The sequence below is a fragment of the Streptomyces sp. NPDC111802 genome (assembly GCF_055634335.1).
This window is the reverse complement of the sequence record NZ_JBVKCZ010000043.1, coordinates 1-57671: the sequence shown is the minus strand read 5'-3', so window position 1 is coordinate 57671 and position 57671 is coordinate 1. Positions and strand designations below refer to the sequence as shown.

General features: G+C 73.2%; 5 protein-coding genes (1 of these 5 running past the window's edge). All 5 read left to right on the top strand.

The genetic code is table 11. From position 1 onward, the window contains the following. Window positions 1-9161, top strand: partial view of a type I polyketide synthase gene (locus ACZ7NC_RS35560; RefSeq protein WP_471494576.1) — the 3' end only. 12817 nt of this gene lie to the left of the window's left edge; only the last 9161 of its 21978 coding nucleotides appear in the window; its start codon lies beyond the left edge, outside the window; the stop codon is at window positions 9159-9161. A 75-nt stretch (window positions 9162-9236) separates the two neighbouring features. Beyond that, window positions 9237-26927 (top strand): SDR family NAD(P)-dependent oxidoreductase, encoded by a 17691-nt coding sequence (locus ACZ7NC_RS35555; RefSeq protein WP_471494574.1) that lies wholly within the window; start codon window positions 9237-9239, stop codon window positions 26925-26927. A 47-nt stretch (window positions 26928-26974) separates the two neighbouring features. Next, window positions 26975-39616 (top strand): SDR family NAD(P)-dependent oxidoreductase, encoded by a 12642-nt coding sequence (locus ACZ7NC_RS35550; RefSeq protein ID WP_471494572.1) that lies wholly within the window; start codon window positions 26975-26977, stop codon window positions 39614-39616. Between the two features lie 83 nt (window positions 39617-39699). Then, window positions 39700-57186, top strand: coding sequence for a type I polyketide synthase (locus tag ACZ7NC_RS35545; RefSeq protein ID WP_471494570.1), 17487 nt, complete (start codon window positions 39700-39702; stop codon window positions 57184-57186). An 11-nt stretch (window positions 57187-57197) separates the two neighbouring features. After that, window positions 57198-57671 (top strand): beta-ketoacyl synthase N-terminal-like domain-containing protein (locus ACZ7NC_RS35540; protein ID WP_471494568.1); only part of this gene is annotated, 474 nt, incomplete at its 3' end.

The following is a 57671-nucleotide window of genomic DNA, read 5'->3' as shown; positions in this document are numbered from 1 at the left end:
AGATCGTCAAGCCGGTCCGCTTCCACGACGCGCTCACGGCCGCCCGCACCCAGGGCGCCGTGCGGTTCCTGGAGATCGGGCCCGATCCGGTCCTGAGCGCTCTGGCCGGCGACGTACCGGCCGCCTCGACTCTCCGCAAGGACCGTCCCGAGCCGGAGACCCTGCTCACCGCCTGCGCCGAACTCTTCGTCCAAGGCGCCGACATCGACTGGTCCGCCCTCTTCACCGGCACCGGCGCCCACCGTGTCGACCTGCCCACCTACCCCTTCCAGCGCCAGCGCTACTGGCTCGAACCCACTCGTCCCGTCCTGGACGCCGGTGGACTCGGCCTCGGCGTGACCCGGCATCCGATGCTCGGTGCGGCCGTGTCGCTGGCCGGTTCCGACACCGCCGTCCTCACATCGCGGCTGTCCGTGCGCACGCACCCGTGGCTCGGCGACCACACGGTCGACGGCACGGTCGTCGTCCCCGGAACCGCGCTGCTCGAACTCGCCGTCCAGGCCGCCGATCACGCCGGACTGCACGGTGTGGACGACCTGACGCTGCGCGCCCCGCTGGTGCTGGCGCACGACGGTGCCGTACAGGTGCAGACGTCGGTCGATCCGGACGGCGGAGACGGGACCCGCACGGTGCGTGTCCACGCCCGTCCGGACGGCGTGCCCGACGACGAGCCGTGGACTCTGCACGCCACCGGCACCCTCGTTGCCGCCCCGTCCGCCGGGCCCCACTGGGACCTGCGGGTCTGGCCGCCCGCCGGAGCCGAGCCCGTCGCGATCGACGATCTGTACGCGCGGCTCGCCGAGACCGGCATGGTGTACGGCCCGGCCTTCCAGGGGCTGCGGGCGCTGTGGCGGAACGGCGACGACCTGTACGTCGAGGCGGAGCTGCCCGAGCACACCGCCGACGACGCGTCCGGCTTCGCCCTGCACCCCGCTCTTCTCGACGCCGTGCTGCACGCGCTGGGCATCGACGACACCGAGGCCGACGCGGACGCGGGGGAGGGGCGTCGGAATGCGCTGCTGCCCTTCCTGTGGTCCGGCGTCTCCCCGTCGGCCGTCGGCGCGTCCGCGGTACGGGCCCGGGTGACGGTCCGCGCGCCCGGCGAGGTCGCCCTGCGCATCGCCGACGCCGCCGGTGAACCGGTCGCCGAGATCGCGCAGTTGGTGCTGCGTCCGGTAGCGGCCGGTGAGGTCGGTGCCGGCAACGCCCGGCATCTGTACCGGATGACGTGGACCCCGGTCCACGCTCCGACGGCGGGATCGGCCACGGACCTGGCCGCGCTCGGCGACGCCGGGTGCTTTCCGGCCGGGGTCGCCGTGTTCTCCGGCCTTCCGGCTCTGACCGGCGCCGAGTCCGCTCCCGCGACCGTCCTGCTGCCCGTCCCCGCCGGACAGGCGCCGACTGAGAGTGCGGCCGGAGTTCTCACCGCCCTTCAGGGCTGGCTGGCCGAACCCGACCTCGCCACCAGCCGGCTGGTCGTCGTCACCACCGGCGCCCTCACCGACCCGGCGGCAGCTGCCGTATGGGGTCTGGTCCGTACGGCGATCAGCGAGCATCCCGACCGGTTCGCGCTGGCCGACACCGATGGAACGCCGGAGTCGTGGCGGGCGCTGGCCGAGGGGCTCGTCGCGCTCATCGACGGGGGAGCGACCCAACTCGCCTTCCACGACGGTCAGGTGAGCCGGCCCCGACTCGCCCGGGTGACGGACGCCGTGACCGGTGAGCCGGGCTGGGCGGGCGACGGCACCGTACTGATCACGGGCGGTACCGGCGGGCTCGGTGCCCTGGTCGCCCGCCACCTCGTCACCGCGCACGGCGTGCGCGATCTGCTGCTGCTGTCGCGCAGCGGTGCCGAGGCGCCGGGCGTCGACGAACTGGTCCGTGAACTCACCGCCCACGGAGCCCGGGGCACCGTCACCGCCTGCGACGTCTCCGACCGTGCCGCACTCGAAACGGCCCTGTCCGGCGTGCCGTTGAGCGCCGTCGTGCACACGGCCGGCGTCCTCGACGACGGCGTGTTCACCGACATCACCCCCGACCGGCTGGCGCGCGTGCTCGCCGCGAAGACCGAATCGGCCCTGCACCTCGATGCGTTGACCGCCGACCGCGACCTGCGCGCGTTCGTACTGTTCTCCGCCGTCGCCGGGGTCGTCGGCTCGCCCGGGCAGGCCGCCTACGCCGCCGCCAACGCCGCCCTCGACGCCCTCGCCGCCCGCCGCCACGCACGCGGCCTGCCGGCGACGGCCCTGGCCTGGGGCATGTGGGAGCACCCGGCCGGAATGGGCGGCCGTCTGACCGACGCGGACGTGGCCCGTATGCGCCGCCTCGGCTACCCGGCGCTGGCCACCGACGACGCGCTCGCCCTCCTCGACCACGCGCTGCGCACCGGTGAACCGGCCCTCGTGCCGGCCGCCCTCGACACCGCCGCGCTGGCCGCGCGCGGCGACGCACTGCCCTCCGTACTGCACGGCCTGGTGCCCGCGGCCCGCCGCAGGCGCTCCGCCAACCGCACAGCCGGTGGTGCGGACGTGCCGCTCGCCGCCCGACTGCGCGGCCTGCCCCGCGCCGAGCAGGACCGGATCCTGCTCGACCTGGTGCAGACGCAGGTCGCGGCCGTGCTCGGCCACGCCGATGCCGCCGCCGTCGACCCCACCCGCGCCTTCAAGGACATCGGCTTCGACTCGCTGACCGCGGTCGACCTGCGCAACCACCTCGGCACCGCGACCGGCCTGCGCCTCCCGGCGACCCTCGTCTTCGACCATCCGAGCCCGGCCGCCCTCGCCGCGTTCGTGCACCGCGAACTCCTCGGCGCGGACCCGGCGCACGAGCCCGCCGCGTCGACCGCCCGTCCGGCAGGCAGCGACGAACCCATCGCGATCGTCGGCATGGGCTGCCGCTACCCGGGCGGCATCACCTCCCCGGCGGACCTGTGGCGGCTGGTCGCCGACGGCGGCGACGGCATCACCGGCTTCCCGACCGACCGGGGCTGGGACCTCGACGGGCTCTACGACCCGGACCCCGACCGGCCGGGCACCGCGTACGTCCGCGAGGGCGGCTTCCTGCACGACGCCGCCGAGTTCGACGCCGAGCTGTTCGGCATCTCGCCGCGCGAGGCCCTGGCGATGGACCCGCAGCAGCGGCTGCTGCTGGAGACGGCGTGGGAGGCGCTGGAGCGGGCGGGCATCGACCCGACCTCCCTGCGCGGCACGGACACGGGCGTCTATGCGGGCCTGATGTACCACGACTACGCGGCCCGGCTGCACACCGTGCCCGACGAGGTCGAGGGCTATCTCGGCAACGGCAACGCGGGCAGTGTCTTCTCCGGCCGTATCGCCTACGTGTTCGGCTTCGAGGGGCCGGCCGTCACGGTCGACACCGCCTGCTCCTCCTCCCTCGTCGCCCTGCATCTGGCCTGCCAGGCCCTGCGGTCCGGCGAGTGCGGCACCGCGCTGGCCGGCGGCGTGACCGTGATGGCCACCCCGCAGACCTTCGTGGAGTTCTCCCGCCAGCGCGGCCTGGCCGCCGACGGCCGCTGCAAGTCCTTCGCGGACGGCGCCGACGGCACGGGCTGGGCCGAGGGCGCCGGTGTGCTGGTGCTGATGCGGCTGTCCGAGGCCCGCCGCCGGGGTCACCGGGTGCTGGGCGTGATCCGGGGTTCCGCCGTCAACCAGGACGGTGCGTCCAACGGTCTGACGGCTCCCAACGGGCCTTCCCAGCAGCGGGTGATCAGGCAGGCGCTGGCCGCGGCGGGTCTGCGGCCCGGTGATGTGGACGCGGTGGAGGCGCATGGCACGGGTACCCGGCTGGGCGATCCGATCGAGGCGCAGGCCCTGCTCGCCACGTACGGCCAAGAGCGCGACGAGCCTTTGTGGCTCGGGTCGATCAAGTCGAACATCGGGCACACGCAGGCCGCCGCCGGTGTCGCCGGTGTCATCAAGATGGTGATGGCGCTGCACGCCGAGCGGCTGCCGCGCACCCTGCACGTCGACGACCCCTCCTCCCACGTCGACTGGGAGGCCGGCGCCGTTGAACTCCTGACCGAGGAACGCCCGTGGCCACGCGGCGCACGCCCGCGCCGGGCCGGTGTCTCCTCCTTCGGCATCAGCGGCACCAACGCCCATGTCCTCGTCGAGGAACCCCCGCTCACCCACCGGACGCCCGACACCACCCCGGCGACCGGGCTCCCGCTCATCCCCTGGATCGTCTCCGCCCGCACGGCCGACGCCCTGCGCGCCCAGACCGAACGCCTGGCGTCCGCCACCGGAGACCCGCTCGACATCGCCCTTTCCCTGGCCACGACACGGGCGAAGCTGGAACACCGAGCCGTCGTCCTCGGACCGGACACCGAGACCCTGCGCACCGCTCTCGCCGAGCCGGTCGTCTCGGGGGCCGTCACTGAGGGGCGTACGGGGTGGATGTTCACGGGGCAGGGCAGCCAACGGCCCGGTATGGGGCGGGAGTTGTATGAGGCCTTTCCGGTCTTCGCTGCCGGGTTGGATGAGGTGTGCGGGCTGCTGGATGCCGAGCTCGGCTTCGATCGGCCGTTGCGGGAGGTGTTGTTCGCCGAGGAGGCGGAGGACGGGACTGGGTACGCGCAGTCCGGGTTGTTCGCTCTTCAGGTGGCGTTGGTCGGGTTGCTGCGGTCGTGGGGGATGGCTCCGGGTGTGGTCCTGGGGCATTCGGTGGGTGAGTTCGCCGCTGCGTATGCGGCCGGGGTGTTCGAACTCGCTGATGTTGTAAGGCTGGTGGCGGCTCGGGCGCGGTTGATGCAGGTGCTTCCGGCGGGTGGTGCGATGGCCGCCGTGGAGGCCTCGGAGGACGAGGTCGCCGGCTGGTTGGTGGAGGGTGCGGTGATCGCGGCCGTCAACTCGCCCACGGCGGTTGTGGTGTCGGGCACCGAGGCCACTGTTCAGGCGGTTGCCGAGCGGGCGAGGGACGCGGGGCGGCGTACGACCCGGTTGAAGGTTTCGCATGCGTTCCATTCGCCGTTGATGGAGCCGGTGCTCGCCGAGTTCATGGCGGCGGCTGAGCAGGTGAGTTACCAGCGGCCGAGCGTGGCGGCGGTCAGCACGCTGACGGGTGCGTCTGTCGGTGATGGTGACTGGACGAGTCCGGCCTACTGGGCCGATCAGATCGTCAAGCCGGTCCGCTTCCACGACGCGCTCACGGCCGCCCGCACCCAGGGCGCGGTGCGGTTCCTGGAGATCGGGCCCGATCCGGTCCTGAGCGCTCTGGCCGGCGATGTTGCGGCCGCCTCGACTCTCCGCAGGGACCGTCCCGAAGCGGAGACCCTGCTCACCGCCTGCGCCGAACTCTTCGTCCAAGGCGCCGACATCGACTGGTCCGCCCTCTTCACCGGCACCGGCGCCCACCGTGTCGACCTGCCCACCTACCCCTTCCAGCGGCAGCGGTACTGGCTCGACGCTCCTCCCGTGCTCTCCGACGCCGACGGGCTCGGCCTGGCCCGTACCGACCATCCGCTGCTGGGCGCGGCCGTTCCGGTGGCCGGTTCGGACACGGTGTTGCTGGCTTCGAGTCTGTCGGTGCGGACGCATCCCTGGCTGGGCGACCATGCCGTGGCCGGTTCCGTCGTGGTGCCGGGGACGGTCCTGCTGGAACTGGCGCTTCAGGCCGGAGAGCGGGTGGACGCCGGGCAGTTGGCCGAGCTGGCGCTGCGCACTCCGATCGTGTTGCCGGAGCACGGCGCCGTACAGCTGCAGATCGCCGTGGCAACCGAGGACGCGGCGGACGGCGGCCGTACGCTCCAGGTCTACGCCCGCCCGCAGGAGGCAGGGCCCGACGAGCCCTGGACGCTGCATGCCTCGGGCACCCTGGACGCCGCCGAACCGGCCGCGCCCGACTGGGACTTGACGGCCTGGCCGCCCGCCGGAGCCGAGCCCGTGGAGTTCGGTGACCTGTACGACCGGCTCACCGCGGCCGGCCTCGGTTACGGCCCCGCCTTCCGTGGGCTGCGGCGGGTCTGGCGGCACGAGGGCGAACTGTACGTGGAGGCCGAACTGCCCGAGCCCGTGGCGGGCGACGCCTCGTCGTACGGTCTGCACCCCGCCCTGCTGGACACCGTCCTGCACGGCCTCGGCCTGCACGCGGAGACCACTGACGGTTCGCTGCCCTTCCTGTGGTCCGGCGTCCGCCTGACCGCCGTGGGCGCGGGCGCAGTCCGGGCCCGGCTCACCCCGCGCGGCGCCGGGGACGTCGCCCTGCGCATCGCGGACGCGACAGGGGAGCCGGTCGCGGAGATCGACTCCCTCGTGCTGCGCGTCCTGTCCCCGGACCGGCTCACCGCCGCCACCGGACCCGACGACCTGTACCGGGTGCGCTGGTCCCCGGTCGCCGAGCAAGAGGCCGTGCCGGACCGGACCGTGTGGACGGTCGTCGGGAGCGCGCCGGCCGGTGTCCCCGCCACCGTGCACCCGGACCTCGACGCGCTGGCCGCGGCAGGTGACGTACCCGAATCGGTGCTGCTGCCGGTCGCCCCGGACGACGGGGCGGACGTGGCCGGCACGGTCACCGCCGTCCTCACCCGGCTCCAGGCGTGGCTGGCCGACGAGCGGTTCGCCGGGTCCCGTCTCGTCGTACTGACCGCCGGAGCCGTACAGGTTGCCGGGGACGACAAGGCGCCGGATGTCGCCGCGGCCGGCGTCTGGGGGCTGGTCCGCAGCGCGATCAGCGAGAACCCCGGCCGGTTCGCCCTCGCCGACGTCGACGACGACCCCGTCTCCCTGCGCGCCCTCGCCGGGATCCTGCGGGCCGGCGACGACACACAGTGCGCGGTGCGTGCGGGCCGGGTGTGGCTGCCGCGGCTGGTCCGGATGGCCGGTGACGGCGTGCTCGCCCCGCCCGCCGGTGCCGGTGACGCATGGCGGCTCGACATCGTCGACCAGGGCCGGCTCGACGGCATCGCCCTCGTCCCCGAGGAGCGGCGCCCGCTGGGCCCCGGCGAGGTCCGGGTCGCGATGCGCGCGGCCGGCGTCAACTTCCGCGATGTGCTGAACGTGCTGGGCATGTACCCCGGCGACGCCGGCCGGATGGGCCTGGAGGGCGCGGGTGTCGTCGTGGAGACCGGCCCCGGCGTGGACCGCTGGGCCGTCGGCGACCGCGTGATGGGCATGCTCGACGCCGCCTTCGGCCCCACCGCCGTGGCCGACGCCCGGCAGCTCGCGCCGATCCCGAAGGGCTGGACGTACGAACAGGCCGCGTCCGTGCCGATCGTGTTCCTCACCGCCTACTACGCCCTGGTCGACCTCGCCGGACTCCAGGAGGGCGAGTCCGTGCTGATCCACGCCGCCGCCGGTGGCGTCGGCATGGCCGCCGTACAACTCGCCCGGCATCTCGGGGCCGAGGTGTACGCGACGGCGAGCGAGGGCAAATGGCCCGCCGTGCGGGAGCTCGGTGTGGCCGCCGACCGCCTCGCCTCGTCCCGGACCACCGGGTTCGAGGAGCGGTTCCAGCCGGGTGTCGACGTGGTGCTGGACTCGCTCGCGGGCGAGTTCGTGGACGCCTCACTGCGGCTGCTGCGACCCGGCGGACGGTTCGTCGAGATGGGCAAGACCGACATCCGGGACGCGGACCGGGTCGCCGCCGAGCACGAGGTGTCGTATCGCGCCTTCGACCTCGTGGAGGCCGGGCCCGACCGGATCGGCGAGATGCTCGCGGCGCTGCTGGAGCTGTTCGAACAGGGTGTGCTGCGGCCCGTTCCGGTGAGCGCCTTCGACATCGCCCGTGCGCCCGAGGCGCTGCGGCTGCTCCAGCAGGCCAAGCACATCGGCAAGGTCGTCCTGACCGTGCCCGCGCCTTGGTCCCGGCCGGGCACCGTGCTGATCACCGGCGGCACCGGCGGCCTAGGCGCGCTGCTCGCCCGCCACCTCGTCGAACGGCACGGCGTCCGCGACCTGTTGCTGCTGTCCCGGCGGGGCCCCGAGGCCCCCGGCGCCGCCGAACTGAGCGCCGCGCTCGCCGAGTCGGGAGCCCGCGCCGACATCGTCGCCTGCGACGTGAGCGACCGCGAGCAACTCGCCGCCGCCCTCGACGGCGTCCCGCTGAGCGCCGTCGTGCACACGGCCGGCGTCCTCGACGACGGCATCCTCACCGGCCTCACCGGCGAGCGCCTGGCACGCGTCCTGGCCGCCAAGACCGACGCGGCCCGGCATCTGCACGACCTGACCGCCGGGCACCCCCTGGACGCCTTCGTGCTGTACTCGTCCGTCGCCGGAGTCATCGGCTCCGCCGGCCAGGCCGCCTACGCCGCCGCCAATGCCGCCCTCGACGCGCTGGCCGTCGCCCGCCGCGCCCAAGGCCTGCCCGCCGTGTCCCTCGCCTGGGGCATGTGGGAGTCCGAGGCGGGCATGGGCGGCACCCTTTCGCGGGCCGAACTCGCCCGGATGCGCCGCCAGGGCTTCCCCGCCCTGCCCGGCGACGAGGCCCTCGCCCTGCTCGACGCCGCCCTGCGCGTCAACGAGCCCGTCGCGGTCCCCGTCGCGCTGCGCCCGGCCGCCCTCGCCGAACACGCCGACAACCTGGCCGGTGTGCTGCGCGACCTCGTCCCCGCCACGCGCAGGCGCCGGGCCGCCGCGCGCGACGCCGCCGGCACGGCCGAGAACCTCACCGGACGCCTCGCCGCCCTGACCGGCCCCGAACAGGACCAGCTCCTGCTGGATCTGGTCCGCGCCCAGGTGGCCGCCGTGCTCGGCCACTCCTCGCCCGCCGCGGTCGAACCCACCCGCGCTTTCAAGGACATCGGCTTCGACTCGCTGACCGCCGTCGACCTGCGCAACCGGATCGGTGCCGCCACCGCGCTGACCCTCCCGGCCACGCTGGTCTTCGACCACCCCACCCCCGAGGACCTGGTACGGCTGCTGCGTGACCGGCTCCTCACCGACACGGCCCCGCCCGCCCCCGCCGACGACGACGGGATCGACCCGCAGGTACGGGATCTGCTGACCGCGATCCCGATGGCCCGGCTCCGTGAGTCCGGCGTGCTCGACATGCTGCGCCGGCTCGCCGACCGGCCCGCCGCCACCGGCCCCGACGACCTGGGGTCCGCGGCCCCCGCCGAACCGCCCCGACAGCCCGAATCCCTGGACGCGATGGGCGCCGACAGCCTCGTCCAGCTGGCCCTGAAGCGAGTGCAGCGACCGGCGTGACCGCGGTGCCGGCCGGCCCGCACCGGCCGGCACCCAGACGCGCCCCGCACGCTCACCGCGACCGTGGAGAAGGACATGACTGCATCCTCCGAAGAGCTCGTCGAAGCCCTGCGGGAGTCCCTCAAGGAGAACGACCGGCTCTGGCAGCGCTACCAGGACCTCGTCACGGCGTCCCGGGAACCGGTCGCCGTCGTCGGCATGGGCTGCCGCTTCCCCGGCGGCGCCACCACGCCCGAGGCCCTGTGGGAGCTCGTCGCCGGCGAACGGGACGGCATCACACCGGTGCCCGAGGACCGCGGCTGGGACCTGAGCGCCCTCGGCGACACCACAGCCGCCGGCGGATTCCTCCACGACGCGCCCCTGTTCGACCCGGACCTGTTCGGCATCAGCCCGCGCGAGGCGCTCGCCATGGACCCACAGCAGCGCCTGCTGCTCGAGACGTCCTGGGAGGCCCTGGAGCGCGCGGGCATCGACCCCACCTCGCTGCGCGGCTCCCGCACCGGCGTCTTCACCGGCGTCTCCGGCAACGGCTACGGCGGCCACCTCCACGAGGCCACGCCGGAGACCGAGGGCTATCTGCTCACCGGCTCCATCCCCAGCGTCGCCTCCGGCCGCGTCGCCTACACCCTCGGCCTCGAAGGGCCCGCCGTCACCGTCGACACCGCCTGCTCCTCCGCGCTGGTCGCCCTGCACCTCGCCTGCCAGGCGCTGCGCTCCGGCGAGTGCGACACGGCCCTCGCGGGCGGCGCCACCGTCATGGCCAACCCCGGCATGTTCCTGGAGTTCGCCCGCCAGGGCGGCCTCGCCGGCGACGGGCGCTGCAAGTCCTTCGCCGACGACGCCGACGGCACCGGCTGGTCCGAGGGCGCCGGCGTCCTCGTCCTCGAACGCCTCTCCGACGCCCAGCGACACGGCCACCCGATCCTCGCCGTGATCCGCGGCAGCGCCGTCAACCAGGACGGCGCCTCCAACGGCCTCACCGCACCCAACGGCCCCGCCCAGCAACGCGTCATCCGCGCCGCCCTCGACGCCGCCGCCCTCACCACCGCCGACGTCGACGCCGTCGAGGCGCACGGCACCGGCACCCGGCTCGGCGACCCCATCGAGGCCCAGGCCCTCATGGCCACCTACGGCCAGGACCGCACCGAACCCCTGTGGCTCGGCTCCGTGAAGTCCAACATCGGCCACACCCAGTCCGCCGCGGGCGTCGCCGGCCTCATCAAGACCATCATGTCGCTGCGGGCCGAACTGCTGCCCCGCTCCCTGCACTGCGAGACCCGCTCCACCCGGGTCGACTGGGCCGAGGGCGACGTCCGTCTGCTGACCGACTCCCGCCCCTGGCCGCGCGGCGAACGCCCCCGCCGGGCCGGTGTCTCCGCCTTCGGCATCAGCGGCACCAACGCCCATGTGATCGTCGAGGAGGCGCCGGCGGCCGAAGAGCCGGAGCAGCGTGCCGTGACCGCGCTGCCGGTCGTGCCCTGGGTGCTGTCGGCCCGCAGCCACGACGCCCTGACCGCCCAGGCCGCCCGCCTGGCCGCGTTCGAAGCCGATCCGACCGACATCGGCCTGTCCCTCGTCACCGGCCGCGCCCGCCTCGACCACCGCGCCGTCGTCCTCGGCGACCCCGGTGCCCTGCGCGACCGGGCCGCCGCCCTCGCCGACGGCATCCCGGACCCCGGCACCGTCACCGGTACGGTCATCGACGGCCGTACGGCCTGGATGTTCACCGGCCAGGGCAGCCAACGTCCCGGCATGGGACGGGAGTTGTACGACACCCACCCGGTGTTCGCGGCCGTCCTGGACGTCGTCTGCGAAGCCCTGGACGCCGCCCTCGCGGGCACCCCCGGATTCGAACTCCCCGTCCGTGACGTCATGTTCGCCGCCGAAGGCACCCCCGAAGCGGCCCTCCTGGACCGCACCGGATACGCCCAGACCGCCCTGTTCGCCCTGCAGACCGCCACCGCCGAACTGCTCCGCTCCTGGGACACCCGCCCCGATGTCGTCCTCGGCCACTCCATCGGCGAGTACGCCGCCGCCTACGTGGCCGGCGTGTTCGACCTGGCCGACGCGGCACGCCTGGTCGCCGCCCGCGCCCGCGTCATGCAGGCCCTGCCCGAGGGCGGCGCCATGGCCGCCGTGGAGGCAGACGAGGCCGAGGTCATGGAGCTACTCGACTCCTCCGAGGTCACCGTCGCCGCCGTGAACGGGCCCCGAGCGGTCGTCGTCTCGGGGACCGAGGACGCCGTCGAACGCGTCATGGCCGCCGCCCGCGCGCGCGACCGGCGCGTCACGCGGCTGCGCGTCTCGCACGCCTTCCACTCGCCCCACATGGCCCCCGCGGTCGCCGAGTTCACCCGGGTCGCCGAGAGCATCACCTTCCGCCCGCCGGCCCTCGCCGCCGTCAGCACCCTCACCGGGGCCCCGGTCACCGCCTCCGACTGGCCGACGCCCGCCTACTGGGCCGACCAGATCGTCCGCCCCGTCCGCTTCCACGACGCCCTCACCACCGCCACCGGCCGGCAGTCCGCGAGCCGCCTGCTGGAGATCGGCCCCGACCCCGTCCTCACCGGCCTCGCCCGCACGGCCGGCGACACCCCCGCCGCGTCCGTCCTGCGCGAGGGAACGCACGAGCCCGAGTCGCTGCTCACCGCGCTGGCCGAGATGTACGTGCACGGGGCGCCCGTCGGCTGGGCCGCCCTGTTCGAGGGCACCGGGGCACACCGCGTCGACCTGCCCACCTACGCCTTCCACCACCGGCGGTTCTGGATACGGCCCACCCGCACCGTCACCGACGTCGGCGGCCTCGGCCTCGGCAGCGTCGGCCACCCCCTGCTCGGCGCCACCCTGCGCCCCGCCGGCACCGACACCGTCCTGCTCACCGCCGCCCTGTCGGCCGACACCCACCCCTGGCTCGCCGACCACACCGTCGCCGGACGAGCCGTCGTCCCCGGCACCGCCCTCGTCGAACTCGCCGTGCAGGCAGGCGACCAGGCGGGCTGCGGCGCCCTCACCGAACTCGCCCTGCACACCCCGCTCGTACTGCCCGAGCACGGCACCGCACACCTCCAGATCGCCGTGGAACCCGCCGCGGCCGACGGCACCCGAGCCGTCCGCGTCCACGCCCGCCCGGACGGCGCACCCGCCGACGCGCCGTGGACGCTGCACGCCGCCGGCACCCTCGCTCCCGCAGGTCCCTCCCCCTCCTGGGACCTGCGGGCCTGGCCCCCCGCCGGAGCCGAACCCCTCCCGCTGGACGGCCTGTACGACCGGCTGGCCGCAGCCGGACTCGAGTACGGCCCCGCGTTCCGCGGCCTCACCGCCGCCTGGCGGGACGGCGACGACCTGCTCGTCGAGGCCGCCCTGCCGGACGGCACCGGCGACGCCACCGCCTTCGGCCTGCACCCCGCCCTCCTCGACGCCGCCCTGCACGCGCTCGCCCTGCCCCAGGACACCGGCGACCAGGCACGGCTCCCGTTCCTGTGGAGCGGTGTACGTCTGCACGCCGTGGGCGCCGCCACCCTCCGCGTCCGGATCGCCCGGCACACCGACGACACCGTCGCCCTCCAGGCGGCGGACGAGACCGGCGCACCCGTCGCCGACATCGAGGGCCTCGTCCTGCGCCCCCTGCCGGCGCTGAGCGACGACACCCCGCGCGCGGGCGGCCTCTTCCGGCTGGAGTGGACCCCGGTCGCCCTGCCGGCGTCCGCCGACGGCCAGGGCGCCGGCCCGGCCCTGGCCGTACTGACCGACGACCCCGCGCCGTGGACCGCCGCCGACCCGGCGATCGTCCCGGGCACCACCCTCGACGCCCTCGCCGCGACGAACCCGGCGACGGTCCTCCTCCCGGTCGGCCCCGGCACGGCCGCCGCCGACGTCCTGGCCGCCGTACACACATGGCTCGCCGACGACCGCTTCGCGCACGCCCGCCTGGTGCCGGTCACCGCGAGAGCGGCCGGCGACGACGCCACCGACCCCGCGGGCGCCGCCGTATGGGGTCTGCTGCGCACCGCCGCCAACGAACACCCCGGCCGCTTCGCCGTCGCCGACACCGACGGCGCCCCCGAAGCCCTGCGCACCCTCGTCGCCGCCCTGGCCGGCCTCGACGCCGACCAACTCGTCGTGCGCGGGGAGCAGGTCCTGCTGCCGCGCGTCATCCGGAGCGCCGCACCGGCGGGCACCGACGGCACCTGCTGGCCGGAGACCGGGACCGTCCTCATCACGGGCGGCACCGGTGGCCTCGGCGCGCTCGTCGCCCGGCACCTGGTCGACGCGCACGGCGTGCGCGACCTGCTGCTCATGTCCCGCCGTGGCATCGAAGCACCGGGAGCCGAGGGCCTCGTCGCCGACCTCGGCGCAGCGGGCGCCAGCGTCCGGGTCGTCGCCTGCGACGCCGCCGACCGGACCGCTCTGGCAGCAGCCCTGGACGGCGTACGCCTCAGCGGTGTGATCCACGCGGCCGGCGTGCTCGACGACGGCCTCCTCACCGACCTCACCCCCGACCGGCTCACCCACGTCCTCGACAGCAAGGCCACCGCGGCCCTGCACCTGCACGAGCTGACGGCCGATCAGGACCTGTACGCCTTCGTGCTGTTCTCCTCCGTCGCCGGTGTCTTCGGCAATCCCGGCCAGGCCGCCTACGCCGCCGCCAACACGGTCCTGGACACCCTCGCCACCGCCCGCCGCGTCCAGGGCCTGCCCGCGCTGTCGCTGGCCTGGGGTATGTGGGAGACGGCCGACGGCATGGGCGGCCGCACAGCGCAGTCCGACGTCGCACGCCTGCGCCGCCACGGCTTCCCGCCGCTGCCCACCGACGAGGCCCTCGCCCTCTTCGACGCCGCGCTCCACTGCGAGCACCCCGTCGCCCTGCCCTTCGCGCTCGACACGACCGCCCTCGCCGCCCACCGCGACACCGCCCCGGCCGTCCTGCACGGCCTGCTGCCCACCGCCCGCCGGCAGGCCGCCACCGGCACCGACAGCGGCAACGCCCTCGCCCGCCGCCTGCTCACCCTGCCCGGCGACGAACAGCACCGGCTCCTGCTCGACCTGGTACAGACCGCGGTCGCCGGAGTCCTCGGCCACACCGGCACCGCGGCCGTCGAACCCGCCCGTGCCTTCAAGGACCTCGGCTTCGACTCCCTGACCGCCGTCGACCTCCGCAACCGCCTCAAGACCGTCACCGGCCTCCAACTCCCCGCCACCCTCGTCTTCGACCACCCCAGCCCCCTCGCCCTCACCGCCCACCTCCGCACGGAACTCCTCGGCTCGGCGGACCTCCCCGCCATGGCCGCCCGCACCACGACCGGCACCGACGAGCCCATCGCGATCGTGGGGATGGGGTGCCGTTTCCCGGGTGGGGTGGACTCACCCGAGGCTCTGTGGGACCTGGTCGCCTCCGGCGGCGACGGAGTGTCGGGCTTCCCGGCGGACCGCGGCTGGGACCTGACGGCCCTGTACGGCGAGGGTTCCGGCAGTTCCGCCACGCGGGAGGGCGGCTTCCTGCACGACGCGGCCGAGTTCGATGCGGAGTTGTTCGGGATCTCGCCGCGTGAGGCGTTGGCGATGGATCCGCAGCAGCGGTTGCTGCTGGAGACGTCGTGGGAGGCGCTGGAGCGGGCGGGTGTCGATCCGCTGTCGCTGCGGGGTTCGCGCACGGGCGTCTTCGCGGGCCTGATGTACCACGACTACCACGCCCGGCTGCACACCGTGCCCAGCGAGGTCGAGGGACTCCTGGCCAACGGCAACGCGGGCAGCGTCTTCTCCGGCCGGGTCTCCTACGTCTACGGCTTCGAGGGTCCGGCGGTGACGGTGGACACGGCGTGTTCGTCGTCGCTCGTGGCACTGCATCTGGCGTGCCAGTCGCTCAGGTCGGGGGAGTGCGACACGGCCCTCGCGGGCGGCGTCACCGTCATGGCCTCACCGACCACCTTCGTGGAGTTCTCCCGCCAGGGCGGACTCGCCGCCGACGGCCGCTGCAAGTCCTTCGCGGACGACGCCGACGGCACGGGCTGGGCCGAGGGCGCGGGCGTGCTGGTGCTGATGCGGCTGAGCGAGGCACGCCGCCAGGGCCGTCCGGTGCTCGCCGTCGTACGGGGCAGCGCGGTCAATCAGGACGGTGCGTCCAACGGCCTCACCGCGCCCAACGGGCCGTCCCAGCAGCGGGTGATCCGTCAGGCGCTGGCCAACGCCGGGGTGACGGCGGCCGAGGTCGACGCGGTCGAGGCGCACGGCACCGGCACCCGGCTCGGCGACCCCATCGAGGCCCAGGCCCTCCTCGCCACCTACGGCCAGGACCGGGCCGAGCCGCTCTGGCTGGGCGCCGTGAAATCCAACATCGGGCACACACAGGCGGCGGCGGGCGCGGCCGGAGTCATCAAGATGGTGATGGCGCTGCACGCCGAGCGTCTGCCGCGCACCCTGCACGCCGACCAGCCCTCCACCCACGTGGACTGGTCGGCGGGTGCGGTGCGGCTGCTGACTGAGGAACGGGCCTGGCCGCAGGGTGAGCGTCCGCGCCGGGCGGGTGTGTCGTCCTTCGGCATCAGCGGCACCAACGCCCACGTCGTCATCGAAGAGGCCTCGGCTCCACGCCCCGCCCCCGCGCGGCGACCGGAGCACGGGCTGCCGACGGTGCCGTGGGTGGTCTCGGCGCGCTCGGCCGAGGCGCTGCACGCCCAACTCGCCCGACTGGCCTCCGTCGACGCGGACCCCATGGACACCGGCCGGTCACTGGCCACGACCCGCGCGGTGCTGGAACACCGTGCCGTCCTGCTGGGCCCCGACCTGGACACCCTGCGCGCGCAACTCGCCGGGCCCACGATCACCGGGACCGTCACCGAGGGCCGTACGGCATGGATGTTCACCGGCCAGGGCAGCCAACGGCAAGGCATGGGGAGGGAGTTGTACGACGCCCATCCGGTGTTCGCCGCCGCGCTGGACGAGGTCTGCGAACTGCTGGACGCGCAGCTCGGCTTCGACCGCCCCCTGAAGGACGCGCTGTTCGCGGACGACACCGGGCTGCTGAACACCACCGGATACGCGCAGCCGGCACTGTTCGCGGTGCAGGTGGCGCTGGTCGCGCTGCTGCGGTCCTGGGGGATGGCCCCGGAGGCCGTACTGGGCCACTCGGTGGGCGAGTTCGCCGCCGCGTACACCGCCGGGGTCTTCGAACTGCCGGACGCGGTAAGGCTGGTGGCGGCGCGCGCCCGGCTGATGCAGGCGCTGCCCGAGGGCGGCGCGATGGCGGCGATCGAGTCGGCCGAGGCGGAGCTGACCGGCCGGCTGCCGGACGGCGCGGTGCTCGCGGCCGTCAACGGGCCCACCTCGGTGGTCGTTTCGGGCACCGCGGAAGCCGTGGACGCGGTCGTCGAGCGGGCCCGTGCGGAGGGCCACCGAGCCACACGGCTGCGCGTGTCGCACGCCTTCCACTCGCCGCTGATGGAACCCGTCCTCGCCGAGTTCACCGAGGTCGCCGCCCGCATCACCTACCGCACGCCGCAGGTCGCCGCCGTGAGCAGCGTGACCGGCGCCCCGCTCGGCGAGAACGACTGGACGACCCCCGCCTACTGGGCCGACCAGGTCGTCCGCCCGGTCCGCTTCCACGACGCGTTCACCGCGGCCCACGCCCAGGGCGCCGGACGGTTCCTGGAGATCGGTCCCGACCCCGTCCTGACCGCGCTCGCCGGTGACGTACCCGCCGCCGCCACGCTCCGCAAGGACCGCCCCGAGCCGGAGACCCTGCTGCGGGCCGTCGCCGAACTCTTCGTGCACGGCACCCAGGTCGACTGGGCCGCCGTCTTCGCGGGCACGGGCGCGCGTGAGGTGCCGCTGCCGACGTACGCGTTCCAGCGCCGCCGCTACTGGCTCGACGCGCCGCGCGCCACCGTGGCCGCCGGCGACCTCGGCCTCGGCAGCACCGGACATCCGCTGCTGGGTGCCGCCGTGCCCGTCGCCGGATCGGACGCCGTCCTGCTGACGGCACGGCTGTCCATCGCCGACCGGCCCTGGCTCGCGGACCACGCCGTGGCGGGGTCGGTGATCCTGCCCGGCACGGCCGTCCTCGAACTGGCGCTGGCCGCCGCGGAACGCGTCGGACTCGACCGCGTCGACGAACTCACCCTCCACGCCCCGCTCGCACTGCCCGACGCGAGCGCGGTCCACATCCAGCTCAACGTCGAGGCCCCCGGCACCGACGGCCGACGGCAGCTGTACGTCTACGGCCGCCCCGAGACCACGGCCGACGCCCCCTGGACCCTGCACGCCGCCGGCCTCCTGGCTCCGGGCGAGCCCATCGACGAGGACTGGGACCTGCGGGCCTGGCCCCCACAGGGCGCCGAACTGGTGGAACTGGACGGCCTGTACGAGCGGTTGGGCGCTGCCGGACTGTCCTACGGCCCGGCGTTCCGCGGACTCGAACGCGTCTGGCGCTCCGGCGACGACTGGTTCGTCCAGGCCGCGCTGCCCGACGCCGTGGCGGGCGGCGCCGAGGGGTTCGGGGTCCACCCCGCCCTGCTGGACACCGTCCTGCACGCACTGGGGCTGCGGGAGCGCGAGGACGCCGGCGCGCTGCTGCCGTTCCTGTGGTCCGGCGTCGAAGTGTCGGCCGTCGGCGCCACCGCGCTCCGCGTCCGGATCTCGCGCCACGGCGACGACACCGTCACGCTCCACGTGGCCGACGCGACCGGCGAACCGGTGGCCCGAGCCGACGCCCTGACGCTCCGCCCCCTGTCCGCCGGCGCCCTCACCGCCTCCGACAGCGCGTTCCGCGACAGCCTGTTCCGCATCGACTGGCAGCCCCTCCCGGACACCGCTCCCGCGTCGACCGCGACCTGGACGGTGCTGGGCGACCCCGCCGCCCTGCCCGACGCCCCCGCCCGCGCCCACGCCGACCTCGCGGCCCTCACCGCCGCACTCGACGCCGGGGACGAGACACCGGAGACGGTGTTCGCGCCGGTGAACACCACCGGCCGCTCCCTCACCGACGTGGCCGCCGCCACCCTGGCACTCGTCCAGGGCTGGCTGGCCGAACCCCGGCTCGCGGGCGCCGGCCTGGTCTTCGTCACCCACCGAGCCGTCGGCGACGACCTCGCCGACATCGCCGGCGCGACCGTCTGGGGTCTGGTCCGCTCGGCGGCCGGCGAGAACCCGGGACGCTTCCGGCTCGCGGACCTAGACGGCTCGGCGGAGTCGTACCGGGCCCTGGCAGGCTGCCCCGATCAGGGCGAACTGCTCGTCCGGCACGGCGATGTGCGGGTCCCGCGCCTTGTCCGCGCGGTCACCGACGATGTGCTGCTGCCGCCCGCCGGATCGAGCGACGGCTGGCGCATGGACGTCGTCGCCCAAGGACGCCTCAACGGTGTCGCGTTCGTTCCGGAGGCACGAAGGGCCCTGGAACCCGGTGAGGTGCGGGTCGCGGTGCGCGCGGCCGGCGTCAACTTCCGGGATGTGCTGAACGTCCTCGGGATGTACCCCGGTGACCCCGGCAGGCTCGGGCACGAAGGTGCCGGTGTGGTGGTGGAGGTCGGCCCGGAGGTGACCGGCCTGGTCGTCGGTGATCGGGTGATGGGTCTGCTGGACGGGGCGTTCGGCCCGACGGCCGTCACCGATGCGCGGCTGCTGGCCCGGGTGCCGGACGGATGGTCGTTCGAGCAGGCGGCGTCCGTGCCGATCGTGTTCCTCACCGCCTACTACGCGCTGGTTGACCTCGCCGGGTTCAAGGCGGGCGAATCCGTGCTGATCCATGCCGCCGCCGGTGGCGTCGGCATGGCCGCCGTGCAGCTCGCCCAGCACTTGGGCGGCGAGGTCTACGCGACCGCCAGTGAGCCGAAGTGGCCGGTGGTGCGTGAACTGGGTGTCCCGGTCGAGCGGATCGCTTCCTCGCGGACGACGGAGTTCGAGGAGCGGTTCCGGCCGGGTGTGGATGTGGTGCTGGACTCGCTCGCGGGTGAGTTCGTGGATGCCTCGCTGCGGCTGGTGCGGCCTGGCGGCCGGTTCGTGGAGATGGGCAAGACCGACATCCGCGACGCCGAGCAGGTGCGCGCGGAGCACGGGGTGTCGTACCGCTCGTTCGATCTGATGGATGCCGGCCCGGACCGGATCGCCGAGATGTTCGCGGCACTCCTGGAGCTGTTCGAGCGGGGCGCCCTACGGCCCGCCCCGGTCACCCCGTACGGGATCTCGCGTGCGCCGGAGGCGTTGCGCCTGCTGGGGCAGGCCAGGCATGTCGGCAAGGTCGTCCTGTCGGTGCCGTCACCGTGGACCGGCGAGGGCACGGTCCTGATCACGGGCGGCACCGGTGGGCTGGGCGCCGAGGTCGCCCGGCATCTGGTCACCGCCCACGGCGTACGGGATCTGCTGCTGGTCTCCCGGCGTGGGCCCGACGCTCCCGGCGCCCGCGAACTTCAGGCGGAACTGGGTGAGTTGGGTGCCCGCGTCAGCGTGCGGGCATGTGACGTCTCCGACCGGTCGGCGCTGGCCGGTGTGCTCGACGGTGTCCCACTGAGCGGTGTGGTGCACGCGGCCGGTGTCCTCGACGACGCCCTCGTCACCGACCTCACCCCGGAACGGCTGGCCCGTGTCCTGGCCGCCAAGGCCGACTCGGCCCGGCATCTGCACGAGCTGACGCGAGGCCAGCGGCTCTCCGCGTTCGTGCTGTTCTCCTCCTTCGCGGGCGTGGTCGGCAACCCCGGGCAGGCGGCCTACGCCGCCGCCAACAACGCCCTGGACGCCCTCGCGGCCACCCGCCGCGCCGAGGGACTGCCCGCCGTGTCGCTGGCCTGGGGCATGTGGGCCACCGCCGACGGCATGGGCGGGACGCTGGGCGAGGCCGAGTTGGAGCGCATGGCCCGGCAGGGCTACCCCGCGCTGGAGACCGGCCAGGGCCTCGCCCTGCTCGACGCCGCGCTGCTGCTCGACGAGCCGACCGCCGTTCCCGTCGCCCTGCGCGTCCCCGCGCTCGCCGAGGCCGGACACGAGAGCCTGCCCGCCGTACTGCACCACCTGGTGCCCGCCGCCCGACGCAGGCGTGATGCCCGTAGGCGGCCCGGCACCGGGGGCGGCGGCGAACTCGCCGACCGGCTGCGCGGGTTGCGGCCCGACGAGCGGGAACGGCTGCTGCTCGACACCGTGCGCGCCCAGGTCGCGGCGGTCCTCGGACACACCTCACCCGGACAGATCGACCCGGACCGCGCCTTCAAGGACCTCGGGTTCGACTCGCTCACCGCCGTCGACCTGCGCAACCGCCTGCGCACCGCCACCGGGATCGCGCTGCCCGCCACCCTCGTCTTCGACCACCCCACCCCCGGCGCCCTCGTCGCCCACCTCCACACCCACCTGCTGGGCGACGACGACGCGACCGACGCCACCGGCACGACCCGTGTCCGCGCGCTCGCAGACGCCGACGACCCCATCGCGATCGTGGGCCTCGGCTGCCGGTTCCCCGGCGGCGCGGACTCGCCCGACGCGCTGTGGGACCTGGTCGTCACCGGCAAGGACGCGATCACACCCTTCCCGTCCGACCGCGGCTGGGACACCCGCGCCCTCGACGGCGTCGCAGCCGTCGGCGGATTCGTGGCGGAGGCCGGGGACTTCGACGCCGAGTTGTTCGGGATCTCGCCGCGTGAGGCGTTGGCGATGGATCCGCAGCAGCGGTTGCTCCTGGAGACGGCGTGGGAGGCCCTGGAGCGGGCGGGCATCGACCCGACCTCCCTGCGCGGCACCGCGACCGGCGTCTACGCGGGCGTCTCCGCCAACGGCTACGGCGGCCACCTCCACGAGACGACCGCCGAGACCGAGGGCTACCTGCTCACCGGCAGCACCCCCAGCGTCGCCTCCGGCCGACTGTCGTATCTGCTCGGCCTGGAGGGCCCGGCCGTGTCTGTGGACACCGCCTGCTCCTCCGCCCTGGTCGCCCTGCACCTGGCGTGCCAGGCCTTGCGCTCCGGCGAGTGCGACATGGCCCTCGCGGGCGGCGCCACCGTCATGGCCAACCCGGGCATGTTCCTGGAGTTCGCACGGCAGGGCGGGCTGGCCGGTGACGGGCGCTGCAAGTCGTTCGCCGACGCCGCCGACGGCACGGGCTGGTCCGAGGGCGCGGGCGTCATCGTCGTGGAACGCCTCTCCGACGCCCTGCGCAACGGCCACCCCGTGCTGGCGGTGGTACGGGGCAGCGCGATCAATCAGGACGGTGCGTCCAATGGGCTCACCGCACCCAACGGCCCGTCCCAGCAGCGGGTGATCCGGCAGGCGCTGGCCGCCGCGCGCCTCGACACCGCCGAGGTGGACGCCGTCGAGGCGCACGGCACCGGCACCCGGCTGGGCGACCCGATCGAGGCACAAGCCCTGCTCGCGACGTACGGACAGGCCAGGACCGACGACGATCCCCTGTGGCTGGGCTCGATCAAGTCGAACCTCGGCCACCCGCAGGCCGCGGCCGGTGTGGCGAGCGTGGTCAAGATGGTGATGGCGCTTCGGGAGCAGACCCTGCCGCGCACCCTGCACGCGGAGGAACCCTCCACACACGTCGACTGGGACTCCGGGTCCGTGCGGCTACTGCGGCAGGAGCGGCCCTGGCCGCGTGGGGAGCGGCCGCGCCGGGCGGGTGTGTCGTCGTTCGGTATCAGCGGCACCAACGCCCACGTCATCCTCGAAGAGGCCCCGCCCGTCCATGCACCGCAGCCGCGCACGGTCACCGCACAGCCGCCGGTCGTCCCGTGGCCCGTCTCCGGCCGCAGTGCAAAAGCCCTGCGCGCCCAGCTCGCGCGACTCGCGCAGGACCTCGACGCACACGAGCCCGACCCGGTGGACATCGGGTTGTCCCTGGCCACGACTCGTGCCGCCCTGGAACACCGGGCGGTGATTCTCGGGCGGGACGGTGACGCGCTGCGGTCGGGGCTCGCGGAGCCGGCCGTGATGGGGGTGGTCGCTGAGGGCCGTACGGCATGGATGTTCACGGGGCAGGGCAGCCAGCGTCTCGGGATGGGGCGTGAACTGCACGCCGCCTACCCTGTGTTCGCGGGTGCCTTCGACGAGACGGCCGCACTGCTGGAGGCCGAGCTGTCCGGCGCGGAGGGCTTCCCCCTCCCACTCCGGGACGTCCTCTTCGCGGCCGACGGCTCCGAAGCCGCCGCCCTGCTCGACCGCACCGGCTATGCACAGGCGGCCCTGTTCGCGGTGCAGGTAGCGTCGGTTGAGTTGCTTCGCTCGTGGGGTGTGGCCCCGGATGTGGTGCTGGGTCATTCGGTCGGTGAGTTCGCCGCCGCGTACACCGCGGGTGTCCTCGAACTGCCCGACGCCGTACGGCTGGTGGCCGCCCGCGCCCGTCTGATGCAGACCCTGCCGGAGGGCGGCGCGATGGCCGCCGTGGAGGCGGACGAGGCGGAGATCGCCGAGCTGCTGACCACGGGGGATGTGTCGATCGCGGTCGTCAATGGTCCGGCCGCCGTGGTGGTCTCCGGCGCGGAGGAGGGCGTCGAGCGGGTCATGGACGTGGTCCGTGAACGCGGTCGGCGGGTGACCCGTCTGCGCGTGTCCCACGCGTTCCACTCCCCGCTCATGGAGTCGATGCTGGACGAGTTCGCCGCGCTCGCCGAGCAGATCCACTACGGCACCCCGCGGTGCACGGCCCTCAGCACCGTCAGCGGCGCTCCCCTCGCCGACGGCGACTGGACGAGCGCCGGCTACTGGGTACGGCAGATCCGGCAGCCGGTGCGGTTCCACGCGGCCGCCACCGCGGCGGTCACCGGAGAAGGCGTCGTCCGGCTCCTGGAAATCGGCCCCGATCCGGTACTGAGCAGCCTCGTCGACGCCTCCGCCGAGTCCGTGCTCCGCAAGGGCAGGCCCGAGGCCGAGACCTTCCTCGGTGCTGTCGCCGAGATGTTCGTCCGAGGAACGGACGTCGACTGGACCGCCGTCCTCGCCGGGTCCGGAGCCCGCAGCGTCCCGCTGCCGACGTACGCCTTCCAACGGCAGCGGTACTGGCTGCGGCCCAGCCGCTCCGGCGCCGCGGCGGACAGCCTCGGCCTCGGCACCCCGGGGCATCCGCTGCTCGGCGCGGCACTGCCGGTCGCCGGGTCGGACACCCTGCTGCTCACCTCCCGCCTGTCCGCCGACAGCCACCCCTGGCTGGCCGAGCACGTGGTCGCCGGACGCGTCGTCGTCCCCGGCACGGCACTGCTCGAACTCGCCGTCCAGGCCGGTGACCGGGTCGGCCACGGCCACGTCGCCGACCTCACCCTGCACGAGCCGCTCGTCCTCCCCGAGGACGGTGCCGCGCAGGTGCAGATCTCCGTCGAACCGCAGGAGACCGAGACCACCCGCGCCCTGCGCGTCCACGCCCGCCCCGAGGGCGCGCCCGCCGACACGCCCTGGACACTGCACGCCACCGCCACCCTCGCCACACCGGAGGCCGAGCCCGACTGGGACCTGCGCGCGTGGCCACCGGCCGGCGCCGACCCGCTGCCGCTGGACGACTTGTACGAGCGTTTGACCGCAGCCGGTCTCGCCTACGGACCCACCTTCCGCGGGCTGACCCGAGCCTGGCGCCACGGCGAAGACCTCTACGTCGAGGCCGCTCTGCCCGAGCCCGGCGCCACCGAGGCCACCGCCTACGCGGTGCACCCCGCCCTGCTGGACACCGTCCTGCACGCACTCGCCCTGCGCGGCCCGGACGACGGCGAGGCCCTGCTGCCGTTCCTCTGGTCGGGAGTGTCCGTCACGGCCGCCGGCGCCACGACCGTACGCGCCCACCTCCGCCCGGCCGGCGACGGCGAAGTCGCCCTGCGCGTGGCCGACGCCGTCGGCGCCCCCGTGGCCGCCGTCCAATCCCTGCTGCTGCGCCCGGTGTCCGCCGCGGACCTGCCGACACCGGCCGGCATCGACGACCTGTACCGCCTGACATGGGCGCCCGCCGCCGACGCCCCGGACATCGCCGAACTCGCCGAGTACCGGCGCTGGGTGCTGATCTCGCCCGACCCCCGCGCCGAGGAACCGTGGACCGCCGCCGGCGTCCCGATCACCCGGCACCGCGATCTCGACTCCCTCGCCACCGGCGCCGAGGCGCCCGAGGTCGTGATCCTGCCGGTACCGGACATGCAGCCCGACGGCACCGCGTCTCCCGGCCGGCCTCTGGGGATCGCCGCCAACTCTGGTGAAGTCCCAAGTCCGATCGCTGGTCTCCTGGGGGCCATGCGGACCTGCCTGGCGGACGAGCGCCTGACCGGAGCGCGGCTGGTCGTCACGACCCGCGACGCGGTTCCGGCCGGCGCCGCGCCGCGCCCGGTCGACACCGACCTGACCGGCGCCGCCGCCTGGGGCCTGGTCCGGTCGGCGCTCAGCGAACACCCCGGCCGCTTCCTCCTGGCCGACATCGACGGCGACCCGGCCTCGCATCGGACGCTGGCCCACCACATCGCCCAGGGCACGGAACCCCAACTCGCCGTCCGCGACGGCCGGATCTGGCTCCCGCAACTGACACCGATGGACGCCGAGGGCCTGCTCGTACCGCCGGCCGCGGCGCCCGGGATGTCGTGGCGGGTGGAGGTCGCGGAGCGAGGCCGACTTGATGGCGTGGCCATGGTCGCGGAGGAGCCGCGTGTCCTCGGCCCCGGTGAGGTCCGGGTCGCGGTGCGGGCGGCCGGGGTGAACTTCCGGGATGTGCTGAACGTGTTGGGCACGTATCCCGGGGATGCGGGGCGGCTGGGGCATGAGGGTGCCGGTGTGGTCGTCGAGGTTGCGCCTGATGTGACCGGGCTGGCGGTCGGTGATCGGGTGATGGGCCTGCTGGACGGTGCCTTCGGCCCGACGGCCGTCGCGGATGCGCGGCTGGTGGCGCGGGTGCCCGAGGGCTGGTCGTTCGAGCAGGCCGCGTCCGTGCCGATCGTGTTCCTGACCGCCTACTACGCCCTGAAGGACCTCGCCGGGCTGAAGGAGGGTGAGTCCGTACTGATTCACGCAGCGGCCGGTGGTGTCGGTATGGCGGCGGTGCAGCTGGCACAGCGATTGGGCGCCGAGGTGTTCGCGACGGCGAGTGAGCCGAAGTGGGCGGTGCTGCGGGAGCTGGGTGTGGCGCAGGAGCGGATCGCTTCGTCGCGGACGACTGAGTTCGAGGAGCGGTTCCGGGCGGGTGTGGATGTGGTGCTGGACGCGTTGGCGGGGGAGTCCGTGGATGCCTCGCTGCGGCTGGTGCGGCCCGGTGGCCGGTTCGTCGAGATGGGCAAGGCCGACATCCGCGACGCCGAGGAGGTGCGTGCGGAGCATGGCATCGACTACACCGCCTTCGACGTCATGGATGCCGGTCCGGACCGGATCGCCGGGATGTGGGCCGAGCTGCTGGAGCTGTTCGAGCGGGGTGCGTTGCGGCCGGTGAGGGTGGCCTCGTATGACGTGGCCAGGGCTCGGGAGGCGTTGCGGCTGTTGGGGCAGGCCCGGCATGTGGGGAAGGTCGTTCTGTCGGTGCCGTCGCCGTGGGGTGGTGAGGGGGCGGTGCTGATCACGGGCGGGACCGGGGGGTTGGGCGCGGAGGTTGCCCGGCATCTGGTCAGCGTGCACGGGGTGCGGGATCTGCTTCTCGTCTCCCGGCGCGGGCCCGAAGCTCCCGGCGCCTCTGAACTCCGTGCCGAACTTGAGGAGTTGGGTGCGCGGGTCAGTGTCCAGGCGTGTGATGTGTCCGACCGGGAGGCGCTGGCCGGTGTACTCGACGGTGTCGATCTGTCGGCCGTGGTGCATGCGGCGGGGGTTCTCGATGATGGTGTGGTCGCTGATCTGACGCCGGAGCGGTTGGCGGGTGTGCTGGCGGCGAAGGCCGAATCGGCGCTTCACTTGCATGAGTTGACGGCTGATCGTGATCTGTCGGCGTTTGTGTTGTTCTCGTCGTTCGCGGGTGTGGTGGGCAATGCCGGTCAGGCTGCCTACTCGGCCGCGAACAATGTCCTGGACGCTCTGGCGATCGTGCGCCGCGCGCAGGGTTTGCCCGCTGTGTCGCTGGCCTGGGGGATGTGGGAGACCGGTATGGGGGGCCGGTTGGCGCAGGCTGACGTGGCGCGGTTGCGGCGGGCGGGATTGCCGCCGCTGGCCGCGCGTGAGGCGTTGGCCCTGATGGACACCGCGCTGGTCGTCAATGAGCCGAACGCGGTTCCCGTTGCCCTGCGTATCTCGGCGCTTGCCGGTGGTCGGGTTCCGTTCGTGTTGCGGGAGCTGGTGCCGGGGGCTGGTCGGCGTTGGGGTGTTGCCGCGTCGGGTGGTGCTGCCGGTGGTGGTGGTCTGGTGGAGCGGCTGCGGGGGCTGGGCTCGGTGGAGCGCGACCGTATGGTGTTGGACGCGGTGCTGGCCGAGGTGGCCGGGGTGCTGGGGCATGCCTCGGCGGGGTCCGTGGACGCCTCGCGGGCGTTCAAGGAGCTGGGCTTCGACTCACTGACCGCGGTGGATCTCCGTAACCGCCTGAACAGCGCCACCGGATTGCAGCTGCCCGCCACCCTCATCTTCGACCACCCGACCGTGGCCGACCTCGCCGCCCATCTGCGCACCGAGTTCGACCGCGCCGAAGGCGGCGCCGAGCCGAGCCTCTCCGATCTGGACCGGTTGGAGGCGGCCGTCCTCGCGATGGCCGATCAGGACGCGGCCGCGCGCAAGGAACTGAGAGACCGACTGCGGGCCATGACGGCGCGCCTCGAAGACGAACCGAGCACAGCAGGAACCGAGCAGGACAACGACGACATCGACTCCGCCTCGCTGGACTCGATGTTCGCGATCATCGATCGGGAACTCGAGGGCTGACGCCGGGCCTTGGCGTGCCCCTGAGGTGACATAGGGACAGGATTCGCGTGCCCACTGACGACAAGACTCTGACGTACCTCAAGCGGCTCACCACCGACCTTCGCCAGACCCGTCAGCGGCTGCGCGAGGTCGAGGCCCGGGACCACGAGCCGATCGCGATCGTGGGGATGGGGTGCCGTTTTCCGGGTGGGGTGGACTCACCGGAGGCTCTGTGGGACCTGGTGGCGTCCGGCGGCGAGGGTGTGTCGGGCTTCCCGGTGGATCGTGGCTGGGACCTGACGGCCCTGTTCGGGGACGGGCCGGGGCAGTCGTCGTCGCGGCAGGGCGGCTTCCTGCACGAGGCGGCCGAGTTCGATGCGGAGTTGTTCGGGATCTCGCCGCGTGAGGCGTTGGCGATGGATCCGCAGCAGCGGTTGCTGCTGGAGACGTCGTGGGAGGCGCTGGAGCGGGCGGGTGTCGATCCGCTGTCGCTGCGGGGTTCGCGCACGGGCGTCTTCGCGGGCCTGATGTACCACGACTACGCCTCCCGCCTGCCGGCCACGCCGGACGAGGTCGAGGGGCTGTTGGCCAACGGCAACGCGGGCAGTGTGTTCTCCGGCCGGGTGGCCTATGTCTTCGGCTTCGAGGGTCCGGCGGTGACGGTGGACACGGCGTGTTCGTCGTCGCTGGTGGCGCTGCATCTGGCGTGCCAGTCGCTCAGGTCGGGGGAGTGCGACACGGCCCTCGCGGGCGGCGTCACCGTCATGGCCACCCCGGCGACCTTCGTGGAGTTCTCGCGGCAGGGTGGCCTGGCGGGGGACGGCCGGTGCAAGGCGTTCGCGGAGTCGGCGGACGGCACCGGGTGGTCCGAGGGTGCGGGCGTGCTGGTGCTGATGCGGTTGAGTGAGGCACGTCGGCTGGGGCGTCCGGTGCTTGCCGTGGTGCGGGGTACGGCCGTCAATCAGGACGGTGCGTCCAACGGTCTCACCGCGCCCAACGGGCCGTCCCAGCAGCGGGTGATCCGTCAGGCGCTGGCCAATGCTGGGGTGACGGCGGCCGAGGTCGACGCGGTCGAGGCGCACGGCACCGGCACCCGGCTCGGTGACCCCATCGAGGCCCAGGCACTCCTGGCCACCTACGGCCAGGCGCGCGACGGCGACGGTGAGCCCGTGTGGCTGGGGTCGGTGAAGTCCAACCTGGGCCACACACAGGCGGCGGCGGGTGTGGCCGGTGTGATGAAGATGGTGATGGCGCTGCGAGCCGAGCGCCTGCCGCGTACTCTTCACGCCGATCAGCCCTCCACCCACGTGGACTGGTCGGCGGGTGCGGTGCGGCTGCTGACTGAGGAACGGGCCTGGCCGCAGGGTGAGCGTCCGCGCCGGGCGGGTGTGTCGTCCTTCGGCATCAGCGGCACCAACGCCCACGTCGTCATCGAAGAGACACCCGCCCCCGCCGAACCCTCCGAGGCGGATGCAGAGGACACTGACGCACCGGCCGCACCGGCCGCACCGGCCACCACGGCCGTAACGGTCGAACTGCCCGTGATCCCCTGGGTGGTGACCGCCCGTGGCGCCGACGCCCTGCGCGCCCAGCTGGAACGCCTCGCCTCCGTTGACGCCGAGCCCCTGGACACGGGGTTCTCCCTCGCGGCAACGCGCGCCGCCCTCGACCACCGAGCCGTCCTCCTCGGCCACGACCTCGCCGGCCTCCGCGCCCAGCTACCCGAACCCCTGATCACGGGCGTCGCGACCGAGGGCCGTACGGCGTGGATGTTCACCGGCCAGGGCAGCCAGCGTCCGGGCATGGGACGAGAACTCGCCGCCACCTTCCCGGAGTTCGCCTCCGCCCTCGACGAGGTCTGTGCCCTTCTCGACGCCGAGCTCGGCTTCGAAAAGCCCCTGCGCACCGTCCTCTTCGGAGACGACGAACACACCCTCCAGGACACCGGCTACGCCCAGTCCGCCCTCTTCGCCCTGCAAGTCGCCCTCATCCGATTGCTGCGTTCCTGGGGTACCGAACCCGAGGTGGTGCTGGGCCACTCGGTCGGCGAGTTCGCCGCCGCCCACGCGGCCGGAGTCCTCGAACTGCCCGACGCCGTACGGCTCGTCGCGGCCCGCGCACGCCTCATGCGAGCCCTGCCCGAGGGTGGCGCCATGGCCGCGATCGAGGGAACCGAGACCGAGGTCACCGCACTCCTCACGGACGGCGCCGTCATCGCCGCCGTGAACAGCGCCACGTCCGTCGTCGTCTCCGGCCACGAGGACGCCGTACGGCACATCGTCGACACGGCCCACCAACAGGGCCGCCGGGCCACGCGGCTCCCTGTCTCGCACGCCTTCCACTCCCCGCTCATGGAGCCGATGCTGGCGGAATTCGCCGGCCTCGCGGCCCAGGTGACCTACCACCGCCCGGCGCTCCACGCCGTCAGCACCCGCACCGGCGCCGTGCTCGACGCCGACGACTGGACGACCCCGGAGTACTGGGTACGCCAGGTCCGCGACGCCGTACGCTTCCACGACGCGGCCCGTACCGCAGTCGACGACCTCGGCGTCGCCCGGTTCCTGGAGATCGGCCCCGATCCCGTCCTCTCCGCCTTGGTCGACACCGCCCCCGCCGTGTGCGTGCTGCGCCGTGACCGGGACGAACGCGAGACGGCCCTCGCAGCCGTCGCCGAACTGTTCGTACGCGGCACGTCCGTCGACTGGGCGGCCCTCTTCACGGGCACGGCGGCACGCGAGACACCCCTGCCGACGTACGCCTTCCAGCGCCGCCGCTACTGGCTCGAAGCGCCCCGCACCACCGTCGACGCGGCCGGCCTGGGCCTGCGCCCCGTCCGCCATCCGCTGCTCGGCGCCGCCGTGTCCGTCGCCGACACGGACACCGTGCTGCTGACGGCGCGGCTGTCCGTCGCCGACCAGCCCTGGCTCGCCGACCACGTCGTGGCGGGCACGGTGATCGTCCCCGGAACGGCGCTGCTGGAACTGGCCCTCGCCGCAGGGGAGCGCGCCGGCTGCGACCACGTCACCGAACTCACCCTCCACGCCCCACTCGCCCTCCCGACGGACCGCGCCGTCGAACTCCAGGTGGGCGTAGAGGCCCCGGACACCGCAGGACAGCGAGCCCTGCGCATCCACGCCCGCCCGCACGACACGGCCGACGACCTGCCCTGGACCCTGCACGCGTCGGGCACGATCGCCGAGGCCGCGGCGCCGTCCGGTTCCGGGGAGTCGTGGAACCTGCGGGTCTGGCCGCCGCAGGACGCCGAGCAGGTCGAACTCGACGGTCTCTACGAGCGGTTGGGAGCGGCGGGCCTGTCGTACGGCCCGGCGTTCCGCGGCCTGGAGGCCGTATGGCGTGCCGGGGACGACTGGTTCATGCAGGCCACACTGCCCGAAGCGGTCACGGGCGGTGGCGAGGGATTCGGTCTGCACCCGGCGCTCCTGGACACCGTGCTGCATGCACTGGGCCTGTGGGAGCAGGACGGTGCCCGGTTGCCGTTCCTGTGGTCGGGCGTGGAGCTGTCGGCCGTGGGCGCGTCCACGGTCCGCGTCCACATGACACGGCGAGGCGAGGACACGGTCGCACTCCGGGTCGCCGACGCGAACGGCGCCCCCGTCGCCACCCTCGACAGCCTCCTGCTGCGGCCCGTCACCCTCACGGACCTGGAGACCACCGAGAACTTCGTCCGCGACGCGCTGTTCCGAGTGGAATGGCGCCCCCTCACCGAGGCCGGGGACACCAGGACCGCCGACTGCGACTGGGGCGTCCTCGGCGAGCTCCCGACCGGACACGAGGCCAGGTACGGCACCCGGTACCCGGACCTGGACGCCCTGCGCACGGCACTCGACACCGGTACGCAACCGCCGGGCACCGTCCTCCTGCCGATCGAGAAGGCCGCACGCCCCGTCCGTGAGACCGTCACCGAGGCACTCGGCGCGGTCAAGGAGTGGCTGCGAGAGCCGCGCCTCGCGGAAACCCGCCTGCTGATCGTGCTCTCCGGTCCCGACGACCACGAGGAGCCTCTCACCGACCCGGCGGCGGCCGCCGTCCGAGGCCTGGTCCGCACGGCCACGACCGAACACCCGGGCCGCATCGCCCTCGCCGACCTCGACCTCGACCCCACGTCCTGGGAGACGCTCACGGGCGTCCCGGAGACGACCCGCGAGGTACTGATCCGTCAGGGGACGGCACGCGTGCCGCGCCTGGTCCGCATGGCCGGCGGTGATGTCCTCCTGCCGCCTGTCGGACTGGGTGCTGGGTGGCGGATGGATGTGGTGGCTCAGGGGCGGCTGGATGGTGTGGGGCTGGTTGCTGAGGAGCCGCGTGGGTTGCGGGGTGGTGAGGTGCGGGTCGCGGTGCGGGCGGCCGGCGTCAACTTCCGTGATGTGCTGAATGTGCTGGGGATGTATCCGGGGGATGCGGGGCGGCTGGGGCATGAGGGCGCGGGTGTCGTGGTGGAGGTCGGCCCCGAGGTGACGGGCCTGGTCGTCGGTGACCGGGTGATGGGCCTGCTGGACGGGGCGTTCGCTCCGACGGCGGTGTCCGATGCGCGGTTGTTGGCGCGGGTGCCGGAGGGGTGGTCGTTCGAGCAGGCGGCGTCGGTGCCGATCGTGTTCCTGACCGCCTATTACGCCCTGAAGGACCTCGCCGGTCTGGAGGCGGGGGAGTCGGTGCTGATCCACTCCGCTGCCGGTGGGGTGGGGATGGCTGCGGTGCAGTTGGCTCAGCATTTGGGCGGTGAGGTGTTTGCGACTGCCAGTGAGCCGAAGTGGCCGGTGGTGCGTGAACTGGGTGTCCCGGCGGAGCGGATCGCTTCCTCGCGGACGACGGGGTTCGAGGAGCGGTTCCGGCCGGGTGTGGATGTGGTGCTGGACTCGCTCGCGGGTGAGTTCGTGGATGCGTCGTTGCGGTTGGTGCGGCCGGGTGGCCGGTTTGTGGAGATGGGCAAGACCGACATCCGCGATGCCGAGCAGGTGCGTGCGGAGCACGGCATCGACTACCGCGCCTTCGACCTGATCGACGCCGGTCCCGACCGGATCGCCGAGATGTGGGCCGCGCTGCTGGAGCTGTTCGAGCAGGGTGCGCTCCGGCCGAATCCGGTGACGTCGTTCGAGATGGGGCGGGCTCCTGAGGCCCTACGGCTGTTGGGGCAGGCCAGGCATGTGGGGAAGGTCGTGCTTCGGGTGCCGTCGCCGTGGGGTGGCGAAGGGGCGGTGCTGATCACGGGTGGGACCGGTGGGCTGGGGGCCGAGGTTGCCCGGCATCTGGTCAGCGTGCACGGGGTGCGGGATCTGCTTCTCGTCTCACGGCGTGGGCCCGCGGCTCCGGGTGCTGCCGAACTCTGTTCTGAGCTTGAGGAGTTGGGCGCCCATGTCCAGGTCCAGGCGTGTGACGTGACCGACCGTGCGGCGCTGGCGGCCGTGTTGGACGGCGTTGATCTGTCGGGTGTGGTGCATGCGGCCGGTGTTCTCGACGACGGTCTGGTCGCTGATCTGACGCCGGAGCGGTTGGCCGGTGTGCTGGCGGCGAAGGCCGAATCAGCCCTGCATCTCCATGAGTTGACGGCCGATAGTGATCTGTCCGCCTTCGTGTTGTTCTCCTCGTTCGCGGGCGTGGTGGGCAACGCCGGTCAGGCCGCCTACTCGGCCGCGAACAATGTCCTGGACGCCCTCGCGGCCACCCGCTGCGCCCAGGGTCTGCCCGCCGTGTCGCTGGCCTGGGGGATGTGGGCGAACGCCGACGGTATGGGTGGGACGCTGGGCGAGGCGGAGCTGGAGCGGATGGCTCGGCAGGGCTTCCCGGCGCTGGAGACGAGTGAGGGTCTGGCCCTGCTCGATGCGGCCCTGCTGGTCAACGAACCGCTCGCCGTCCCCGTCGCCCTACGCACCTCGGCGCTCGGCGAGGTCGGCCACGGCGCCCTGCCCCCTGTCCTGCACGACCTGGTGCCGGTCAGGACACGTCGCCGTACCGTCGGAACTGCTGCCGCAGCCGACGGTGAAATGGCCCGCCGCCTCGCCGTGCTGGCGCCCGCCGAACAGCGCAGGGTTCTGCTGGAGTTGGTCCAGGCGCAGGTCGCCACCGCGCTCGGCCATGCCTCGGCGGTGTCCGTGGACGGGACCCGCAGCTTCAAGGACCTGGGGTTCGACTCGCTGACCGCCGTCGATCTGCGTAACCGCCTCGGCGCCGCCACCGGCATCACGCTCCCCGCCACCCTCGTCTTCGACCACCCGACCCCGAACTCCCTAACCGACTACCTCCTCGAAGAGGTCCTCGGCGAGATCACCGCGCAGGGCCCCACACAACCGCGTACACCGGCGACGACCGCTTTCGATGAGCCGATCGCGATTGTGGGGATGGGGTGCCGCTTCCCGGGTGGTGCCGATTCGGCTGAGGGGTTGTGGGATCTGGTCAGTCAGGGCCGGGATGGGTTGGGGGCTTTGCCGACGGATCGTGGTTGGGATCCTGCCTTGTTGGAGGGGCTTGCTGCGGTTGGTGGGTTCGTCGATGGCGTGGCGTTGTTTGATGCGGAGTTGTTCGGGATTTCGCCGCGTGAGGCGTTGGCGATGGATCCGCAGCAGCGGTTGTTGTTGGAGACGGCGTGGGAGGCGTTGGAGGACGCGGGTATTGATCCGGCGTCGTTGCGTGGCACACAGACGGGCGTCTACGCCGGCGTCTCCGCCAACGGCTACGGCAGCGGCACGGTTGACGCGCCGCAGGGCAGCACTGAGGGATACCTGCTGACCGGGAGCACTCCCAGCGTTGCGTCCGGTCGCCTGGCCTACTCGCTGGGGCTGGAGGGGCCGGCGATGTCCGTGGACACCGCGTGTTCCTCGGCGCTGGTCGCCCTGCATCTGGCCGTTCAGGCGTTGCGCTCGGGCGAATGCCACCTTGCCCTGGCCGGTGGAGCCACCGTGATGGCGACGCCGACGATTTTCCTGGAGTTTGCGCGGCAGGGTGGGCTGGCTGGTGATGGTCGGTGCAAGTCGTTTGCCGACAGTGCTGATGGGACGGGTTGGGCTGAGGGCGGGGGCATTTTTGTTCTGGAGCGGTTGTCGGATGCGCGCCGTAGTGGCCATCGGGTGTTGGCGGTGGTGCGTGGCAGTGCTGTGAACCAGGACGGTGCGTCCAATGGGCTCACCGCGCCGAACGGACCGTCCCAGCAGCGGGTGATCCGGCAGGCGTTGGCTGCTGCGAGGGTGGATGCCGCCGAGGTGGATGCGGTCGAGGCGCACGGCACCGGCACCCGGCTGGGTGATCCGATCGAGGCGCAGGCGCTGCTGGCGACCTATGGGCAGGCCCGGTCTGGTGACGAGCCGTTGTGGCTGGGGTCGATCAAGTCGAACATCGGGCATGCGCAGGCGGCGGCCGGTGTGGCGAGCGTGGTGAAGATGGTGATGGCGCTGCGGCGGGAGCGTCTGCCTCGCACGCTGCATGTCGATGAGCCGTCCTCGCATGTGGACTGGTCGGCGGGTGCGGTGGAGTTGCTGCGGCAGGAGCGGGCCTGGCCGCGTGGGGAGCGGCCGCGCCGGGCGGGTGTGTCGTCGTTCGGTATCAGCGGCACCAACGCCCACGTCATCCTCGAAGAAGCCCCCGTCACACAGGCGGCGCTTCGGCCGGAACCTTCGGCCGACCTTCCGGTGATTCCGTGGGTCGTATCGGCCCGCACCGCCGCAGCCCTGCATGCCGGCACGGCACGGCTGGCCGCGCATCTCGCTTCCCACGACGCGGACCCCGCGGACGTCGGGTTGTCCCTGGCCACGACCCGTGCCGCCCTGGAACACCGGGCGGTGATCCTCGGGCGGGACGGTGACGCGCTGCGGTCGGGGCTCGCGGAGCCCGCCGTGACGGGGGTGGTCGCAGAGGGCCGTACGGCATGGATGTTCACGGGGCAGGGCAGCCAGCGTCTCGGGATGGGGCGTGAACTGCACGCCGCCTACCCCGTGTTCGCGGGTGCCTTCGACGAGACAGCCGCACTGCTGGAGGCCGAGCTGTCCGGCGCGGACGGCTTCCCCCTCGCGCTGCGGGATGTCCTCTTCGCGGCCGACGGTTCCGAAGCGGCCGCCCTGCTCGACCGCACGGGATACGCACAGGCGGCCCTGTTCGCGGTGCAGGTAGCGTCGGTTGAGTTGCTCCGCGCGTGGGGTGCGGCGCCGGATGTGGTGCTGGGGCACTCCATCGGCGAGTACGCGGCCGCTTACACGGCCGGTGTCTTCCAACTCCCGGACGCTGTAAGGCTGGTGGCGGCCCGTGCCCGGCTGATGCAGGCCCTTCCGACGGGGGGCGCGATGGCCGCCGTGGAGGCGGAGGAAGCCGAAGTCGCCGAGCTGCTGGCCGGCGCCGACGACGTGAGCATCGCCGCCGTCAACGGACCGGCCGCCGTCGTCGTCTCCGGCACCGAAGAAGGCGTCGAACGCGTCATGGACGTGGTCCGCGAACGCGGTCGCCGGGTGACCCGCCTGCGCGTGTCCCACGCCTTCCACTCCCCGCTCATGGAGCCGATGCTCGACGAGTTCGCCGCGATCGCCCAGCAGATCACCTACCGACGCCCCACCCTCCCGGCCACCTCGTCGGTGACCGGCGAGACCGTCGGGGAGGCCGACTGGACCAGCCCTTCCTACTGGGTCCAACAGGTGCGCAGGCCCGTGCTCTTCCACGACGCCCTGCGCGCCGCCACCGGCCCGCTCGGCGCCGGACGGCTGCTGGAGATCGGCCCCGATCCGGTGCTGAGCGGGCTCGTCGACCCGGTGGCCGGGCCGGCCTTCTCCGTACTGCGCAAGGGGCGCCCGGAGACCGAGACGCTGCTCACCGCCCTTGCCGAGCTCTTCGTCCGGGGGGCTCGTGTCGACTGGGCCGCCCTGTTCGAGGGCAGTGGTGCGCGACGAGTGCCGCTGCCGACGTACGCCTTCCAGCGGCAGCGGTACTGGCTGGAACCGGCCCGTGCCGCCGCCGATGCGCGGGGCCTCGGTCTCGCGGCCGCGGAGCATCCGCTGCTCGGCGCGGCCGTCACCGTGGCCGGCTCCGACACGCTGCTGCTGACATCCCGTCTGTCGGTCCGTACGCATCCGTGGCTCGCCGATCATGTGGTGGTCGGCAACGTCGTCGTACCGGGAACGGCGTTCGTCGAGCTCGCCCTCCAGGCCGGCGACCGCGCCGACTGCGGCCGGCTGGCCGAACTCACCCTCCGGGCACCGCTCGTCCTGCCGCCCGACGCGGGCGTCACCGTCCAGATCACCGTCGAGGCCCCGACGGCGGACGGCGAGGGAAGCCGGGCGCTCCAGGTCTACGCGCGGCCCGACGACGCGGCCCCCGACCAGCCCTGGACCCTGCACGCCACCGGCCGCCTCGACGACGCGGCCGTCACTCTCGACGAGGCGCCCGAGCTTCGCACCTGGCCGCCTGCCGGGGCCCGCGAACTCCCCCACGACGACCTCGAAGACCTCTACGAGCGGCTCGACCGCTCCGGACTCTCCTACGGCGCCACCTTCCGGGGCCTGGCCCGCGTGTGGACGTCCGGCGACGAGCTGCTCGTCGAAGCGGCCCTGCCCGAGCCGGCCAAGAGCGAGGCGACGGCGTTCGGGCTGCACCCGGCGCTCCTCGACACCGTGCTGCACGCCCTTGCCCTTCGCGCGGGGGAGGGGCAGGGCGCGCTGCTGCCGTTCCTGTGGTCGGGTGCGTCCTTCCACACCGTCGGTGCGAGTGCCGTACGGGCTCGGCTCACGCCGTGCGGGGGCGACGCGTACGCACTTCACGTCGCCGACGCGGCGGGCGGCCCCGTCGCCGTGGTCGACTCGCTGGTGCTGCGACCCGTGTCCGCCGCCGACCTGACCCGGGCGGCCACCGGACCGGACGACCTGTACCGCCTCGACTGGGTCCCCGCGCCCACCGACCGCCCCCGGACCGCCCGCACCGGCCACTGGGCCGTGGTCGGCGGCCGCGACACGACGACGTGGCGCGAGTCCGGTGTGCCCACGAGGCACTACGCCGACCTGGACTCCCTCATCGCCGCGGTCGAAGCGGGCGAGCCCGAACCTTCGGTCGTCGGCCTGACCGTCGCGGTCAACTCTGGTGAAGTCCCAAGTCCGGTTGCTGATCTCCTGGGTGCCATGCGGACCTGGCTCGCACACGAGCGATGGGCGGACACCCCGCTGGTGGCACTGACCACCGGCGCGGTCGCGCTGCGCCCCGCCACCGGCACCGAGACTCCCGACCTGACCGGCGCCGCCGCCTGGGGCCTGGTCCGGTCGGCGATCAGCGAGCACCCCGGACGCCTCGTCCTCGCCGACGTCGACGGCACCGCCGCCTCGTACCGCGCCCTCGCCGAACGGCTCTCCCCCCTCGACGAGCCTCAACTCGCCCTCCGCGACGGCAAGTCATGGACACCGCGCCTCGTACGGATGGCCTCCGACGATGTCCTCGTGCCGCCCACCGTGCCCCCCGGGAAGACGTGGCGCATGGAGGTGGGGCAGCGCGGTCGCCTCGACGGCGTCGAGCCCATCACCGAGGAGCCGCGTGTCCTCGGCCCCGGTGAGGTGCGGGTCGCGGTGCGGGCGGCCGGGGTGAACTTCCGGGATGTGCTGAACGTGTTGGGCACGTATCCCGGGGACGCGGGTCGGCTGGGGCATGAGGGTGCCGGTGTGGTCGTCGAGGTTGCGCCTGATGTGACCGGACTGGCGGTCGGTGATCGGGTGATGGGCCTGCTGGACGGCGCGTTCGGCCCGACGGCCGACACCGATGCGCGGCTGCTGGCGCGGATACCGGAGGGCTGGTCGTTCGAGCAGGCCGCGTCCGTGCCGATCGTGTTCCTGACCGCCTACTACGCCCTGAAGGACCTCGCCGGACTGCGAGCCGGTGAGTCGGTACTGATCCATTCCGCGGCCGGTGGTGTCGGTATGGCTGCGGTGCAGCTGGCTCAGCATTTGGGTGCCGAGGTGTTCGCGACGGCGAGTGGGCCGAAGTGGGCGGTGCTGCGGGAGCTGGGTGTGGCGCAGGAGCGTATTGCCTCGTCGCGGACGACTGAGTTCGAGGAGCGGTTCCGGTCGGGTGTGGATGTGGTGCTGGACGCGCTGGCGGGGGAGTTCGTGGATGCCTCGCTGCGGTTGGTGCGGCCCGGTGGCCGCTTCGTCGAGATGGGCAAGGCGGACGTACGCGACCCGGAGAAGGTGGCTCTCACCCATCCGGACATCAGCTACCAGGCGTTCGACACCCTTGACGCGGGTCCGGACCGGATCGCCGGGATGTGGGCCGAGCTGCTGGAGCTGTTCGAGCGGGGCGCGTTGCGGCCGGTGAGGGTGGCCTCGTATGACGTGGCCAGGGCTCGGGAGGCGTTGCGGCTGCTGGGGCAGGCCCGGCATGTGGGGAAGGTCGTTCTGTCGGTGCCGTCGCCGTGGGGTGGTCAGGGGGCGGTGCTGATCACGGGCGGGACCGGGGGGCTGGGCGCGGAGGTCGCCCGGCACTTGGTCACCGAGCACGGGGTGCGGGATCTGCTTCTCGTCTCCCGGCGCGGGCCCGAAGCTCCCGGCGCCTCTGAACTCCGTGCCGAACTTGAGGAGTTGGGTGCGCGGGTCAGTGTCCAGGCGTGTGATGTCTCCGACCGGGAGGCGCTGGCCGGTGTACTCGACGGTGTCGATCTGTCGGCCGTGGTGCATGCGGCGGGGGTTCTCGATGATGGTGTGGTCGCTGATCTGACGCCGGAGCGGTTGGCGGGTGTGCTGGCGGCGAAGGCCGAATCAGCCTTGCACTTGCATGCCTTGACGGCTGATCGTGATCTGTCGGCGTTTGTGTTGTTCTCGTCGTTCGCGGGTGTGGTGGGCAATGCCGGTCAGGCTGCCTACTCGGCCGCGAACAATGTCCTGGACGCCCTGGCGACCGTGCGCCGCGCGCAGGGTTTGCCCGCTGTGTCGCTGGCCTGGGGGATGTGGGAGACCGGTATGGGCGGCCGGTTGGCGCAGGCGGACGTGGCGCGGTTGCGGCGGGCGGGACTACCGCCGCTGGCCGCGCGTGAGGCGTTGGCCCTGATGGACACCGCGCTGATGGTCAATGAGCCGAACGCAGTTCCCGTTGCCCTGCGTATCTCGGCGCTTGCCGGTGATCGGGTTCCGTTCGTGTTGCGGGAGCTGGTGCCGGCGGCTGGTCGGCGTTGGGGTGTTGCCGCTTCGGGTGGCGCTGCCGGTGGTGGTCTGGTGGAGCGGCTGCGGGGGCTGAGTTCGGTGGAGCGGGACCGGGTGCTGCTGGACGCGGTGCTGGCCGAGGTGGCCGGGGTGCTGGGGCATGCTTCGGCGGGGTCCGTGGACGCCTCGCGGGCGTTCAAGGAGCTGGGCTTCGACTCACTGACCGCGGTGGACCTGCGTAACCGCCTGAACAGCGCCACTGGATTGCAGCTGCCCGCCACCCTCATCTTCGACCACCCCACCATCCTCTCCCTCCGCGACCACCTCAGCGCGGAGCTCGCCCCCGCCGACGACGGCGACAGCGCCTTCCTCATGGGCGAGTTGGACAAGCTCCGCACCGTCCTCGCCGAGACCGCGCCGGCCGCGGACGACACCGTGCGCGCGGCGATCGGCGACCGGCTCCAACAACTGCTCGCCACCTGGTCGGCGAGCGCCGCCGACGGCGGAGCGGACGCGGACCAGGACAACCGCGTCCAACTCGACGACGCCACCGACGACGAGCTCTTCGCGCTGCTCGACGACAAGCCCTGGGTCGCCGACTGACCGCACCGCCCGGCGGCCCGGCACCGTCCCGGACTCGGTCACCCGGCCCCCGAACCCCCTGACCCGGCACCACTCCAAGCCCCTTGATTCGGCTCTCCGCGCTCTCGAAGGACAAGGAACAGATGGCGAACGAGGACAAGCTCCGCGAATACCTCAAGCGTGCTATCGCCGACGCCCAGGACGCCCACCTTCGTCTGCGTGAGGCCGAGGCCAAGGACCACGAGCCGATCGCCATCGTCGGGATGGGCTGCCGCTTCCCCGGCGGCGTCGCATCGCCGGAGGACCTGTGGGGGCTGGTGAGCGGTGGTGGGGACGGCATCACGCCGTTCCCCGCCGACCGCGGCTGGGACCTGGACGCCCTGTTCGCGACCGACACCGACCGGGCGGCCGGCACCTCGGCCACCCGGGAGGGCGGATTCCTGCACGAGGCCGCCGAGTTCGACGCGGAGGCGTTCGGCATCAGCCCCCGTGAGGCCCTGGCGATGGATCCGCAGCAGCGGCTGCTGCTGGAGACCTCGTGGGAGGCCCTGGAGCGGGCCGGCATCGACCCGCTGTCCCTGCGCGGCACGGCGACCGGTGTCTTCGCCGGGCTCATGTACCACGACTACGCCTCCCGGCTGCAGGAAGTGCCCAAGGACGTCGCCGGGTTCCTCGCCAACGGCAACGCGGGCAGCGTCTTCTCCGGGCGCATCGCCTACGTCTTCGGCTTCGAGGGCCCTGCCGTCACCATCGACACCGCCTGCTCCTCCTCCCTCGTCGCCCTGCACCTGGCCTGCCAGTCCCTGCGCTCCGGCGAGTGCGCGACGGCGCTCGCGGGCGGGGTGACGGTGATGGCCGCGCCGACCACGTTCGTCGAGTTCTCCCGGCAGGGCGGACTCGCCGGGGACGGCCGGTGCAAGGCGTTCGCCGACGACGCCGACGGCACCGGATGGGCGGAGGGCGCCGGCGTCCTCGTCCTCGAACGCCTCTCCGAAGCCCGGCGCCTCGGCCACCCGGTGCTGGCCGTGATCCGGGGCAGCGCCGTCAACCAGGACGGCGCGTCCAACGGCCTCAGCGCGCCCAACGGGCCCGCGCAGCAGCGCGTCATCCGCCGCGCACTGGAATCCGCCCGGCTGACCACCACCGACGTCGACGTAGTCGAGGCGCACGGCACCGGCACCCGGCTCGGCGACCCCATCGAGGCGGGGGCCCTGCTCGCCACCTACGGCAAGGGACGGGACGAGCAGAACCCCGTCTGGCTCGGCTCCGTCAAGTCCAACATCGGGCACACCCAGGCGGCGGCCGGCGTGGCCGGCATCATCAAGATGGTCATGGCGCTGCGCGCCCGCCACCTGCCGCCCACCCTGCACGCCGACCGCCCCAGCTCCCATGTCGACTGGTCGGCGGGCGCCGTCCGCCTCCTCACCGAGACCCGGCCCTGGCCCGCCGGGGAGCACCCCCGCAGGGCCGCCGTGTCCTCCTTCGGCATCAGCGGCACCAACGCCCACGTCATCGTCGAAGAAGCCACGGAAGCCACGGCCGACGACGACGCCGACGAGGCGTCAGGCAACCTGCCCCTCGTCCCCTGGGTCCTGACCGCCCGCAGCGCCACCGCGCTGCAGGCACAGGCCGAACGCCTCGCCGCCCACATCGGCGGATCCGACGCCTCCGCCCTCGACATCGGCCACAGCCTGGCCACCGGCCGCGCCGTCCTCGAACACCGGGCCGTCGTTCTCGGCCCCGACCGCGACACGCTGCGCGCCGCCCTCGACGACGTCACCGGCATCGCAGGCACCGCGACCGCCGTCAAGGGCGCGGTCACCGACGGCCGTACCGCCTGGCTGTTCACCGGCCAGGGCAGCCAGCGCCCGGGCATGGGACGAGAACTGTATGCCGCACACCCTGCGTACGCGCGCGCCTTCGACGAGATCTGCGCCCTGCTCGACACCGAACTCGCCGGCGCACCCGGCTTCGACGTGCCCGTGCGCGAGGTGTGCTTCGCCGAGCCCGGCACACCCGAGGCCGCGCTCCTCGACCGTACCGGCTACGCCCAGGCGGCCATCTTCACCGTCGAGGCCGCCCTCGTCGCCCTGCTGCGCGGCTGGGGTGCCGAACCGGACGTCGTCATCGGCCACTCGATCGGCGAGATCGTCGCCGCCCACGCCGCCGGTGCCCTCGAACTCCCCGACGCCGTACGCCTGGTGGCGGCCCGCGCCCGGCTCATGCAGGCACTCCCGGACGGCGGCGCGATGGCCGCGATCGAAGCCGACGAGAACGAGGTCAAGGCATTCCTCACGGACGGCGCCGTCATCGCCGCCGTCAACGGACCGCGCGCCGTCGTGGTCTCCGGCACCGAGCAGGCAGTCGTAGGGATCATGGCGACGGCCCGCGAACGCGAACTGCGCGTCACCCGCCTGCGGGTCAGCCACGCCTTCCACTCCCCGCTCATGGCGCCCATGACCGACGAGTTCGCCGAGACCATCGCGGCCATCGGGCACCGCCGCCCCGTGGTGCCCGCCGTCAGCACCCTCACCGGACGGGCCGCCGCCGCCGACGACGACTGGGCGAGCCCCGACTACTGGGTACGCCAGGTCCGCGACGCCGTACGCTTCCACGACGCCGTCCGCACCGCCACCACCGAACTCGGTGTCACCCGCTTCCTCGAGATCGGCGCGGACCCCGTCCTCACCGGCCTCGTCCAGACCACCGCCCCCGACAGCACCGCCGTGGCCACCCTGCGCGAGGGCCGCGACGAGTGTGGCTCCGTGCTCACCGCGCTCGCCGAGATGTTCGTACGGGGCGCCGCCGCCGACTGGGCCGCCGTGTTCACCGGCACCGGAGCCCGCCACACCGACCTGCCCACCTACGCCTTCCAGCGGCACCGCTACTGGCTCGACGCCACCCGGACCGCCTCCGACGCCCGCGGCCTCGGCCTCGGTGTCGCCGGGCACCCGCTCCTGGGCGCCGCCGTCGCCGTAGCCGGCTCGGACAACGTCCTGCTCACCGCCCGCCTGTCCATCGCCACCACCCCCTGGCTCGCCGACCACCTCGTCGGCGGACTCGCCGTCGTCCCCGGCACCGCCCTCGTCGAACTCGCCGTCCAGGCCGGCCTGCGCGTCGACTGCGACCACCTCGACGAACTCACCCTCCAGGCCCCGCTGATCCTCCCCGAGCGCGGCGCCGCCCAGGTCCAGGCCGTCATCGACGCCGCCACCGACGACGGCCGCCGCACCGTGCGCGTCTACTCCCGCGCCGACGACGCCGAGGTCGAACAGGCCTGGACGCTCCACGCGACCGGCACCCTGAGCAACCTCGCCCACGCCACCGGCGACGGCCCCTGGGACCTGCGCGCCTGGCCGCCGCCGGAAGCGGAACAGGTCGGACTCGACGGCCTCTACGAGCGGTTGGAGACAGCGGGACTGTCGTACGGCCCCGCCTTCCGAGGCATCAGCCGTGTCTGGCGGGACACCGACGACTGGTACATCGAGGCCACCCTCCCCGAACCCGTTGCCGACAGCGCCGCCTCCTTCGGCCTCCACCCCGCCCTCCTCGACACCGTGCTGCACACCCTCGCCCTGCGCGGCGGCGACGACCGGACCGCGCTTCTGCCGTTCCTGTGGTCCGGCGTGACCCTCACCGCCGTCGGCGCCTCGTCGGTCCGAGCCCGGCTGCGCATGCGCGGCGAAGGCGAGATCGAGCTGCGCGTCGCCGACGCCACCGGCGAACCGGTGGCCACGGTCGACTGCCTCCTCCTGCGCCCCGTCTCGACCACGGAACTGGCCGCCCAGCAGGCCACCCAGGGCACCGAGCACCTCTACCGTGTGGAGTGGACCGCCACCACCGCGCCGGCCGCCGAACAGCAGACAGCCGGCACGGTCGTCATCGGCGACTCGGGCCGAGGGCTCGACGCCCCGGTCCACGCGGACCTGGACGCACTGCTCACCGCCCTCGCCGCCGGGGCCGACACCCCACGCCGGGTCCTGCTGCCCGTCGCCACCGACGGCCCCGTCGCGGAGGTCCTCGCCGGAACCCTGGCGCTGGTGCAACGCTGGCTCGCCGAGCCGGAGTTCGCCGGCTCCCGCCTGGTGATCGTGACCTCGGGCGGTGTCGCCGTGACACCCGAGGAGACTCCCGCCCCGACCGCCGCCGGCGTCTGGGGCCTGCTGCGCTCCGCCATGAACGAGCACCCCGGCCGCTTCGCCCTCCTCGACATCGATGGCAGCGAACTCCCCTCCGCCGCGCTGCTCACCGACGACATGGACCAAGTCGCCCTGCGGCACGGTCAGTTGTGGGTGCCGCGCATGGTGCGGATGGCTTCGGGTGGGGTGTTGGTGCCGCCCGCGGGTGCAGGGGTGGGTGCCGGGTGGCGGATGGATGTGGTGGCTCAGGGACGGCTGGATGGTGTGGGGCTGGTTGCTGAGGAGCCGCGTGGGCTGCGGGCTGGTGAGGTGCGGGTCGCGGTGCGGGCGGCCGGCGTCAACTTCCGTGATGTGCTCAATGTGCTCGGTATGTATCCGGGAGATGCGGGGCGGCTCGGGCACGAGGGTGCCGGTGTGGTCGTCGAGGTTGCGCCTGATGTGACCGGACTGACGGTCGGTGATCAGGTGATGGGCCTGCTGGACGGAGCCTTCGGCCCGATGGCCACAACTGATGCGCGGTTGCTGACCCGGATTCCGGAGGGGTGGACGTTCGAGCAGGCGGCGTCGGTGCCGATCGTGTTTCTGACCGCCTATTACGCCTTGGTGGATCTTGCCGGGCTTGAGGCGGGGGAGTCGGTGCTGGTGCACTCCGCTGCCGGTGGTGTGGGGATGGCCGCCGTGCAGCTCGCCCAGCACTTGGGCGGCGAGGTCTACGCGACGGCCAGTGAGCCGAAGTGGCCGGTGGTCAGCGGGCTGGGTGTTCCGGCCGAGCGGATCGCTTCCTCGCGTACGACGGAGTTCGAGGAGCGGTTCCGGCCGGGCGTCGATGTGGTGCTGGACTCGCTGGCGGGTGAGTTCGTGGACGCCTCGCTACGGCTCGTACGTCCCGGTGGCCGGTTCGTGGAGATGGGCAAGACCGATGTCCGCGACGCCGAGGAGGTGCGTGCGGAGCACGGGGTGTCGTACCGCTCGTTCGATCTGATGGATGCCGGTCCGGACCGGATCGCCGAGATGTGGGCTGCCTTGCTGGAGCTGTTCGAGCAAGGTGCGGTGCGGCCGGTGCAGGTGACCTCGTTCGACCTGGCAAGGACGCCGGAGGCGTTGCGGCTGTTGGGGCAGGCCAGGCATGTCGGGAAGGTCGTCCTGTCGGTGCCATCGCCCTGGAGCGGCCACGGCCCGGTGCTGATCACGGGCGGAACCGGTGGGTTGGGCGCGGAAGTCGCCCGGCATCTGGTCACCGAGCACGGGGTGCGGGATCTGCTGCTGGTCTCTCGGCGCGGGCCCGCGGCCGCAGGTGCCGCTGAACTCCGCGCTGAACTTGAGGAGTTGGGTGCGCGGGTCAGCGTCCAGGCGTGTGATGTCTCCGACCGGTCGGCGCTGGCCGCCGTACTCGATGGCGTCGACCTGTCGGCCGTAGTGCATGCGGCGGGTGTTCTCGACGACGGTCTGGTCGCTGATCTGACGCCGGAGCGTGTGGGCCGGGTGGTGGCGGCGAAGGCCGAATCGGCCCTGCTTCTGCATGAGTTGACCGCTGATCGGCGGCTGTCCGCGTTTGTGTTGTTCTCGTCGTTCGCGGGTGTGGTGGGCAATGCCGGTCAGGCCGCCTACTCGGCCGCGAACAATGTCCTGGACGCTCTTGCTGCCACCCGCCGCGCCGAGGGCCTGCCCGCCGTGTCGCTGGCGTGGGGTATGTGGGCGAATGCCGACGGTATGGGTGGGACGCTGGGCGAGGCGGAGCTGGAGCGGATGGCTCGGCAGGGTTTCCCGGCGCTGGAGACCGGCGAAGGCCTGGCCCTCCTGGATACGGCCCTGCTGGTCAACGAACCGCTCGCCGTCCCCGTCGCCCTACGCACCTCGGCCCTGGCGGCCGTACGAGACTCCCTGCCCGGGATTCTGCAGGGCCTCGTGCCCGCCGCCGACCGCCGACGCCGCGCCGTCGGTCAAGCGGGGGCGGCCGCCACCGGCCTGGCCCGCAAGTTGGCCGAGCTCCAACCCGCCGAGCAGGAGCGGCAGTTGCTGGACCTGGTGCAGGCACAGGTCGCCGCGGTGCTCGGCCATGCGTCCGCGGGGTCGATCGACGTGTCCCGGGCCTTCAAGGACCTGGGGTTCGACTCGCTGACCGCCGTCGACCTGCGCAACCGCCTCGGCTCCGCCACCGGCGTCACGCTCCCCGCCACCCTCGTCTTCGACCACCCGACGCCCACCGCCCTCGCCGACTTCCTCAAGACCCAACTGCTGGGCGCGGCGGACACCTCCAATGGCACCGCGATGGCAGCCACCCGCACGCGCACGGCTTTGGACGAGCCGATCGCGATTGTGGGGATGGGGTGTCGGTTCCCGGGTGGTGCCGATTCGGCTGAGGGGTTGTGGGATCTGGTCAGTCAGGGCCGGGATGGGTTGGGGGCTTTGCCGACGGATCGTGGTTGGGATCCTGCCTTGTTGGAGGGGCTTGCTGCGGTTGGTGGGTTCGTCGATGGCGTGGCGTTGTTTGATGCGGAGTTGTTCGGGATTTCGCCGCGTGAGGCGTTGGCGATGGATCCGCAGCAGCGGTTGTTGTTGGAGACGGCGTGGGAGGCGTTGGAGGACGCGAGTATTGATCCGGCGTCGTTGCGTGGCACACAGACGGGCGTCTACGCCGGCGTCTCCGGGAGCGGTTACGGCGGGAACATGCAGAGCCCGCAGGGGGAGACCGGTGGCTATCTGCTGACGGGCAGTACGCCGAGCGTCGCATCGGGGCGTTTGTCGTATGTGTTCGGGCTGGAGGGTCCGGCGGTGTCCGTGGACACCGCTTGCTCTTCGGCACTGGTCGCCCTGCATCTGGCGTGCCAGGCGTTGCGCTCGGGGGAGTGCGATATGGCTCTGGCCGGCGGCGCGACGGTGATGGCGACGCCAGGCATCTTTCTGGAGTTTGCGCGGCAGGGTGGGCTGGCTGGTGATGGTCGGTGCAAGTCGTTTGCCGACAGTGCTGATGGGACGGGTTGGGCTGAGGGCGGGGGCATTTTTGTTCTGGAGCGGTTGTCGGATGCGCGCCGTAGTGGCCATCGGGTGTTGGCGGTGGTGCGTGGCAGTGCTGTGAACCAGGACGGTGCGTCCAATGGGCTTACCGCGCCGAATGGTCCGTCCCAGCAGCGGGTGATCCGGCAGGCGTTGGCTGTTGCGGGGGTGGATGCCGCCGAGGTGGATGCGGTCGAGGCGCATGGCACCGGCACCAAGCTGGGTGATCCGATCGAGGCGCAGGCGTTGCTGGCGACCTATGGGCAGGCTCGGTCCGGTGACGAGCCGTTGTGGCTGGGGTCGATCAAGTCGAACATCGGGCATGCGCAGGCGGCAGCCGGTGTGGCGAGTGTCGTGAAGATGGTGATGGCGCTGCGGCGGGAGCGTCTGCCCCGCACGCTGCATGTCGATGAGCCGTCCTCGCATGTGGACTGGTCGGCGGGTGCGGTGGAGTTGCTGCGGCAGGAGCGGGCCTGGCCGCAGGGTGAGCGGCCGCGTCGGGCGGGTGTGTCGTCGTTCGGTATCAGCGGCACCAACGCCCACGTCATCCTCGAAGAAGCCCCCATCGCACCGTCTCCGCGCCGACCGGAGTCTCCGACCCATGTGCCCGTCGTCCCCTGGGTGCTGTCGGGTCGCAGTCGGCAGGCCATGGACGCCCAGGCGGAGAGGCTCGACACCTTCCTCCTCGAACGGCCCGAACTGTCCCCGCTCGATGTGGGGTTGTCCCTGGCCACCTCCCGTACGGCGCTTGAGCACCGGGCCGTAGTGCTGGGCCCGGACATCGGCACCCTGCGATCGGGGCTCGCCGAGCCGGCCGTGACGGGGGTCGTCACCGAGGGCCGTACGGCATGGATGTTCACGGGGCAGGGCAGCCAGCGTCTAGGGATGGGGCGTGAACTGCACGCCGCCTACCCCGTGTTCGCGGGTGCCTTCGACGAGACAGCCGCACTGCTGGAGGCCGAGCTGTCCGGCGCGGACGGCTTCCCCCTCCCACTCCGGGACGTCCTCCTCGCGGCCGACGGCTCCGAAACCGCCGCACTGCTCGACCGCACCGGCTACGCCCAAGCAGCCCTGTTCGCCGTCGAGACCGCGCTCGCGGCGCTGCTGGAGTCCTGGGGCCTGCACCCCGACGTGGTGCTGGGGCACTCCATCGGCGAGTACGCGGCCGCTTACACGGCCGGTGTCTTCCAACTCCCGGACGCTGTAAGGCTGGTGGCGGCCCGTGCCCGGCTGATGCAGGCCCTTCCGACGGGGGGCGCGATGGCCGCCGTGGAGGCGGAGGAAGCCGAAGTCGCCGAGCTGCTGGCCGGCGCCGACGACGTGAGCATCGCCGCCGTCAACGGACCGGCCGCCGTCGTCGTCTCCGGCACCGAAGAAGGCGTCGAACGCGTCATGGACGTGGTCCGCGAACGCGGTCGCCGGGTCACCCGCCTGCGCGTGTCCCACGCCTTCCACTCCCCGCTCATGGAACCGATGCTGGACGAGTTCGCCGCGATCGCCCAGCAGATCACCTACCGACGGCCTGCCCTTCCCGCCGTCAGCACCCTGACCGGCGCCGCGCTCCGCGACGATGACTGGACCACCCCCGGCTACTGGGTGCGCCAGGTGCGCGAGGCCGTCCGCTTCCACGCCGCCGCTCGCACGGCCCTGGACGACCTCGGAGTCGTACGCCTCCTGGAACTCGGCCCCGACCCGGTGCTGTCCGCCGCGGTGGAGCCGGCGTTCGCCGTCAGCGCGCTGCGCAGGAACCGGCCCGAGGCGGAGACCGCACTGCGTGCCGTCGCCGAGCTGTACGTCCGCGGTACGCCGGTCGACTGGTCGGCCGTGTTCGAGGGCAGCGGTGCCGTACGGACGGCGTTGCCGACGTACGCGTTCCAGCGTGAGCGGTACTGGTTGCGCGACGCCGGTTCGGCCGTCGACGCGCGCGGGCTCGGGCTCAAGGCCGCCGAGCACCCGCTGCTCGGGGCGGCGGTCCCCGTGGCCGGATCGGACGCCGTCCTGCTGACCGCGCGGCTGTCGACGGCCGTCGCACCGTGGCTCGCCGACCACGTCGTGGGCGAGACCGTCGTCGTACCCGGTACGGCGCTGATCGAACTCGCCCTGGCGGCCGCCGACCGCGTCGGCTGTGACCGCATCGACGAACTCACCCTCCAGGCCCCACTGGTCCTCCCCGGGCAGGGCGCCGTCCAGATTCAGATCGCCCTCGACGCGCCCGACGACACGGGCCCCCGCCCGCTGCGGCTGTACGCCCGCCCGGACGACACCGACGACGACAACATCTGGACCCTGCACGCCGAGGGAACAGTGAGCGGAGGTACGGCCGCTGCGGGGTCCCCGGAGCTGCGGACCTGGCCCCCGAAGGACGCCGAGCGGGTCGACACCACCGGGCTGTACGACAGGCTGGCCGAGACGGACCTGCGCTACGGCACCGCGTTCCGTGGCCTGCGGCAGGTCTGGGCCCGGGGCGAGGAACTGTACGTCGAGGCCGCGCTGCCCGAAGACGTGGCCACCGAGGCGACCTCCTTCGGACTGCACCCGGCCCTGCTCGACTCGGTACTGCATGCCCTGGCCCTGCGTGCGGACGAACAGCACGGCGCCCTGCTGCCGTTCGCCTGGACCGGAGTGTCCTGCCATGCCATCGGCGCTGACCTCGTCCGCGTCCGGATCGTCCCCCGCGGTTCCGGCACCTACGCCCTGCACATCGCCGACGCCACCGGCGCCCCGGTCGCCACCGTGGAGTCGCTACTGCTGCGCCCGGCGTCGCCCGCTCAGTTCGCCGCCGGCGGTGCCGCCACCCGTGCCGAGCACCTCTACCGCGTGGAGTGGGCCCCGGCGCCCGTCGAGCCCGCCGCCGACAGTGCCGGATCGGTGACCGTCCTGCGCGCTCCGGAGTCCGCCGAACCCTGGCACGGGGCCGGACTCACCCTCGTTCCCTGCGACGACGACATACCCGACACCGTCCTGCTCCCGGTCCGCCGTGGGGCGGGGACCGCCGCGGTCACTGACGTGTTGGCGGCCGTCCGCGAGTGGGTGGCCGAGGAGCGCTTCGCCACCGCACGCCTGGTGGTCGTCACCAACGAAGCGGTGGCCGTGCGGGACGGCGAGACTCCCGATGTCGGAGGCGCCGGCGTCTGGGGTCTGGTGCGCTCCGCCATGAACGAGCACCCCGGCCGCTTCGCCCTCGTCGACATCGACGACGACCCCGCCTCCTACCGACTTGCCGCCACCGCCACCCGCATCGAGGACCAGCAGCTCGCGATCCGCGCGGGCCAGGTGTGGGTGCCGTGGATGGTGCCGATGGCTTCGGGTGGGGTGCTGGTGCCGCCTGCCGGTGCCGGGGCGGGTGCTGGGTGGCGGATGGATGTGGTGGCTCAGGGGCGGCTGGATGGTGTGGGGCTGGTTGCTGAGGAGCCGCGTGGGTTGCGGGGTGGTGAGGTGCGGGTCGCGGTGCGGGCGGCCGGTGTCAATTTCCGTGATGTGCTGAATGTGCTGGGGATGTATCCGGGGGATGCGGGGCGGCTGGGGCACGAGGGTTCCGGTGTGGTGGTGGAGGTCGGTCCCGATGTGACGGGGCTTGCCGTCGGTGACCGGGTGATGGGCCTGCTGGACGGGGCGTTCGCTCCGACGGCGGTGTCCGATGCCCGGTTGTTGGCGCGGGTGCCGGAGGGGTGGTCGTTCGAGCAGGCGGCGTCGGTGCCGATCGTGTTCCTGACCGCCTACTACGCCCTCAATGACCTCGCCGGTCTGGAGGCGGGGGAGTCGGTGCTGATCCACTCCGCTGCCGGTGGTGTCGGGACTGCGGCCGTCCAACTCGCCCGGCACCTGGGGGCCGAGGTGTACGCGACCGCGAGCGAGCCCAAGTGGCCCGTCGTACGCGGCCTCGGGATCCCCGCCGAGCGCATCGCGTCGTCCCGCACGACGGACTTCGAGGAGCGCTTCCAGCCGGGCGTCGATGTGGTGCTGGACTCGCTCGCGGGTGAGTTCGTGGACGCCTCGCTACGGCTTGTACGTCCCGGTGGCCGGTTCGTGGAGATGGGCAAGACCGACATCCGCGACGCCGAACAGGTGCGGGCCGAGCACGGCGTCGACTACACCTCCTTCGACCTCATCGACGCCGGCCCCGATCGCATCGCGGAGATGTTCGCGGCGCTCCTGGAGCTGTTCGAGCGGGGTGCCCTGCGGCCGGCTCCGGTCACCGCTTACGGGATCTCGCGTGCGCCGGAGGCGTTGCGTCTGTTGGGGCAGGCCAGGCATGTGGGGAAGGTCGTGCTTCGGGTGCCGTCGCTGTGGGGTGGCGAGGGCACGGTGCTGATCACGGGTGGGACCGGTGGGCTGGGCGCGGAGGTTGCCCGGCATCTGGTCAGCGTGCACGGGGTACGGGATCTGCTTCTCGTCTCACGGCGTGGGCCCGCGGCTCCGGGTGCTGCCGAACTCTGTTCTGAGCTTGAGGAGTTGGGCGCCCATGTCCAGGTCCAGGCGTGTGACGTGACCGACCGGTCGGCGCTGGCCGCCGTACTGGACGGCGTCGATCTGTCGGGTGTGGTGCATGCGGCCGGTGTACTGGACGACGGTCTGGTCGCTGACCTGACGCCGGAGCGGCTGGCCGGTGTGCTGGCGGCGAAGGCCGAATCGGCGCTGTACCTGCACGAGTTGACGGCCGACCGTGACCTGTCCGCCTTCGTGCTGTTCTCCTCCTTCGCCGGTGTCGTCGGCAACGCCGGTCAGGCCGCCTACTCGGCCGCGAACAACGTCCTCGACGCCCTCGCGGCCACCCGCCGCGCCGAGGGCCTGCCCGCGGTGTCGCTGGCCTGGGGGATGTGGGCGAACGCCGACGGTATGGGTGGGACGCTGGGCGAGGCGGAGCTGGAGCGGATGGCTCGGCAGGGCTTCCCGGCGCTGGAGACCGGCGATGGCCTGGCCCTCCTCGACGCGGCACTCGTCGTCGACGAGCCGACCGCCGTCCCCGTCGCCCTGCGCACCCCCGCCCTGGCCGCCGTACGGGACTCCCTGCCCGGGATTCTTCAGGGCCTTGTGCCCGCCGCCGACCGGCGACGTCGGGCCGCCGGACCGGCCGGGAGCGGTGGTGCCCTGGCCGGGCGGCTGCGTGAGCAGTCCGTCGAGGAGCAGGAGCGCGAGCTGCTGGACCTGGTGCAGGCGCAGGTCGCCGCGGTGCTCGGGCATGCGTCCGCGGGCTCGGTCGACGCCTCCCGTGCCTTCAAGGACCTCGGGTTCGACTCGCTCACGGCCGTCGAACTGCGCAACCGGCTCGGCGCCGCCACCGGCATCACGCTCCCGGTGACGGTCATCTTCGACCACCCGACGCCCGCCGCGCTGGCCGCGTCCCTGCGTGAGCAACTCGTCGGTGTGTCAGCCGACTTCGCGACGGAGGAGACGACACCCCGAAGCGCCGCGCCCGGTGACGAGCCCATAGCCGTCATCGGCATGGGCTGCCGTTACCCCGGCGGTGTGGACTCGCCCGAAGCGCTGTGGGAGTTGGTGGCCGCGGGCGGTGACGGCATCACGCCGTTCCCCCTGGACCGCGGCTGGAACATGAAGACGCTGGAAGGGGTGACGGCGGTCGGCGGATTCGTCGACGGTGCGACCGAGTTCGACGCCGAGCTGTTCGGGATCTCGCCGCGTGAGGCCCTCGCCATGGACCCGCAGCAGCGGTTGCTGCTGGAGACCGCCTGGGAGGCGCTGGAACGGGCCGGCATCGACCCGCTCTCGCTCCAGGGTTCGGCCACGGGTGTGTACGCGGGGGTGTCCGCGAACGGGTACGCCAGCGGGCAGGAGGACGACGACGCCGACCCGGAGACCGACGGCTATCTGCTGACGGGCAGTACGCCGAGCGTGGCATCCGGCCGGCTGTCGTATGTGTTCGGGCTGGAGGGGCCTGCCGTGTCCGTGGACACCGCCTGCTCCTCGGCCCTGGTCGCCCTGCACCTGGCCGCCCAGGCGCTGCGGGCCGGTGAGTGCGACATGGCCCTGGCCGGTGGCGCCACCGTGATGGCGACGCCGGGCATGTTCCTCGAGTTCGCACGGCAGGGTGGACTGGCCGGCGACGGGCGCTGCAAGTCCTTCGCCGACAGCGCCGACGGCACCGGGTGGAGCGAGGGCGGGGGCATGCTGGTGCTGGAGCGGCTGTCCGACGCCCGGCGCCTCGGCCACCCGGTCCTGGCGGTGGTGCGCGGCAGCGCCGTGAACCAGGACGGAGCCTCCAACGGGCTCACCGCGCCCAACGGCCCGTCCCAGCAACGCGTGATCCGCCAGGCGCTGAAGGCCGCCCGTGTCTCGCCCGCCGAGGTCGACGTGGTCGAGGCGCACGGCACCGGCACCCGGCTCGGCGACCCCATCGAGGCGCAGGCCCTGCTCGCGACGTACGGACAGGCCCGTACCGACGACGAACCACTGTGGCTCGGCTCGGTCAAGTCCAACATCGGGCATGCCCAGGCGGGCGCCGCGGCTGCGAGCGTCATCAAGATGGTCATGGCGCTCCAGCGGCGCCATCTGCCCCGGACCCTGCACGTGGACCGGCCCTCCGAGCACATCGCCTGGGAATCCGGAGCGGTACGGCTGCTCACCGAACCCCGGGACTGGGAAGCGGCCGGACATCCGCGCCGGGCCGGTGTGTCGTCGTTCGGCATCAGTGGCACCAATGCCCACGTCATCCTCGAAGAAGCCCCGGTCGGTGAGAGCGTCAGGGGGCGGGAGCCGGGTGGCACCGGTGATGGCCCCTCGCTCGTGCCTTGGGTGGTGTCCGGCCGTACCGAGCGGGCGACCCGGGCCCAGGCGGCGCGGCTGACGGGCCTCGTCGCCTCCGGGAGCCGGCCGGCCCCCGGGGACATCGCCCGCGCGCTGGCCACGACCCGCGCCGTGCTGGACCACCGTGCCGTCGTCCTCGGCACCGACCTCGACCAACTGCGCGCCGGGCTGGACGCGTTGGCGGCCGACGGCATCCCGGCGCACGGCCACGCCACGGTCGTGACCGGCACCCTCGGTGAGGGGCGCACGGCATGGATGTTCACCGGGCAGGGCAGCCAGCGACCCGGCATGGGGCGCGAACTCCACGCCGCCTACCCGGTGTTCGCGCAAGCCCTGGACGCCGTATGCGAACTGCTCGAAGCCGAACTCGGGCCCGAGGAGGGATTCCCGCGTCCGCTGCGGGAAGTGCTGCTCGCCGAAGCCGAAGCCGAAGCCGAAGCCGAAGCCGAAGCCGAAGCCGAAGCCGACAAGACCGACGAGGCCGAGGCTCAGCGGGCCGACGCGAACCCGCTCAATGCCACCGGCTACGCCCAATCGGCCCTCTTTGCCCTCCAAGTAGCCCTCGTCGAGCTGTTGAAGTCCTGGGGCGTACGCCCCGACCTCGTGCTCGGCCACTCGGTCGGCGAGCTGGCCGCCGCCTACGCCGCCGGGGTCTTCGAACTCCCGGACGCCGTACGGCTGGTGGCGGCCCGTGCCCGGTTGATGCAGGCCCTCCCCGAGGGCGGGGCGATGGTCGCCGTGGAAGGCACCGAGGCCGAGGTGACGGAACTGCTGAAGGGGCTGACGGGCGTCGGGCAGATCGCCGTCGCCGTCGTCAACGGACCGTCGTCCGTGGTGGTGTCCGGCGACGAGGAACTGGTCGCCGAGGCGATGGACGCGGCGCGCGGCCAGGGGCGCAGGGTGTCCCTACTGCGGGTCAGCCACGCCTTCCACTCGCCACTGATGGACCCGATGCTCGCCGACTTCGCCGCTGTCGCCGAGAGCGTCTCCTACCGCCGCCCGACGCTCCCCGCCGTGAGCACCGCCACGGGAGAGTCCATCACCACGCAGTGGGCGTCCGCCGCCTACTGGGTGGACCAGGTCCGCCGTCCCGTGCGCTTCCACGACGCCCTCACCACGGCCACCACCGACCACGGAGCGACCCGGCTCCTGGAACTCGGCCCCGACCCGGTCCTGACCGCCCTCGCCCGGTCCGCCTCGGACGGGCGGGTCACCGCAGCGGCCGCCCTGCGGTCCGGCCGTCCCGAGGCCGAGACGCTGCTCACGGCCGTGGCCGAACTCTTCGTCCGCGGCATGCGGACCGACTGGGCCGCCGTCACGACGGCCGCGGACCCCGCGAACGACGCGCCCGCGGCGCGCGTCGAGCTGCCCACCTACGCCTTCCAGCGCCGCCGCTACTGGCTGCGCGACCGCCGGGCACAGCGGCCTTCCGCCGTACGGCAGTCCGGCGCCGACACCGGTTTCTGGAGCCTCGTCGACGACGGCGACCCCGCCGCGCTCGCCGATCGGCTCGGCGTCAGCCCCGACGCGTCCCTCGACTCCCTGCTGCCGGTGCTGTCCGACTGGCGCAGGCGGCAGAGCGAGGCCTCCGAACTCGCCGCCTGGCGCTACACGGTCACCTGGAAGCCGGTCGGTGTGCCGGCCGCCACGCTCACCGGCAGCTGGCTGATTGTCACCCCCGAGCGGGTGACGGCCGACCAGGACGGCTTCGCCGAGCAGTGCGCGCAGGCCGTGCGCGACGCCGGCGCCCAGGTCACCGTCCTGACCGTCGGCAGCCACGACAGCCGTACGGCGCTCACCGCCCGGATCCGTGAACTGGCCCCGGACGGCGCGCTGTCCCTGCTCGGCTGGGCCGAGGAACAGCCCACGGACGAGGGACAGCCGCCCGCCGCCACCGGCCTCACCCTGCTGCTCGCCCAGGCCTGGGCCGACGCGGCCGGCGGAACCGGAGCGCCGCTGTGGTGCGCGACCCGGTCCGCGGTGTCCGTCGGCACCGGGGACCCGCTCCGGCATCCCGCACAGGCACAGCTGTGGGGACTCGGGCGCAGTCTCGCCCTCGAACACCCCGACATCTGGGGCGGGTTGGCCGACCTGCCGGACCGGCCCGGACACCGGGACCTGACCCGGCTCGCCCAGCTGCTCGCCCTCGGCCGCTCCACTTCCTGGTCGGAGGACCAGCTCGCCGTCCGCGCGGGCGGCGTCTTCGCCGCGCGCTTCGTACGGGACGACGGCCCCGGCATCGACCGCCCCGGCACCGACCGCCCCGGAGGTGCCCCGGCGGAGGGCCTCCACGGCACCGTGCTGATCACCGGCGGCACCGGAGCACTCGGCCGGCACCTCGCCCGACGGCTCGCCGAGCGGGGCGCCCGGCATCTGCTGCTCGCCTCCCGGCGCGGCGCCGACGCCCCGGGCGCCACCGAACTGCGCGACGAACTCGCCGCGCTCGGCGTCCGCGTCACCCTCGCCGCCTGCGACCTCACCGACCGGGACCAGGTCCGCGCCCTGATTGACGGCATCAACGGCATCGACGAGGACACCCCGCTGACCGGCGTAGTGCACGCGGCCGGCATCCCCGCCAACGGCGTCCTAGGCGACCTCACCCCACGGCACCTCGCCGACGCCCTCGCCGCCAAGGCCCACGCGGCCGACCTGCTGCACGAGCTGACCGCCGACCGGGACCTCGGCCTCTTCGTCCTGTTCGCCTCCGTGACCGGCGTCCTCGGCAACGCCGGCCAGGCCGCCTACGCCGCCGCCAACGCCCACCTCGACGCGCTGGCCCAGCACCGCCGTGCCCTCGGCCTGCCCGCCACGTCCGTCGCCTGGGGGCCCTGGGCCGGTGACGGCATGGCCGCGGACCGAGCCGCCGAGGAACGCATCCGCCGCTCCGGGCTGCGCCCCCTGCCGCCCGAGCGAGCCCTGGTCGCACTCGACCAGGTGCTCGCCGGCGACCGCCCCTGCACCGCCGTCGTCGACGTGTCCTGGGACCGCTTCGCGACCGCGTTCGCCCTCGCACGGCCCAGCGCCCTGCTCGCCGACCTCCCCGACGCTACGACCGCCACCCGCGACGGCACCGGCACGGCCACCGCCCAGGCCGGCGAACTCCTGAGGCGACTGCGCGGCCTGCCGAGCGCCGAACGCGAGCGCGCCCTGGCCGACTTCGTCCAGGCCCGGGTCGCTGCGGTGCTCGGCCACGACACACCCGCCGCGATCGACGCCGACCGCGCCTTCAAGGACTTCGGCTTCGACTCCCTGACCGCCGTCGACCTGCGCAACCAGCTGATGGCCGCGACCGGATTGCGCCTCGCGACCACCCTCGTCTTCGACCACCCCACCCCCGCGGCACTCGCCCGACACCTCCACACCGAGCTCTTCCCGGACGACACCGCGGACAGCTCCGCACACGACCTGACGGACCTCGACGAGGCACGTCTACGCGGCGTCCTCGCCTCCGCCCCGCTCACCCGGCTGCGCGACGCCGGTCTCCTGCCCGGCCTGCGCACTCTGCTCGCCGAGGCCGAGGCGGCGGAACGGCGGGCCGAGAACGAGGGCGCGATCTGGTCCGACGCCGCCCCCGACCAGGACACCTCCATCGCCGACCTCGCCGTCGACGACCTGATCAACCTCGCACTCGGCGATACGACCGATCCCACCGACCCCACCGACGCCACCGACGACGACTCCGACCAACGAGACTGACAGAGGCATCGATGAGCGCACCGTACGAAAAGGTCGTCCAGGCCCTGCGAAAGTCCCTGGAGGAGACCGAGACGCTGAAGAAGCGCAACCGCCAACTCGTCGCGGCCTCCCGTGAACCCATCGCGATCGTGGGAATGGCCTGCCGTTTCCCGGGTGATGTGGAGTCGCCGGACGAGCTGTGGGACTTGCTCGCGGCCGGCCGTGACGGAGTGATTCCCTTCCCCGCCGACCGTGGCTGGGACGTCGACGACCTCTACGACCCCGTCCCCGGAAAGCCCGGCCGTACCTACGCGAACTCGGGTGGGTTTGTGTCGGGGGTGGCGGAGTTTGATGCGGAGTTGTTCGGGATTTCGCCGCGTGAGGCGTTGGCGATGGATCCGCAGCAGCGGATGTTGTTGGAGGTGTCGTGGGAGGCGTTGGAGCGCTCTGGTGTGGATCCGGTGTCGGTGCGGGGGTCGGTGTCGGGTGTGTTTGTGGGGACGAAT

Bases quoted from the DNA above. Each gene is read 5' to 3' on its own strand.
- ACZ7NC_RS35555 (WP_471494574.1), top strand. From the start codon at position 9,237: ATGACTGCATCCTCCGAAGAGCTCGTCGAAGCCCTGCGGGAGTCCCTC.